The 56,113-nt window shown below is 59.1% G+C and carries 53 protein-coding genes (1 of these 53 running past the window's edge); 36 read left to right on the plus strand and 17 right to left on the minus strand.

Features of this window, described 5'->3' with window-relative positions; all coding sequences use genetic code 11:
• Positions 1 to 603 precede the first annotated feature (603 nt).
• Positions 604 to 1,695 carry a quinolinate synthase NadA gene (gene nadA / locus EDC23_RS08730; protein ID WP_134083916.1) on the minus strand — a complete coding sequence of 364 codons (1,092 nt, stop codon included), beginning with the start codon at positions 1,693 to 1,695 and terminating at the stop codon, positions 604 to 606.
• Positions 1,696 to 1,973: 278 nt separating this feature from the next.
• Between nadA and EDC23_RS08735 the strand changes: the two genes are divergently transcribed.
• Positions 1,974 to 2,666 carry a DUF2786 domain-containing protein gene (locus tag EDC23_RS08735; RefSeq protein ID WP_134083626.1) on the plus strand — a complete coding sequence of 231 codons (693 nt, stop codon included), beginning with the start codon at positions 1,974 to 1,976 and terminating at the stop codon, positions 2,664 to 2,666.
• Between the two features lie 87 nt (positions 2,667 to 2,753).
• On the plus strand, positions 2,754 to 3,680 hold the full coding sequence (locus EDC23_RS08740; protein ID WP_134083628.1) for an adenylate/guanylate cyclase domain-containing protein: 927 nt from the start codon (positions 2,754 to 2,756) through the stop codon (positions 3,678 to 3,680).
• A gap of 148 nt (positions 3,681 to 3,828) precedes the next feature.
• Here the strand turns inward: EDC23_RS08740 and EDC23_RS08745 are convergent, their stop codons facing one another.
• Entirely contained in the window at positions 3,829 to 4,230 is a 402-nt protein-coding gene (locus EDC23_RS08745) for a hypothetical protein (RefSeq protein ID WP_134083630.1), read from the minus strand.
• Positions 4,231 to 4,377: 147 nt separating this feature from the next.
• Here EDC23_RS08745 and EDC23_RS08750 point away from each other — a divergent pair, with 147 nt between their 5' ends.
• Positions 4,378 to 5,091 carry a nuclease-related domain-containing protein gene (locus tag EDC23_RS08750; protein ID WP_134083632.1) on the plus strand — a complete coding sequence of 238 codons (714 nt, stop codon included), beginning with the start codon at positions 4,378 to 4,380 and terminating at the stop codon, positions 5,089 to 5,091.
• 135 nt (positions 5,092 to 5,226) lie between these two features.
• Here EDC23_RS08750 and EDC23_RS08755 read toward each other — a convergent pair whose 3' ends face one another.
• Together EDC23_RS08755 and EDC23_RS08760 are read right to left on the minus strand one after the other, a co-directional pair.
• Positions 5,227 to 8,196, minus strand: coding sequence for a cyclic nucleotide-binding domain-containing protein (locus EDC23_RS08755; RefSeq protein WP_166668817.1), 2,970 nt, complete (start codon positions 8,194 to 8,196; stop codon positions 5,227 to 5,229).
• 152 nt (positions 8,197 to 8,348) lie between these two features.
• Entirely contained in the window at positions 8,349 to 9,041 is a 693-nt protein-coding gene (locus EDC23_RS08760) for a hypothetical protein (RefSeq protein ID WP_134083636.1), read from the minus strand.
• Positions 9,042 to 9,191: 150 nt separating this feature from the next.
• On the opposite strand from EDC23_RS08760, the gene EDC23_RS08765 reads away from it, so the two are divergent.
• Positions 9,192 to 10,580 (plus strand): SAM-dependent methyltransferase, encoded by a 1,389-nt coding sequence (locus EDC23_RS08765; protein ID WP_134083638.1) that lies wholly within the window; start codon positions 9,192 to 9,194, stop codon positions 10,578 to 10,580.
• Positions 10,580 to 11,731, plus strand: a complete 1,152-nt coding sequence (locus tag EDC23_RS08770) for an NAD(P)/FAD-dependent oxidoreductase (RefSeq protein ID WP_134083640.1) — start codon at positions 10,580 to 10,582, stop codon at positions 11,729 to 11,731. Before EDC23_RS08765 ends, EDC23_RS08770 begins: the two co-directional genes overlap by 1 nt.
• Before the next feature lie 181 nt (positions 11,732 to 11,912).
• On the opposite strand, the gene EDC23_RS08775 is transcribed toward EDC23_RS08770, so the two are convergent.
• Complete coding sequence (locus EDC23_RS08775) at positions 11,913 to 13,076, minus strand: hypothetical protein (protein ID WP_134083642.1); 1,164 nt, start codon at positions 13,074 to 13,076, stop codon at positions 11,913 to 11,915.
• Positions 13,077 to 13,194: 118 nt separating this feature from the next.
• Between EDC23_RS08775 and EDC23_RS08780 the strand changes: the two genes are divergently transcribed.
• Entirely contained in the window at positions 13,195 to 13,632 is a 438-nt protein-coding gene (locus EDC23_RS08780; RefSeq protein ID WP_134083644.1) for a hypothetical protein, read from the plus strand.
• A 57-nt stretch (positions 13,633 to 13,689) separates the two neighbouring features.
• On the opposite strand, the gene EDC23_RS08785 is transcribed toward EDC23_RS08780, so the two are convergent.
• Positions 13,690 to 14,259: an NUDIX hydrolase gene (locus EDC23_RS08785; RefSeq protein WP_134083646.1), complete on the minus strand. Its 570-nt coding sequence runs from the start codon at positions 14,257 to 14,259 to the stop codon at positions 13,690 to 13,692.
• Positions 14,260 to 14,267: 8 nt separating this feature from the next.
• Entirely contained in the window at positions 14,268 to 14,552 is a 285-nt protein-coding gene (locus EDC23_RS08790) for an oxidative damage protection protein (RefSeq protein WP_134083648.1), read from the minus strand.
• 136 nt (positions 14,553 to 14,688) lie between these two features.
• Between EDC23_RS08790 and EDC23_RS08795 the strand changes: the two genes are divergently transcribed.
• From EDC23_RS08795 to amrS, 3 genes are read left to right on the plus strand one after another with little or no spacing between them, the layout of a single operon-like run.
• On the plus strand, positions 14,689 to 15,063 hold the full coding sequence (locus EDC23_RS08795) for a HesB/IscA family protein (RefSeq protein ID WP_134083650.1): 375 nt from the start codon (positions 14,689 to 14,691) through the stop codon (positions 15,061 to 15,063).
• A gap of 14 nt (positions 15,064 to 15,077) precedes the next feature.
• Positions 15,078 to 16,337, plus strand: a complete 1,260-nt coding sequence (locus EDC23_RS08800) for an ATP-grasp domain-containing protein (RefSeq protein ID WP_166668818.1) — start codon at positions 15,078 to 15,080, stop codon at positions 16,335 to 16,337.
• A gap of 11 nt (positions 16,338 to 16,348) precedes the next feature.
• Positions 16,349 to 17,425, plus strand: coding sequence for an AmmeMemoRadiSam system radical SAM enzyme (gene amrS, locus EDC23_RS08805; protein WP_166668819.1), 1,077 nt, complete (start codon positions 16,349 to 16,351; stop codon positions 17,423 to 17,425).
• Here amrS and EDC23_RS08810 read toward each other — a convergent pair.
• Positions 17,417 to 18,913, minus strand: coding sequence for a protein adenylyltransferase SelO (locus EDC23_RS08810; RefSeq protein ID WP_134083656.1), 1,497 nt, complete (start codon positions 18,911 to 18,913; stop codon positions 17,417 to 17,419). The genes amrS and EDC23_RS08810 overlap by 9 nt on opposite strands.
• Before the next feature lie 85 nt (positions 18,914 to 18,998).
• Between EDC23_RS08810 and EDC23_RS08815 the strand changes: the two genes are divergently transcribed.
• The 5 genes from EDC23_RS08815 (at position 18,999) to EDC23_RS08835 (ending at position 22,869) form a co-directional block, all read left to right on the plus strand.
• Positions 18,999 to 19,490 (plus strand): PaaI family thioesterase, encoded by a 492-nt coding sequence (locus EDC23_RS08815; protein WP_134083658.1) that lies wholly within the window; start codon positions 18,999 to 19,001, stop codon positions 19,488 to 19,490.
• A 27-nt stretch (positions 19,491 to 19,517) separates the two neighbouring features.
• Positions 19,518 to 20,300 carry an acyl-ACP--UDP-N-acetylglucosamine O-acyltransferase gene (gene lpxA, locus EDC23_RS08820; protein ID WP_134083660.1) on the plus strand — a complete coding sequence of 261 codons (783 nt, stop codon included), beginning with the start codon at positions 19,518 to 19,520 and terminating at the stop codon, positions 20,298 to 20,300.
• 139 nt (positions 20,301 to 20,439) lie between these two features.
• Positions 20,440 to 20,979 carry a 3-hydroxyacyl-[acyl-carrier-protein] dehydratase FabA gene (gene fabA / locus EDC23_RS08825; RefSeq protein ID WP_134083662.1) on the plus strand — a complete coding sequence of 180 codons (540 nt, stop codon included), beginning with the start codon at positions 20,440 to 20,442 and terminating at the stop codon, positions 20,977 to 20,979.
• Between the two features lie 15 nt (positions 20,980 to 20,994).
• On the plus strand, positions 20,995 to 22,221 hold the full coding sequence (gene fabB / locus EDC23_RS08830) for a beta-ketoacyl-ACP synthase I (RefSeq protein ID WP_134083664.1): 1,227 nt from the start codon (positions 20,995 to 20,997) through the stop codon (positions 22,219 to 22,221).
• Positions 22,222 to 22,368: 147 nt separating this feature from the next.
• Positions 22,369 to 22,869 (plus strand): protein disulfide oxidoreductase, encoded by a 501-nt coding sequence (locus tag EDC23_RS08835; protein WP_134083666.1) that lies wholly within the window; start codon positions 22,369 to 22,371, stop codon positions 22,867 to 22,869.
• A 24-nt stretch (positions 22,870 to 22,893) separates the two neighbouring features.
• Here EDC23_RS08835 and EDC23_RS08840 read toward each other — a convergent pair whose 3' ends face one another.
• Positions 22,894 to 24,030, minus strand: coding sequence for a GGDEF domain-containing response regulator (locus EDC23_RS08840; protein WP_134083668.1), 1,137 nt, complete (start codon positions 24,028 to 24,030; stop codon positions 22,894 to 22,896).
• Between the two features lie 213 nt (positions 24,031 to 24,243).
• On the opposite strand from EDC23_RS08840, the gene EDC23_RS08845 reads away from it, so the two are divergent.
• Positions 24,244 to 24,774, plus strand: a complete 531-nt coding sequence (locus EDC23_RS08845; RefSeq protein WP_134083670.1) for a variant leucine-rich repeat-containing protein — start codon at positions 24,244 to 24,246, stop codon at positions 24,772 to 24,774.
• A 204-nt stretch (positions 24,775 to 24,978) separates the two neighbouring features.
• Complete coding sequence (locus EDC23_RS08850; RefSeq protein WP_134083672.1) at positions 24,979 to 26,175, plus strand: ammonium transporter; 1,197 nt, start codon at positions 24,979 to 24,981, stop codon at positions 26,173 to 26,175.
• A gap of 8 nt (positions 26,176 to 26,183) precedes the next feature.
• Here EDC23_RS08850 and EDC23_RS08855 read toward each other — a convergent pair whose 3' ends face one another.
• The gene (locus tag EDC23_RS08855; protein ID WP_134083674.1) at positions 26,184 to 27,857 is read right to left on the minus strand and encodes a cation:proton antiporter; all 1,674 of its coding nucleotides are present in this window, start codon (positions 27,855 to 27,857) and stop codon (positions 26,184 to 26,186) included.
• A 130-nt stretch (positions 27,858 to 27,987) separates the two neighbouring features.
• On the opposite strand from EDC23_RS08855, the gene miaB reads away from it, so the two are divergent.
• From miaB to EDC23_RS08885, 6 genes are all read left to right on the plus strand, one after another.
• Complete coding sequence (gene miaB, locus EDC23_RS08860; protein ID WP_134083676.1) at positions 27,988 to 29,328, plus strand: tRNA (N6-isopentenyl adenosine(37)-C2)-methylthiotransferase MiaB; 1,341 nt, start codon at positions 27,988 to 27,990, stop codon at positions 29,326 to 29,328.
• Between the two features lie 38 nt (positions 29,329 to 29,366).
• Complete coding sequence (locus EDC23_RS08865) at positions 29,367 to 30,341, plus strand: PhoH family protein (RefSeq protein ID WP_134083678.1); 975 nt, start codon at positions 29,367 to 29,369, stop codon at positions 30,339 to 30,341.
• Entirely contained in the window at positions 30,338 to 30,799 is a 462-nt protein-coding gene (ybeY, locus tag EDC23_RS08870; protein WP_134083680.1) for an rRNA maturation RNase YbeY, read from the plus strand. The genes EDC23_RS08865 and ybeY overlap by 4 nt, the downstream gene beginning before the upstream one ends.
• Positions 30,796 to 31,701 carry an HlyC/CorC family transporter gene (locus EDC23_RS08875; protein WP_134083682.1) on the plus strand — a complete coding sequence of 302 codons (906 nt, stop codon included), beginning with the start codon at positions 30,796 to 30,798 and terminating at the stop codon, positions 31,699 to 31,701. The genes ybeY and EDC23_RS08875 overlap by 4 nt, the downstream gene beginning before the upstream one ends.
• Positions 31,691 to 33,217, plus strand: a complete 1,527-nt coding sequence (lnt, locus tag EDC23_RS08880; protein WP_243830752.1) for an apolipoprotein N-acyltransferase — start codon at positions 31,691 to 31,693, stop codon at positions 33,215 to 33,217. Before EDC23_RS08875 ends, lnt begins: the two co-directional genes overlap by 11 nt.
• Before the next feature lie 82 nt (positions 33,218 to 33,299).
• On the plus strand, positions 33,300 to 33,704 hold the full coding sequence (locus tag EDC23_RS08885) for a hypothetical protein (RefSeq protein WP_134083686.1): 405 nt from the start codon (positions 33,300 to 33,302) through the stop codon (positions 33,702 to 33,704).
• Positions 33,705 to 33,906: 202 nt separating this feature from the next.
• Here EDC23_RS08885 and EDC23_RS08890 read toward each other — a convergent pair whose 3' ends face one another.
• Positions 33,907 to 34,359, minus strand: a complete 453-nt coding sequence (locus EDC23_RS08890; protein ID WP_134083688.1) for a glutaredoxin family protein — start codon at positions 34,357 to 34,359, stop codon at positions 33,907 to 33,909.
• Positions 34,360 to 34,393: 34 nt separating this feature from the next.
• Complete coding sequence (locus tag EDC23_RS08895) at positions 34,394 to 34,915, minus strand: zinc ribbon-containing protein (protein WP_134083690.1); 522 nt, start codon at positions 34,913 to 34,915, stop codon at positions 34,394 to 34,396.
• A 161-nt stretch (positions 34,916 to 35,076) separates the two neighbouring features.
• Here EDC23_RS08895 and leuS point away from each other — a divergent pair, with 161 nt between their 5' ends.
• The 13 genes from leuS (at position 35,077) to tldD (ending at position 50,997) form a co-directional block, all read left to right on the plus strand.
• Entirely contained in the window at positions 35,077 to 37,533 is a 2,457-nt protein-coding gene (gene leuS, locus EDC23_RS08900; RefSeq protein WP_134083692.1) for a leucine--tRNA ligase, read from the plus strand.
• Between the two features lie 12 nt (positions 37,534 to 37,545).
• The gene (locus EDC23_RS08905) at positions 37,546 to 38,112 is read left to right on the plus strand and encodes an LPS-assembly lipoprotein LptE (RefSeq protein ID WP_166668820.1); all 567 of its coding nucleotides are present in this window, start codon (positions 37,546 to 37,548) and stop codon (positions 38,110 to 38,112) included.
• A complete protein-coding gene (holA, locus tag EDC23_RS08910) occupies positions 38,096 to 39,133 on the plus strand; it encodes a DNA polymerase III subunit delta (RefSeq protein ID WP_134083696.1) in 1,038 nt (345 codons plus the stop codon). The genes EDC23_RS08905 and holA overlap by 17 nt, the downstream gene beginning before the upstream one ends.
• Positions 39,134 to 39,162: 29 nt before the next feature.
• Complete coding sequence (locus EDC23_RS08915; RefSeq protein WP_134083698.1) at positions 39,163 to 40,431, plus strand: glutamate-5-semialdehyde dehydrogenase; 1,269 nt, start codon at positions 39,163 to 39,165, stop codon at positions 40,429 to 40,431.
• 96 nt (positions 40,432 to 40,527) lie between these two features.
• Positions 40,528 to 41,163, plus strand: a complete 636-nt coding sequence (gene nadD, locus EDC23_RS08920; RefSeq protein ID WP_134083700.1) for a nicotinate-nucleotide adenylyltransferase — start codon at positions 40,528 to 40,530, stop codon at positions 41,161 to 41,163.
• Between the two features lie 9 nt (positions 41,164 to 41,172).
• Positions 41,173 to 41,517: a ribosome silencing factor gene (rsfS, locus tag EDC23_RS08925; RefSeq protein ID WP_134083702.1), complete on the plus strand. Its 345-nt coding sequence runs from the start codon at positions 41,173 to 41,175 to the stop codon at positions 41,515 to 41,517.
• Between the two features lie 188 nt (positions 41,518 to 41,705).
• Entirely contained in the window at positions 41,706 to 42,173 is a 468-nt protein-coding gene (rlmH, locus tag EDC23_RS08930; RefSeq protein WP_134083704.1) for a 23S rRNA (pseudouridine(1915)-N(3))-methyltransferase RlmH, read from the plus strand.
• Between the two features lie 197 nt (positions 42,174 to 42,370).
• On the plus strand, positions 42,371 to 42,982 hold the full coding sequence (locus EDC23_RS08935; RefSeq protein ID WP_134083706.1) for a Maf family protein: 612 nt from the start codon (positions 42,371 to 42,373) through the stop codon (positions 42,980 to 42,982).
• Entirely contained in the window at positions 42,975 to 44,441 is a 1,467-nt protein-coding gene (gene rng, locus EDC23_RS08940; RefSeq protein WP_134083708.1) for a ribonuclease G, read from the plus strand. Before EDC23_RS08935 ends, rng begins: the two co-directional genes overlap by 8 nt.
• Before the next feature lie 40 nt (positions 44,442 to 44,481).
• On the plus strand, positions 44,482 to 48,207 hold the full coding sequence (locus EDC23_RS08945; RefSeq protein WP_134083710.1) for a YhdP family protein: 3,726 nt from the start codon (positions 44,482 to 44,484) through the stop codon (positions 48,205 to 48,207).
• Between the two features lie 93 nt (positions 48,208 to 48,300).
• Positions 48,301 to 48,693, plus strand: coding sequence for a hypothetical protein (locus EDC23_RS08950; protein ID WP_134083712.1), 393 nt, complete (start codon positions 48,301 to 48,303; stop codon positions 48,691 to 48,693).
• A 37-nt stretch (positions 48,694 to 48,730) separates the two neighbouring features.
• On the plus strand, positions 48,731 to 49,558 hold the full coding sequence (locus EDC23_RS08955; protein ID WP_134083714.1) for a carbon-nitrogen hydrolase family protein: 828 nt from the start codon (positions 48,731 to 48,733) through the stop codon (positions 49,556 to 49,558).
• The gene (gene tldD / locus EDC23_RS08960; protein ID WP_134083716.1) at positions 49,555 to 50,997 is read left to right on the plus strand and encodes a metalloprotease TldD; all 1,443 of its coding nucleotides are present in this window, start codon (positions 49,555 to 49,557) and stop codon (positions 50,995 to 50,997) included. Before EDC23_RS08955 ends, tldD begins: the two co-directional genes overlap by 4 nt.
• 223 nt (positions 50,998 to 51,220) lie before the next feature.
• Here the strand turns inward: tldD and yjgA are convergent, their stop codons facing one another.
• Positions 51,221 to 51,724: a ribosome biogenesis factor YjgA gene (gene yjgA, locus EDC23_RS08965; RefSeq protein ID WP_134083718.1), complete on the minus strand. Its 504-nt coding sequence runs from the start codon at positions 51,722 to 51,724 to the stop codon at positions 51,221 to 51,223.
• A 126-nt stretch (positions 51,725 to 51,850) separates the two neighbouring features.
• Between yjgA and pmbA the strand changes: the two genes are divergently transcribed.
• The gene (gene pmbA / locus EDC23_RS08970; protein ID WP_134083720.1) at positions 51,851 to 53,212 is read left to right on the plus strand and encodes a metalloprotease PmbA; all 1,362 of its coding nucleotides are present in this window, start codon (positions 51,851 to 51,853) and stop codon (positions 53,210 to 53,212) included.
• Between the two features lie 196 nt (positions 53,213 to 53,408).
• Here the strand turns inward: pmbA and mgtE are convergent, their stop codons facing one another.
• From mgtE to rapZ, 4 genes are all read right to left on the minus strand, one after another.
• Complete coding sequence (gene mgtE / locus EDC23_RS08975; RefSeq protein ID WP_134083723.1) at positions 53,409 to 54,773, minus strand: magnesium transporter; 1,365 nt, start codon at positions 54,771 to 54,773, stop codon at positions 53,409 to 53,411.
• A gap of 117 nt (positions 54,774 to 54,890) precedes the next feature.
• Positions 54,891 to 55,160: an HPr family phosphocarrier protein gene (locus EDC23_RS08980; RefSeq protein ID WP_134083725.1), complete on the minus strand. Its 270-nt coding sequence runs from the start codon at positions 55,158 to 55,160 to the stop codon at positions 54,891 to 54,893.
• 3 nt (positions 55,161 to 55,163) lie between these two features.
• Positions 55,164 to 55,559, minus strand: coding sequence for a PTS sugar transporter subunit IIA (locus EDC23_RS08985; RefSeq protein ID WP_134083727.1), 396 nt, complete (start codon positions 55,557 to 55,559; stop codon positions 55,164 to 55,166).
• A protein-coding gene (gene rapZ, locus EDC23_RS08990; RefSeq protein ID WP_134083729.1) for an RNase adapter RapZ crosses the window boundary here: on the minus strand, positions 55,556 to 56,113 show its 3' portion. 300 nt of this gene lie beyond the right edge of the window; 558 of the gene's 858 nt are visible here — the last part of the coding sequence; its start codon lies off the right edge, out of view; it ends in the stop codon at positions 55,556 to 55,558. The genes EDC23_RS08985 and rapZ overlap by 4 nt, the downstream gene beginning before the upstream one ends.

A 56,113-nucleotide genomic window follows, 5' to 3' on the forward strand; every position in this document is an offset into this window, starting at 1 on the left:
CTGGCGTGACATCCGTTAGATTCGGGCAGTCAGGTAGCGCATCCGCGCAACCTGACCTGCACCTTGCCGGGTCGAAAGAGCCATTCTCCAACGAAGTATACGGGGACGGCAACGCCTGTTTGTGTTTCATCGCCTGAGACGGTGGTTTACCAATGTTTCATTAATACACTTCGAGATTTCGTGTCTTCGTGGTAAAAAAGTCACGCTGCCGAGGGCCGGCGTGACATCCGTTAGATTCGGGCAGTCAGGTAGCGTATCCGCGCAACCTGACCTGCACCTTGCCGGGTCGAACGAGAGCCATTCTCCACAACGAAGCATACGGGGACGGCAATGCCTGTTTGTGTCTCATCGCCTGAGACGGTGATTTGCCAATGTTTCATTAATACACTTCGAGACTTCGTGTCTTCGTGGTAAAATTAGCGTCAGCGGCGTAGGTCACGCTGGCGACAGCCTGCGTGACATCCGTCAGATTCGGGAAGTCAGGTAGCGCATCCGCGCAACCTGTTCTGCACCACTGACCACCGAACGCACTGAAGACGTGATGGCGGACCTTTCAGTGTCGTTGGTGTTTCGGTGGTGATTCTTGCCGGGAGCCGTGTGGCATCAGGCGGGGGAGGCGATGTTGCTTTCGCCGATGGCGCCGGTTTTCAGTTCGGCGGCAAAGTCGATCATGCGCTGGACCGAGACTCTGGCCTGTCGACCGATTTCGGGATCCACATGAATTTCGTTGGTGCCCTGTTCGAGGGAGTCGGCCAGGTTCTGCAGGCCGTTCATCGCCATCCACGGGCAGTGGGCGCAACTGCCGCAGGAGGCACCGATGCCGCCGGTGGGCGCCTCGATCAGTTTTTTATCCGGCGCCGCTTCGTGCATCTTGTAGAAAATGCCCCTGTCGGTGGCGACGATGAAGGTCTCGTTGGGCAGATTGTGCACCGCGTTGATCAACTGGGTGGTGGAGCCGACCACATCAGCCTGCTCGATCACATCGGCCGGGGATTCGGGGTGCACCAGCACCGCCGCCCCGGGGTGTTTCTCGTGTAGCTTGCGCAGCTCGGCGGCCTTGAACTCGTCGTGCACGATGCAGGCGCCCTGCCACAGGACCATATCGGCCCCGGTGACCTTCTGCACATAGTCGCCCAGATAGCGATCCGGTGCCCAGATGATCTTCTCGCCTTTTTCGTGCAGGTGCTGCACGACTTTGGTGGCAATGCTGGAGGTGACCACCCAGTCGGCGCGGGCCTTCACCTCGGCGGAAGTGTTGGCATAGACCACCACGGTGCGGTCGGGGTACTGATCGCAGAAGGCACTGAACCGGTCCGCCGGGCAGCTGAGATCCAGCGAGCACTCGGCCTGCAGGGTCGGCATCAGCACCCGTTTTTCGGGGTTGAGGATCTTGGCGGTCTCGCCCATGAAACGCACCCCGGCCACGACGATGGTGCCGGCCGGGTGGTCATGGCCGAAGCGGGCCATCTCCAGCGAGTCGGAGACGCAGCCGCCGGTTTCGTCGGCCAGCTGCTGCAGGTCGTCGTCGGTATAGTAGTGGGCCACCAGCACCGCGTCCTTCTCCTTGAGCAGCCGTTTGAGGCGCGCGAACAGTGCCTGGCGCTCGGCCTCGCTCAGCGGTTTGGCCGGCGGCGTCAGCAGCGCCTGCTGGCGAATCGGTTCGATATCGATGGTTGGAGCCTGGGCGGAATTCATCATCTTCACCAAGTGGTTGACGCGTTTTGTGACCGGTTTCCTGCTATAGCTTACCTACAGCGGTCATTCTGGGGGTATATAGCCGATGGGGGGGAGTCCGGTCATCGGCTGTCATCCATTTATATAGGGTTTGCGAGCCAAGCGCACAAGGCGTTGGTCGACAGGCTGGTTAAAAAATAATCGATCGGAGGAGATATTTAAAGTATTTTACTAAAAATATCTTGTAACAGACTGATATTTTTGTAATATAACAGGAAAGAAGCAGCAAGGAATGGTGCATGAATAACCTGAAAATCATTGACAAGATTTGCAAGTGCCTGCGTTTGTCCGAATCCGCCAATCCCAATGAGGCCGCCGCGGCGCTGCGTCAGGCCCATCGGCTGATGCGCAAACACCGGATCAGCGAGGATCAGATCCGGGCCGCCGGGGTGGCCGAGTCGGTAATCGATTCGGGCATGCGCTATAACCCGCCGTTCTGGGCGGTGGCGCTGTCAAACCTGGTCTGTGAGGCGTTCGACTGCCGGGTGCTGGTCTCGCGTCGTTACGGCCGCTCGCCGGAATTTCGTTTCATCGGTCTTGAACAGGCGCCACAGGTGGCCGGCTACTGTTTCAGTGTGCTCTATCGCCAGCTGGAGCGGGCCCGTGAGCAGTTCGTGGCCGGGCTGGCGATCGAGTCCCGGGCCGAGCGCGATCGCCGTGGCGAGGTCTTTGTGCAGGCCTGGCTGATCCGGGTGGCCCGCACCGTTGCCGAGTTCAGCAGTGAACCGGCCACCCGCGAGGCGGTGGACGCCTATATCCGCGAACAATATGGCGATACCGGCGAGCAGTGGTATCAGGACGCGTTGCAGACCGCGGAGCAGGATTATGAGGCGATTCTCAGCGGCATGCGCGCGGGTGACGCGGTAACCCTGTTTCGCTCCATCGCTACCCGGATGCGCCCCGGTCTGCCGGCGCTGAAGCAGTCGGCCTGAACGCCGGGCCTGTCGTTTGACGGTCGGGACGTAATCTCTCATTTTTGGTATGCTGTTTTCCCGGTCTGTGGGAGGCAGGCATGACCAATGTCGACCTATATTACCTATAAACTCGATGGTGTCGTTCGCAAGATCCCGTGTAAATCGGTGCTGACGCTCGGGCGTGATATGAACAGCGATGTGGTGTTGCCGGATCTGCACGCCTCGCGCAATCACGCCATGATTCGTTGCATCGGCAGTGGCGACTATTATCTGATCGACGGTGGCAGCTCCAACGGCAGTTTTGTCAACCGTCAGCGCGTGGCCATGCCCAAACTGCTGAAGAACGGCGATCGGATTACCATTGGCCGATTCGATATACTGTTTGAACAAAGCAAAAAAGAAACCGGCGAAGGTAACAAGCTCTCCCTGCAAGACACCGTCATCTCCGACAGTCTGGAGATTAAACAGATCACCGTGCTGGTGGCGGATATCCGGGGGTTTACCTCGCTCTCCGAACAGGTCGATATCCGTACTCTCACCAAGCTGATGAACCGCTGGTTCCACAATGTGAGTAACGCGATTTTCGACAACGTCGGCACAGTGGACAAGTTTATCGGCGATTGCGTGTTTGCCCGCTGGGAATCGACCGAGGATCAAAGCAAGACATTAAAACAGGCACTCAGTGCCGCATTGCTGATCAACGAGATTACCCGGGAACTGAACAGCGCTTTCAGTGACCTGCCGGAGCCGGTTAAAATCGGCGTGGGCATCAACACCGGCGCCGCCTCGATGGGCATCGGCCATGACAATACCGCCCTGGGTGATGCAGTGAATATCGCCTTTCGCCTGGAAAGCGCGACCAAGATTTTCGGCAGTGACATGGTATTGAGTGAAACCGCATACCGGCATCTGCCTGAACCATCGCTGGCCGGCAAGACACATCACTTGCGTATCAAGGGTAAGCGTGATCCGATCCGGGTGTGCAGCCTGGCGTTTGACGAGGTCAGGCAGATTCTTGCGGCGTTGAACTAGCAGACAGTGCTGAGTCCTGAGCAGGTAGGCCGGACATAGCAACGCGGTGTCCGGCACAACCGGAGAAATGCCCGATACCGCGGAGTTTATGCCCGCAGGGTGCTATATCGGGCCTACTACTTGGCACTCAGCACTCAGCACCGGGTTTTCAGGCGCGCATGAATTTGCGCACATCGAGGATCATTTCTTCCATTTCCAGCTTGATGCGGTTAATGATCCGGGCCGCTTCGTCCGCTTCTTCCAGATGCGCATCGTCGAAGTTACTGGAGGATAAAATGCTTTGTCCGGCGGCGATGATTTGTGCTTCGTCGTCGGGAATGAACTGCGCCAGATAGACATAACTCTGTGCCAGACTGTTGCAGATATCCTGTTCATCGCCCTCCAGCTCCCACAACAACAGCTGAATCGCGCTTTTTATCTCTTCCCGATCGCAGGGCAGCAGTGATTGTGGATGGCCGTAATTGATGCCGTCCAGTTGCGCCAGGACCTTGCCGTACGCATTGACGATTTGTTCGGCGTCTTTCAGTTGTTGTTCGTAATCGTGATGCATGGGTAATCAGGGCGCTCCCCTGGAGCCGGGTTTGATTCGGGTTTGTGATTCAGTATAGGTCGGTTTTGTGAGCAGATCGAACCTGTGGCATGGCATGAGTCATCCATTTTCCGTATTATAGAAGATATAAACAAAACCTGCGCCAATATGCAAATCGATACGCTGACAAGCCTGTTAACTCAAGATAATGGACCCTGGATAGTCTGGGGCATCGCGCTGGTGCTGTTTTTGGCGGGAGTATTCCTCAGTTGGCCGACATTGCGCCGCGGGTACCGTGACCGGCGCTTGCAAAAAAAAATTCGCGCCGTGGGGGCGGATGTATTGCATCAGGTGGTGATCTCAGACGGCATGGATGGTGTGGTGTATCTGGAAAACCTGTTGCTGACCCCGGACGGTTTGCTGGTGTTGCCGGTGCATCGTTATCAGGGAGTGGTGTTCGCCGCCGACGGTATCGACAACTGGACCCAGGTTCTGGGCAAGCGCACCTACAAGTTTTCGAATCCGTTACCTCAACTGCAAAGTGAAATACAGGCAGTGAAAGGTTATGCCGCAAAAATACCGGTAGAGGGGTGTGTGGTCTTTACGCCGGGCGTCGAGTTTCCCAAGGGTCGGCCGGATAAACTGCTCTCGATTGAGGAACTGGATGCACTGGGTGAGCAATACCGAACACGCGAGGTGCCTTCCGCCTACTGGCAGGCCTGGGAGTCATTAAAGCGTCAGGTACTGACACCGGAGATGTCGCAGCTGCGGCAGGAGTATGCCATCGAGAAAGATTCGGCGTTCAACGTGCGCATGGTGACGGGGCTTTTTGTACTGCTGATAGCGAGCGTCTGGCTGGGTGCATATTATCTGCTGCGTTAAATTACGTGTTCCGGAGATCGAACGGTACATGTATGAAATGCCGTTGAGCCTGCTCGGCCCCTTGTTTGAAAATCATAGCCGGCAAGACCGGGGTGAATAGAGGTGCCGGGAGTTGTGGTAACGGGTGATCTGATCTCAGGGCGAGACGACCTCTTTCCACTCTTGTACCAGATCATCAAAACGCTCCCGAATACTGGCTTGCAGATTGTTTTCCTGTTTCTGCCCGGTTTGATCGTTTTCTTCGTCGTTCTGCCTGTCTTTTTCATTGTTCATCGGGCCGACTGACGCCTTGGTGGTGGTGCTTTTGCCGGATTCGGAGCGGGCGACCAGGTGTTCATTGAGCAGTTCCGGATGCAGGAAAACATAGGCGCCACCGCTGCCCAGGGCCAGCAACAGGGTTGCGACCAGAGCCAAGGCGTGACGCTTTTTACGCTGCCGTTGACGGTTGGCCTGTTGTTCAGCGAGTCGTGCGTGCACGTTCCGGGTATTGGCCGGTTTGAAGGCCGGTTTATTCGTTCCTTCAATGTCGAAGGAGGGGAGGTCGTTTTTGGCGGGGCTGGGCTGTTGCCGGCGTTTCCCGGCCAGTTCAGCTTCAACCTGTTCCGGCGTCACTGACGGCTCCTTGAAGATGAAAATATCCTCTTCACCTTCGAGGATAATGCGTCCATCCTTCCGTTTGATGGTGGCCCGGGCGATGGAAAATCCCTTGCCCCGTTGTTGTTGTTCATCATTCTGACGCTGTTGTTCCGCCTCTTCGAGCTTGGCCTTGATCTCTTCGGCCATGCGCCGGGCATGTTCCTCGCGCTGTGCTTTGGCGTTACGAATCGCTTGTTGACGTCGCGCTTCGCGCTCGTGTTCCTGTTTTTGGGCGGCGTCTTCCCTGGCGCGGGCTTCGGCTTCGCGGCGGGCCTGTTGTTCGGCGTCCTCTTTGGCGCGGGCTTCGGCTTCGCGGCGGGCCTGTTGTTCGGCGTCCTCTGTGGCCCGGGCTTCGGCCTCGCGGCGGGCCTGTTGTTCGGCGTCTTCTTTGGCGCGGGCTTCGGCCTCGAGGCGGGCCTGTTGTTCGGCGTCCTCTTTGGCGCGGGCCTCGGCCTCGAGGCGGGCCTGTTGTTCGGTGTCCTCTTTGGCGCGGGCTTCGGCCTCGCGGCGAGCCTGTCGTTCGGCTTCTTGCTGGGCACGGCTGGCGTGGTCCATCACTTGCTGGCGGGTCTGCTCCATCTCCTGGCGCAGTTGTTCCGCCTCATCCAGGGCCTTGCGCCGGATCTCTTCGGCTTCCTGCTCCGCGATACGGGTGGTTTTCTCGGCCAGTTCCATGGCCCGGGCGCGGGCCTGTTCCAGCAGGCTGACCTGTTTCTGCCGCTCTTCTTGTTCGACTTTGGCCGCACGCTGATTGACGGCCTGGCGGGCGTTTTCCAGTTCGGTGCGCAGCCGTTCGGCCTCGCTCTGGGCCTGTTGCCGGATACTTTCGGCCTCCTTGCGCGCCTGTTCGATGGCGGCCTGGCGCTGGGCTTCTTTTTCCTGCTCCGCCTGACTGGATTGCTGTTCAAAGCGGCGGCGGGTCGCTTCCATCTCCTGTTTGAGCTGGCTGGCTTCTTCGCGCGCCTTGTGCCGGATCGCTTCGGCCTCCTTTTCGGCCTGCTGGCGGGAACGTTCCGCGGCCTGACTCGCTTCGGCGGCAATCTGCCTGGCCCGTTTCAGGGATTCGTCCAGGGCCTGCTGTTTCTCTTCATTGGCCTGTTTGGCGGCCTGGATCTCGCGTAATTCAGCTTCGGCCTGCTGGCGTGCCTGCTCGGCCTTTTCGCGGGCGGCCTGTTCGGCCTGTTTGCCCTGCTGGTCGGCGAGGCGCTGGATCTCCTGTTCGGCCTGGTTTTTGGCCTGCTCGGCACTGGCGGTTTTCTGGGCCAGTTGTTCGGCTTCGTGACGAGCAGTGTTGGCCTGCTGGCTGATTTTGCGTGCCCGGTCTTCGGCGGCCTGACGGGTTTTTTCCGCGGCCGCGGTGCGCTTGCTGGCGGGGGCGGCGGTGACCCCGGCGGCGGCCGGTTCGTTACTGCCGGTCAGCTGAAAACTGGCTGCTTCCAGGCCTCCGTCGAGAATGCCGCACTGGAAGCCGTGCTGGGTGAGCAGGAAGGCGGCCGCGGCGCTCTGGGTGCCGTCGACACTGGCCAGGATATATTCACGCTCGGGATTCAGTTCCCCGGTTTTCAGACGCAGCATCGACAGGGGAATGTTGACCGAGCCGTCCACATGCTGCTGATTGAATTCCTCGTGATTGCGCACATCGATCAGCAGGGCGCCGCTGTCCAGTTTGGCGGCGGTCTCGCTTTCGGAAAAGCGGGTGATCAACGGTTCGGCGAGATAGGTCAGAAAATCCGCTTTTTGCAGCCGCATCAGGACGCCGTCTTCCTGCATGGTGACGTTGGCGTTGCGCCGGCCGTTGGTGATCAGGGCCTCTTCGCCAAAACCGTCACCTTCGTGCAGCGTGGCCAGCTGAATTTCGCCGGCCTTGGGGGCGGGGCGCCGGGATACGCTGCAGCTGCCGCTTTGCACAATGTAGTAATAGTCGTCCTTGTCGCCCTGGTGCAGAATCACCTCGCCTTTTTTTGCCGCCAGCTCTTCCATGCGCATCAGGATGGCCTGAATGTTCTCGGTCGGCAGTTTGAGGAAAGCCCGGGACTGCAGAAATCGCAGCATCCAGTCGGTGGTGTCATCGCCTGAGATTTCGGTGACCTCGAACTCGTAGGCGTCCAGGGGGGTATCGTTGAGAATGATTTCGAGCAGCGCCGAGTCGATGCTGACGACGGTCACCGGCCCTTTGGCCCGGGCGGTAGCGGTATGCGGCTGGTGGTTGTCCAGCGGTTTACAGGCCTCGGCATTTCTGGCTTTTATGATGCGCGACTTTTTCTCGCCACTGCGCTGGAGCTCGACCTGGCCGCTGATGAGATAAAGGGTCCGGTTGTCTTTCTCGCCTTCGCGGAACAGCACCCGGCCGGCCGACAGATCCTCAATGGTCGCCTTGCTGACCAGTTCACCGAGCTTGTCGTGGGGAAGATTCCCCAACGGCTCCAGGCCCTTGAGCAGGTTTTTATCGAGTTTGGTTTTACTGGGCATGGTTGCGTCATTTCTTCCCGGGTGGCGAATCTGCCCCCGTGCTAACGGCCGTTTGGGGCGCAACATAAGGGGTACGTGAAATTTAGACCAATATAAGGACGTATGTTGTGATAGCCCTCACAAAGGGGTCAATTCTGTGCCCGCCAGGCCGCTCAAAAACCGCGATGAAAACCGAGTCGAAAGCCGTCACGGTTGCCGCCCAGCCAGCTTGCGCTCAGATAGCCTGTGCTGTCCACCCAGTAGGAGAGGCCGGCGGCGTAATAACCCTGTCTCTGCTCATCGAAGGTGAGCAGCTGGTCGGTATCGCCGCTGGCCCGTTGCTCGCCGCTGGTCCGGGAGGTGCCGCCGAGGGCCTGGAATTCGAGGTGTTCGGTGAGCGGGATAGTCAGTCCGAGCTGCGCATAGGTGTCGTGCCAGACAAGCTCGACGTTTGTATTATCCGCGTGACCCTCGGTGTCCTGGTAGCGATAGCCGCCGCTCAGCTCCAGCCGCAGTCGGTTCATGTCCAGCAGCAGCAAGTCCAGCTCGATCCCGGTTTGATAACCGGTCGTGACCTGTGCCGCACTCAGCGGGTTGTTGGGCTGGCTGAGGTCCAGATAACCGGCATACAGACTGCCGCTCAGTCGCGGTGCCAGCGTCTCCCGCACCCGGACGCCGAGGATGGAACTCTTGCTGGTCACGGTCTGGCCCGCATACTGCCAGCGGGTTTCATGGTGTGCGATCTGCAATGACAAATCGAGGCTGTTCGGTGGATAGTCAGCCGTAGCCGGGCCGCTGAAGCCGGCCAGCAGCAATCCCGACAGGGCCATGGCGGGGGACGGTACGACAGTAAAAATGTTCGACATGAATTGGCACTAATCCGCAAAGTGGAGTACTGGATAATTGCGGCAATATGCGGCATAGTCAACAGCCAGGCTTGGCGCTGCGGAACTTTCCGAAGCCTGCTATTATTTGACTCCTGATACTACTAGCGAATCTCAAGGAAAACAGGTGCAATGACGCGCGAACAGGAAAAAAAAGCAGAAGAAAGCCAGCAAGGGGAAGAGGCATCGCTGACAGTAACCGAGCGCAAGAAGCAGGCCTGGGGAGTGGATGAACAGGAAGAAGGCGTGCGGCGTATCGGGATCAAGGCTGGCCGGCGTCAGCAGGAAGGCGGACATCCCTTCGGTACCGTAACAGCCCTGGATCGCTGGTTTGTGCTGAAAATTCTGGAAGTGGCCTCCCACCCGCCGATCAATACCGCCCTGTGGGACGGTAAACTGATCCACAGCGTGGAACAGCCGGTGGCGACGCTGCGGTTTCACGATCGCCTGGCGATCTGGAAACTGGCGCTCAACCCCGAGCTGCATTTCGGTGATCTCTACAGTGCCGGACGCATCAATGTTGAAGGCGATCTGGTCCGCTTTCTCGAAGAAGTCTACTCGGGACTCAAGAAAAATCGTCAACGGGGCTGGTTCCGCCGCGTGTTGAAATGGCTCGGACATCGGCGCATCGCCAACTCGCTGTCCCGGGCGCGGGACAACATCTATCACCATTACGATCTCAGCAACGACTTTTATCAGTTGTGGCTCGACAAGGTCGCCATGCAGTACACCTGTTCCTATTTTCCCGATCCCGAAATGACCCTCGAGGAATCGCAGACTGCCAAGTTGCACCATGTTTGCCGCAAGCTGCAACTCAAACCGGGGGATACGGTGGTGGAGGCCGGTTGTGGCTGGGGCGGGCTGGCCCGGTTTATGGCCAAGCATTACGGCGTGACGGTCAAGGCGTATAACATCTCCCGCGAGCAGTTGCGCTTTGCCCGGGAACAGGCACAAAAACAAGGCCTGGCCGATCAGGTTGAGTATATCGAGGATGATTATCGCAACATCCGTGGCGACTTTGACGTGTTTGTCTCGGTGGGCATGCTGGAGCATGTTGGCACCCCGGACTATACGGCACTGGCGGATGTGATTGATGGTTGTCTCAAACCGGACGGGCGAGGCTTGATCCATACCATTGGTCGTAACGTTGCCGGGCCCATGAATCCGTGGATCGAGCGGCGCATTTTCCCCGGCGCCTACCCCCCCTCGTTACGCGAGATGATGGATATCTTTGAACCGCACCGATTCTCGATTCAGGATGTGGAAAACCTGCGCCTGCATTACGCCAAAACCCTCCAGCACTGGCTGGCCCGTTTTGATGACAACACGGATACCGTGCGGGAGATGTTTGACGAGGAATTCGTGCGCGCCTGGCGCCTCTATCTGTGCGGCTCCATCGCCGCCTTTACCAGCGGTGAGTTGCAGCTGTTCCAGGTGGTGTTCAACCGGGCGGATCACAACGATCTGCCCTGGTCGCGGGCGTATCTGTATCAACAGGACGGCGGTGTAGCGAGGCAGTAATGACGGACGTGGATATTCTGATCGTCGGCGGCGGGCCCGCCGGTTCCTCCCTGGCCTGGGCGTTGCGCGACAGTGATTTGCGTATTGCCGTCATGGACAAGCGTGAATTCCCGCGCGACAAGGTCTGCGCCGGTTGGGTCACCCCGGCGGTGGTCAACGCCCTGGCGATCGATCTGGATGATTATCGTGATGGAGGCCGGACCCTGCAACCGATTAGCGGCTTTCGGGTCAGCCAGCTGGGTCAGCAACAGGTCGAGACCCATTACCAGGACGGACCGGTCAGTTACGGCATTCGTCGGCGTGAGTTTGATGAATACCTGTTACGCCGTAGCGGCGCCGAATTGATACTGGGTCAGGCCTTCAAGAGTATGGAACGCGACGGGGACCGCTGGCTGATCAACGGAGCCACCCGGGCGTCACTGGTGATCGGTGCCGGTGGCCATTTTTGTCCCGTGGCCCGGCGCATTGGCGCCAAACCGGGCAGCAGCGAAAAGGCGGTGACGGCCCAGGAGATCGAATTTGAAATGAACGAAGAACAAAAGGCCGGCTGCCACGCCGAGCCGGAGGTGCCGGAACTGTTCTTTACCCCGGATCTGAAAGGCTATGGCTGGATATTTCGCAAGGGCGATTATCTGAATGTCGGTCTCGGCCGGGAAGACAATCACCGTCTGTCGGAACATGTACAGGCGTTTTGTGATTCGCTGCGCGAGTCGGGCCGGCTCGATTTTGATATTGCCGACAAGTTTCAGGGCCACGCCTATTTATTATATCCCCATGCCCTGCGCCAGGTGGTCGACGAAGGGGTGTTGTTGATCGGGGATGCGGCCGGTCTGGCCTATCCGCAAAGCGGAGAGGGCATCCGCCCGGCCATCGAATCGGCATTGCTGGCTTCCGGGGTGATTCGCGACGCCGCCGGCGACTACTCCCGCGAAAAACTGCAGCCCTATCAACAGATGCTGGAAGAGCGCTTCGGCGAGCGCCAGCCGGCCCCGTCACTGCTCGAACGGTTACCGCCGGGTGTCAAACGGCGGCTGGCCAGCCGCTTGATGCAGACCCACTGGTTTACCCGCAAGGTGGTTATCGATCGCTGGTTCCTGCAATCCCACCAGCCGCCCCTGCAACAGCCCATGCCGGTATCCCGGAACCCGTAAAAATCTTTTTACCCCGGGGGCACGGAGGTCACAGCGGTAAAAGGAAAATGGTATTTAATTAAATTCGGGATAACCGGGTTAAAAACAGGATCGATTTGTATTTTGCCGGCTCAATAAACAAATACACGAATCGACTTTTTATTTCCTCTGTGCTCTCTGTGTCCTCTGCGGTGCAATCTTATTATTCAAGCTTCGCCAGCCACTGCTGATCGAACTTGTCGATGATCTTCTGCATGACATCCGGATCCATGAAGTGATCGGCGGCGGTCTCCTTGAGCGGCCGGGGCGAGGCCGGTTTGTGGTGACCGATATTCTCCAGTCGCTGAGCCAGGAGCGGCGTACTGTCCCGGGTGTCGGACGGTATTTCGAACGCCTCTTTAATCCAGGCCTGTATATCTTCGCGAGTCAGGCCGCGACGCAACACCCGGGTAATGCTGGCATAGGGAAGATGTTCCGGGGTACCGCCGCGCCGGGCCAGTTGGGTAACCTTGGGCCAGAACCGGGTGCTTAAAAAGGTTTCGGTAACAATAAGCTGCGAGAACAGGCTGGCGAGCTCCTCGTCGTTGGCGATATCCAGCGCATAACGATCGGCTTCCAGTTCATTCTGGCGGGCGGCGTAAAAGGCCACGCCGGCGTAAAACGGCGCATACAGGGCAAACACACACTGCAGGGGCAGGGCCAGTGGCGACGTCTGCTGTTTGAACGCCTGTTGATACTGGCGCCAGGTCTGGCGCAGGGAGGCGAGCCAGCCGATATGCAGATTATGTATTCCGGCAAGTTGTCCGATACGCCGCGCCAGCAGGGATTTGAAATGGCCCGGCGGCAGGGTGAGCAGAGTGTCGAGCCCGATCACCAGCGTGTTGTGGTACAGCAGCGGCAGTCCGACGCGGGGTGTGCGATTCACCTCGATGCCGAAACCCTCGCGCAGGATAACCTGATCCAGTACGGGATACTTGAAGTCCCGCCGGAGTTGCTCCACCAGTTGAGTCAGCTTCGGGGCGTTCTGCCGGTTGATCGCCAGCCCCCGGGGCCGGGTGAAGCGGTTGCGAAATAACGGGATACTGAGGACGATGGCGAGCAGTGCGATAAGCAGGTTAATGCCGATCGCCAGCCACTCCTGCCACAGGCCGGCAGCACGTACCTGTTGAGGCAGCTCGCGCAATAACACCAGGGCAATCAGTGGAAACAGCAACAGCAACAGATAACCTGCCAGCGCCACCAGGGTCACCAGTGCCCGATATACCACCGGCTGGCGTGTTGCCAGGGGTTCAAGCAGGCGCTGCAGGCTGAAACGATTGACCGGTAGCGTGAAGCGGTCCAGCAGACGGGAGACAGCGTTGGTCATGATCTTGTTCGGTGTCCTGTTCTGATGTTTTGGGCTTTTATCGGAATCCGGTTGGGCCGGGGCGCACGCCAGGGCAGCCTGTACGGGGCTAAACATAACGAATTTGTCGGGAGGCGTAATGATGCGTATCACATTTTCAGCGGCCATTGTGGCTTTGGCCGGGGCGTTATCGCTGGCCGGCTGCGGCGAGCCGGATGATGCGAGTCGGATTGCGCAGTTGATCGAGACGATGGAAGCGGGGATTGAAGAGCAACGCACCGGGCCGGTACTGGCGCCGCTGGCCGAGGATTTTCGGACTGATGATGATTTGCGGCACCGGGAGATACGCGGGCTGCTGTTCTACCACTTTCGCCGTTATCCGAATATTTCGATCGTAACCTCTGATCAGCGTATTCGAATTGACGGGGAGCGGGCCGATGTAACCCTGAACGCCCTGGTGCTCGGTGGCAAGAATCGGTTACCGGAGCGGGGCCGGCGTTATGCAGTGAGTATGCGTTGGCAAAAGACGGCAGGTGACTGGCAGTTGGCACGCATCAAATGGCAACAGCCGGAGTGAAGTAAGCGTTCCGAATATCGCTTGAGGTCAAAGTGCCTGGGCATTGGGAGCGCCGGTTCAGGAGGAAACGGGTTCTTTTTCCTGCGGGGCGCGGTTGTTGGTGTTGATGGTATGGGTGTAGATCGAAAAGTGGCCCAGCAGGCGATCGGAAAAATATTTTTCCAGAGTGTAATGGATGGTGCGAAATGCCAGTTGCTGCCAGGGAATTTCCGCTTCACTGAATAGACGCACCTCGAGGCTTTCATCGCCGGCACAAAAGTCCAGATCCAGCAGGCGGGCCCGATACAGTACATAGACCTGATTCACATGCGGCAGACTGATCAGGGTGTAGATGTCGTCGATTGCCACATTGGCACAGGCTTCTTCTTCGGATTCGCGCAGGGCGGCCTGTTCCATGGTCTCGCCCAGTTCCATAAAACCGGCCGGGAGGGTCCAGGTGCCGTAGCGCGGTTCAATGGCGCGTTTGCATAACAGGACCTTGTCTTCCCATACCGGCAGGGTGCCGGCAATGATGTTGGGATTCCGGTAATGGATTGTCTGACATTGATCACAGACATAACGGGGCCGGTTATCACCTTCGGGGACTCGATTGGTAACCGGGTGCCCGCATTCACTGCAATACTTCATGATGGAACTTACTTCTTTTGGCCCTGCGGCACGAAGCCGCTGGGCAGTCCGCCATAATCGCCTTCATCGAACAGAAAGCCGATCATGTGTTTTTCGATTAACTCGAGGCTCCCGGGGTCGGCGGTGCTCAGACGGTTTTCATTAATAATTGTGGTCAGACGTTCCAGCCATTGCTTCCAGCCTTCGGCGGATACATTGTCAATAATGCGCTGTCCGAGTTCCCCGGGGTAAGGGGCTTCTTCCAGGGCGGGGGCTTCGCGTTTGAGAACCTGACAGAAAACCATGCGTGCCATGTGATTACTCCGGGAATCTTTGAGTTTCGTGTCTGGTGTGGACACCGTTGTGTGATAAAATCTTTAATACAGGACTCAATTATTATCTGCAATTCATAGCGGCCCTGCAAGGTCGCGCGCACAGGAGAGCAATAGCATGAGTCAGGCAATGTCTTTTCAACCGGTGATCCGGGAACAGGATATCAGCATCAGCGACAAGGCCGGTGCCCAATTGAATGCCATTTTGCAAAATGCCGACGGTGGCGTTGAGGGTATTCGCATCTTCGTCAGTGGCGGAGGTTGCGGTGGCATGACCTATGGCATGACCTATGCCGAGAACATCGACGAGCGTGACAAGGTCCTCGAAGGGGACGGCTACAAGGTGGTGGTGGATGCTATCGCCCTGAGTTATCTCAAGGGCAGTGACATCGATTATGTCGAAGAAGGACTGAACGCCTCGTTTGTCTTCAATAATGTCTTTCAGAGCGTGGGTGGCAGCGGGGCTTGCGGCGCCTGCGGTGGGGCCGCGTAGCAGGCCGCCCCGCTGTGGCGGCCACGCCCCGCATTCTGATTATCGCCCCGCACGGCAGCTATCGTACCGCGCCGTTTCTTGAAGCCGCCCATCAGCTGGGCGTGCCGGTACTGATCGCCTCCGACGAGGGACGGCACTCGCTGGTCAGTGAATACGCCCGCGGTCTGCACCTTGACCCGCGGGACGTGGACAGTGCCCTGCCGCTGATTTGCGAGGAGGCCGAACGGGGCGGGCCGTTCAGTGCTGTGATCGGCACCGATGACGGCACGGTTGAGCTGGCCGCGGCGGCCGCGCGGACTTTTGATTTACCCCACAATCCGCCCGAAGCGCTGCGCCTCTCCCGGCGCAAGGATCTGGCCCGCGAGCGCCTGCAACAGGCGGGTGTCCCCAAACCGGCACACCGGCTGATCGATCTGCGTGAACCGCTTGCGACCGCGGCGGCGCAGATTGCCTATCCGGCGGTGATCAAGCCGCTGGCCCTCTCCGCCAGCCGCGGGGTGATCCGGGTCGATAATGCCGCCCGGTTCGTGCAGGCCTGCGAGCGGGTTGAGCGCATGCTGGCCCGTGAACCGCATCTCGATGCCTATCTGCGTGAGCATCTGCTGGTCGAACAATTTGTCCCTGGCGAGGAAGTTGCCGTCGAGGGGATGTTGTACAACGGTCGGCTACAGTTTCTGGCGCTGTTCGACAAACCGGATCCGCTGAACGGCCCGTTCTTTGAAGAGACCTATTATATAACCCCGGGGCGCATTGCCCCGGCGCAACAGGCGCGGCTGCGCGAGGTGATCCAGGCAACCTGTGAGGCTTATGGGTTGCGCGAAGGCCCGATCCACGCCGAGTGTCGGGTGAACGGCCCGGATGTCTGGGTACTGGAGGTGGCGGCGCGCACCATCGGCGGTATGTGCGGGCGCCTGCTGCAGTTCGGCACGGGGCTGACTCTGGAGCAACTGGTGCTGCAACACGCCATGAACCGGCCGGTGGCGATTGATCCACAGTCGGCGGGCGCCGGGGTGCTGATGATCCCGATCCCGCGCGGCGGGATTTTCAAACGGGTCGAGGGGCTGTTACGGGCCCAGCGCGTGCCCTATATTGAAGAGATCAGTATCCAGATCCGCGAAGGCTATGAGGTAGCCCCCCTGCCCGAAGGTGGCAGTTATCTCGGCTTTATTTTTGCCCGGGCGCCGGATGCGGACCGGGCCGAACAGGCGTTGCGTGACGCGCATGCCTGTCTGGAAATTGTCATCGATCCATTGATCCAGGTGCATGTCGCCTGAGGAGTCCGTCATTGAGCAGTACCGCGACAACCGAAGAATACAAACTGGTGGAAACCCGTCTGCAGGAAAAACTGGCCGACGGCACGACCCGTTGCAATCTCTGTTTATGGCAGTGTCGTCTCAAACACGGTCAGCGCGGTTTTTGCCAAGCGCATGTCAATCGCCACGGCACGCTGTATAACCTCTCCTACGGCATCATCTCGGCGATGGATATCGGCCCCATCGAGGATAAGCCGGTCAAGCATTTCCGGCCGGGGACCCGGGTGATGTCAGTGGGTAGCTACGGCTGCAACTTTCGCTGCGGCGGCTGCCATAACCTGGAGATTTCCTGGGGCACCGAAGCGCTGGATGCCCTTGCCCGGGGGGAGTCCACGGCGGTGCACGCTTCCGCCGAGCAGCTGGTGGAGGCCGCGCTGCGTCATGGTGTCGAAGGGATCGCCTTTACCTACTCGGAGCCGGCGGTGTGGCTGGAGTATGTGCTGGATGTCTCGCAACGGGCCCGCGAGGCGGGGCTGTATACCGTCTATGTCAGTAACAGCTTCGTCACCGACGAGGCACTGGAGCTGATGGCGCCGTGGGTGGATGTGCTCTGTTCCGACATTAAGAGCCTGGATAATGACTTTTATAAAAAGATTTGTCCGCGGGCCAGTGTGCAACAGGTTCTGGATTCGGTGGAACGAGCGCATCAGCTGGGCATTCATGTGGAGACCCGTACCAATATCATTCCCGGTTATAACGATGATCCGGTGATGCTCAAGCAGATCGCCGAATGGATTCATGAACATCTCGGTGCCGACAGTCCCTGGCATATCACTAAATTTTTTCCGGCGTTCAAGTTAAGTGATGTGCCGCCCACTCCCTCGGAAAGTTTGTGGCAGGCCCATGATATGGCACGGGAGGCCGGTCTTACCCGGGTCTATGTCTACGATGACAAGGGCTGCGATTGCGCAGAGGAGAACCTGCCGGTCGATGCCTATCTGGACGAGGATCCGGACACGTTGCATGAGGTGAAAAAATGTGCCTCGGACTGTTGCGGCGATGAAGGCGTCTTGCTGAAAAAATACGAGCGTCAGCTGCAATCAGGATGAGCAGCTGACCTCGATCTGATCCGCCCAGTCGGGCGGTTCAGCCGCGTAATGGGCCATCTGCGGATGTTCGGCAAAGGGATCGCGCAACAGTTCAAGCAGCCTGTCGACTTCACTGAAATCGTTTTGCTGTGCCTTGTCGATGGCAATCTGGGCCATGTAATTGCGCAGGATGTATTTGGGGTTGACCCCGCGCATCGCCTCGCGACGTGAGGCATCGTCACTTTGCTCTTGTTGCAGCTGTTTTCGATAGCGCTGTGCCCAGCTGTCGAAGGCCTCGCGCTCGACAAACATATCCCGCAGTATCGTGTTAGAGGCTTGCGGGTGGCTGTCGAAATCACCCAGCGCCCGGAACAGCCGGGTGTAATCCACCTGGTTGGCCTGCATGGCTGCCAGCAGATCGCTGATCAGCTGAGCGGTGTCGTCATTGTTCTCCCGCAGTCCCAGCTTGGCATGCATGAGCGCCAGATAGTGTTCAACAAACAGCGGTTCATACTGTTCCAGCGCCGCCTGCGCCTGTTCGACACTCATCAACGGGATTAATGCCTGGGCCAGCTGATTCAGGTTCCACAGGCCGATCCCCGGTTGCTGATCAAAGGCGTAACGGCCGTGGAAGTCCGAGTGATTGCAAATGTAGCCGGGCTGATACTGTTCCATAAAGCCGAAGGGACCATAGTCCAGGGTCAGGCCGAGGATGGACATGTTGTCGGTGTTAAGGACCCCGTGGGCAAAGCCGACCGCCTGCCACCGGGCAATCAGGCGGGCGGTGTGTTGTACGACCTCCTCGAGCAGCGCGACGTAGGGCTGCGAGTGTGTTGCCAGGGCCGGGTAGTGGTGTTCGATGACATAATCGGCCAGTTGTTTTACGGCATCATGCTGCTGGCGACGGTAAAAGACTTCAAAGGATCCGAAGCGCACATGGGAAGGCGCGATGCGTGCCAGAATCGCGCCGGTTTCAATCTGTTCGCGATAGACTTCGGCATCACTGCCGACGATGGCCAGCGCCCGGGTGGTGGGAATGCCCAGGCCGTGCATGGCTTCGGAACATAAATACTCGCGAATGGTCGAGCGCAGCACCGCGCGCCCGTCACCGCTACGTGAGTAGGGTGTCAGACCACTGCCCTTGAGCTGGATATCGTACTTCTCACCCTGCCCATTGCGTACCTCGCCGAGCAGGATCGCGCGCCCGTCACCCAGTTGCGGTACATAGTGGCCGAATTGATGGCCGGCATAGAGCATGGCCAGCGGTTCACAGTCCGCGGGCAGGCTGCGGCCGCTGATCAAGTCGATCCACGCCTGTGGATCGTTCCGTTCGGGGTCCACGCCGAGCAGGGCGGCGACCGCCGGATTGAAACTGACCAGATGGTGCGGGGCCTCGAAAGGGGTGGGATTGACGCGACTGTAAAAGCGCTGTGGCAGGCGGGCAAACGTGTTGTCAAAACAGAGGGACTGTTGCAGCGTCGGGGGTGACTGGGGTGCGGTATTTGTCATAATGAATATTGTACCGGGGTTGTCAACAAATACACCCGGTAGCCTATAGGTGTATAGTAACCGGTGTGATCGCAACACAAGGGTGATGAAAATCAACTTGCTGAAACTGCTGAGTCGGCTGAGCTTTTTGTCGGAGAAGCGTCGCCTGCAATGGTATCCGCCCTTCTGGCTGATGCGGGTGAAAGTTCTGGAGTTGAGTGACGACTGGCGCCGGATTCGGTTGCTGTTACCCTTGAACATGATTTCGCGTAATATGGGCGGGTCGATGTTCGGGGGATATCAGGCCGCGTTGTCGGATCCGATTGCCGCCCTGGCCTGCGCCAAACGCTTTCCCGATACCGCCGTCTGGACCCGGGTGCACGAGATTGATTTTCAGCAGGTCGGCAACAGCGATCTTGAATTGCGTTTTGAGTTCCCACCTGATCTGGAAGCACGTATCCGCGAGGAGCTGGCGCAGCGGGGTCGCAGCACGCCCACCTTCGAGTATGCCTTTTACCGGACCGACGGGGTGCGTTGCAGTGTGGTCAAAAGTACCGTGGCCATTCGTCCTCGCGGTTATCTGCACAACAAGTCATGACGGGACAGTGATCGGATTAACAACGCTATGAGCAATACGATTCATCCAGCTGCCATCGTCTCGAGCGAGGCCAGGCTGGGTCAGGGTAACGAGATCGGCCCCTTTGTGGTGATTCACGATGATGTGGTACTGGGGGATAACAATGTCCTGCACAGCGGCGCGGTGTTGCATGACGGCACCCGACTGGGCAGTGGCAACCGGCTGCATGAGCATGCCGTGATCGGCGGCTTGCCCCAGGATCTGGGGTTTGACCCCGCCACGCCAAGCTACGTGGAAATCGGCGACCACAATGTGCTGCGCGAGGCGGTGATGATTAATCGCGCCAGCCAGGAGGGTGGGGTTACCCGAGTGGGAGATCACAATTATCTGATGAACGGAGTCCATCTCGGTCATGATTGTGTCCTGGGTGATAATGTGATCATCGCGCCCTACGCCGCCCTGGGCGGTTTTGTCAGCGTGGCCGAACGGGCCTTTATCTCCGGCGGGGTGATGGTTCACCAGTTCGTGCGGATCGGCCGGCTGGCGATGATCGGCGGCAACAGCAAGATCACTCAGGACGCGCTACCCTACATGATCACCGATGGCATGCCGGGTCGGGTGCGGGGACTGAACGTGGTTGGACTCAAACGGGCCGGGTTCAGAGCCGAGGATCTGCGCAGTCTCAAACAGGCCTATCAACTGCTGTTTCGCAGTGGAACAGAGCTGGAGGCGGCGGTGGCTAAACTGCGGGATCTGTCGCCGGCGCCGGCCGCTGAGCTGGCCGGCTTTATTGCCGACTCGCAGCGGGGCTTTCATCGAGACAAGGGTTGAGTGGAATCAAATACGCGGGGCAATGGCTTTATTTCCCGTATGATCAACAGTTAAAATAGCTCGACGAGGTTTTTGTATCCCGGGTTCGGGCCAAACGCATATTGCGTGTAACCGATTGAAAAGTGGACATAATATTCTTATGGATTCAGCCAACGCCGCAACAGCCGAAAAGAAGGGCAGTTATACTTATGATGAACTGATTCAGTGCGGTCATGGGGAACTGTTCGGCCCGGGTAATGCCCAGCTGCCGTTACCGCCGATGTTGATGTTCGATCGTATTACCCACATCAGCGACAGCGGGGGCCAGTTTGATAAGGGCGAGATCATCGCCGAACTGGATATCAACCCCGATTTGTGGTTCTTCAAATGTCATTTCGAAGGAGATCCGGTGATGCCGGGCTGTCTGGGACTGGATGCCATGTGGCAGCTGGTCGGGTTTTTCCTCGGCTGGATGGGCGGCCCGGGCCATGGTCGGGCGCTGGGCGCCGGTGACGTCAAGTTTACCGGCCAGGTGACTCCCGATTGCAAGCTGGTGACTTACCGGGTGAATCTCAAGCGACTGATTATGCGTAAGCTATACATGGGCATCGCCGATGCCTCTCTGGAAGTCGACGGCCGTGAAATCTATACTGCCGAGGACCTGCGGGTCGGACTTTTTACCTCCACTGACCAACTTTAAGCAGTTTATCTGAACATGCCATTACGACGCGTTGCTATTACCGGTCTCGGAATTGTCTCCAGTATCGGCAATAACCGGGAGGAAGTTACCGACTCCCTCCGCCAGGGCCGTTCCGGTATTCGTTTCAATTCCGAATATGCCGATCTCGGATTCCGCTCGCAAATTGACGGGCCGATTGATCTGAATCTCGATGAGATGATTGATCGCAAGCTTAAACGCTTCATGGGCGATGGCGCCGCGTTCAATTACCTGGCCATGGAACAGGCGATTGCCGATGCCGGCCTGGAAGAGAATGAGATATCCAATCCGCGCAGCGGCTTGATCGTCGGTTCCGGCGGGCCCTCCACCCAGAACATTGTGCAGGCGGCGGACATACTGCGCGAGAAAGGCGTGCGCAAGGTCGGCCCCTATATGGTGCCGCGTACCATGTCCAGCACCAACTCCGCCTGTCTGGCCACGCCGTTCAAGATCAAGGGTGTCAACTACTCTATCAGCTCCGCCTGCTCTACCTCGGCACACTGCATCGGCAATGGTTACGAGCTGATCCAGATGGGCAAGCAGGACATCGTCTTCGCCGGCGGCGGCGAGGAAGTACACTGGACCCTGTCCGTGTTGTTCGATGCGATGGGGGCGCTCTCCGCCAAATATAATGATGCGCCGGAAACCGCTTCGCGCACCTATGATGTCAACCGTGACGGCTTTGTCATCTCCGGTGGTGGCGGCTTGCTGGTGCTCGAAGAGCTGGAACATGCCAAAGCCCGCGGTGCGACCATTTACGCCGAGCTGGTCGGCTACGGCGCCACCTCCGACGGATTCGATATGGTGCAGCCCTCCGGTGAAGGGGCGGTGCGCTGCATGCAGCAGGCCCTGCAGGAGGTGGAAACCCCGGTGGACTACATCAACGCCCACGGTACCAGCACCCCGGTGGGGGATATCCGCGAACTGGAAGCCGTCAAGGAGGTCTTCGGTGACAACATGCCGGCCATCGCCTCGACCAAATCCCTCACCGGTCACGCCCTGGGCGCCGCCGGCGTCAACGAGGCGATCTATTCGCTGCTGATGATGCAGGAGAATTTCCTTGCCGCCTCGGCCAATATCCAGGAACTGGATCCCGGCGCCGAAGGCTATCCCATCGTCCGCGAACGCCAGGACGACGCCAGTATCAATTGCGTCATGTCCAACAGTTTCGGTTTCGGCGGTACCAACGCCACCCTGGTGTTCCAGCGTTATAACGACGAGTGAACTTCTCTAACTGAGCCCTTTTACCTGCTGCTGGAGAATGGTCCGCGAATAAACGCCTATGCACGCAAATGAATTGATTTTTGATTTGCGTGCATTGGCGGACTCGATGGGTTTTTAAGTATCCGGTGGCGAGCCTGTAGTCAGTTTATGCCAGCTGCAAAACTTCCCAAACCTGTCCGCTTCTTATTGTGGGTGCTGATTTTCGCGATGGTTTATTTTGGTGCCCAGCAGTACCAGAAACGGAATCTGGTCAGCGGCACGGTGCCGGAGTATATCGCCCCCATGCTTCAGGGAGCGGAGTTTGATTCGCGGGATATCGAAGGCAAGCCTTATATCCTGCACTTCTGGGCCAGCTGGTGTCCGATTTGCCGTTTTGAGCAGGATACTATTCAGGCATTAAGTCGTGATCATCAGGTGATCAGCGTGGCCATGCAATCGGGGGATCGGACTGAAGTTCAGGCATACATGCGGGAACATTCGCTGAATTTTATGACACTGCTTGACGAGGAGGGGCTGCTGGCGAGACGTTTCGGCATCAAGGGGGTACCGACGACCCTGCTGGTCAATAGCGAGGGTGAGATTGTCTTTCGCGAGATCGGTTATAGCACTGAATGGGGGCTGCGTTTACGCATGTGGCTGGTGGATTGATCCTCGCCAGTCGATGAGGCCTGATTATGCTTCCAGCTTCTCCTTGAGCGCCTCGATAGCCTGAGCCATGTCTTCGCTGGATTGCTGGCTGATGTAGTTTAACAGGGGCAGAAGCTGTTGCATCAGGCTGCCCAGATGGGGTTTGAGCAGGTCCTGCTTGCCTTCCTCGATCAGCTTGAGTGCCTGTTCGATATCCAGATGTGCCGCGCCGCTGTCCTTGCGCTGTGAGTGGGCGACGACCTGGTTGCCGCCGGCTTCCATGGCTTTGTTGAGGTATGTCTCGGTTTCGGCGACCAGGGTTTTAATATCCGATTGCTCGGTCAGGTGTGGCTCGAGCAGGCCGATGCTGACGGTTATATGCAGTTGTTGTTCGCCGCTATTAAAGCTCAGTGCATTGATCTCACTGCGCATGCGTTCCGCCAGCAGGGACGCATCCTCTGTGCTGGTGTCGCGCAGTAGCATGGCAAACTTGGCCAGTCCGACCCGGGCCAGCATGTCTTCCTTGCGTACCAGTGGTGTCAATGTCGCGCTGATTTTCTGCAGTATCTGATCCATCAACGCCTTGCCGTTGCTGATAAAGAGTGAATTGAAATTATCAATGTCCATGCGTAACAGGGTGAACTGGCCGCCATGACGCTTGAAATAGGCCAGACACTCGTCCGCCGCGCGACAGAAATAGGTTTGACCACCCAGCCCGGTGACCTGATCGACGGCGGTTTGTTGCTCCAGTTTGTCAGTTGTTTCAGTAAGCTTGTGTGTGGTCTGTTTGAAATTGACATGCGCCTTGGCGCGGGCCTGTAACTGCACCGAATCGAAAGGCTTGGTGATAAAGTCCGAAGCACCCTTGTCCAGAGCCAGCTGTTTGGTCTGGTCATCATCCTCCTTGCCGGTAATGATAATGGCCGGCAGTTCCCTCAGGTGGGGATCGTCGGCGGAGCGCATGCGTTCCAGCAGCCCAAAACCGTCCAGGTAAGGCATGGACAGGTCGGTAAAGACCACCTGAATTTCGGGATCGTTGGTCAGATAGGTCCAGGCATCCTCACCATGGTCGGCTTCAATCACGTGATAAGCGGTGCCCAGGACCTTGGTCATGGCCTTGCGCATTACACGGGAGTCATCAACGACCAGGATGCGGGGGGAGTTGTTATTATCGTCTGCCATTCAGGGGTATCGTTTTGAAATAGAATGCCGAATTTATTGTGTCAATCAAGCATATCCGGATACTCTGTCATGGGTAAAGGGTAATTCGCAGGCCTGACGGCGCAGCGACAAAGTCGCTTGCTCTCCTTGTCGGCAGGTCCGGAGAATCCTTGATATTGTCTGTCTCGGAAAACGCGATAAGCTCGTTTGTTTTGCCAAACAGAGGAGTACGCCATGGTGTTTATGTACTGTCATCCCGGTCTCTGCGGGCTGATGCTGCTCATCGGCACGCAGACCCTGCTGGCCGACGAGCTGGAACAGCGTCGGCGTGAGGCGGCGCATCCTGCCACCGACGTGACGCGGTTGCAGGAACTGGCCCGCGATGCCGATTGGGCGGTGCGCCAGCGCGTCAGCCGCAATCGCCGCACACCCCCCGAACTGCTGCACCAGCTGGCAGGGGATGATCATCCGCAGGTCCGTATCGGGGTGGCGACCAATCTTGATACCGGGGAGCGGACGTTTTTGAAACTGGCCCGCGATCCGGACCCGTCGGTCCGCAGTGTGGTGGCACGATTTGAGTATGTGCCGGCGTCGGCGCTGGCGATCCTGGCGGGGGATGCCGAAGGCGAGATCCGCTATGAAGTGGCCCGTAATCTGAATACCTCCACGGCGACCCTCAAAAAACTGCGTGACGACCCGTTGCCCGAGGTGAGCCAGATGGCGCGACTGAGCCTGGCCAGGCGCCATGAAGAGGCGGGCGAATAGGGGATTCTGAGGTTCTGGTCGGGTGTGGAGCACCCGGCTGACCCATCGTGGTGCGTGGCAGTAAGCCACTGCACGCAAACAGGGCATTTTGTGCCGGCTGTCGGTCCCGCGGTTCACTCAAGTCCCTGTTAAACCGGGCAGCGTCGAAGTGGTGCGTATCTTGCTACATCCTGAACCAACTTTGAGCAGATTCAGGATAACAAGATGGAAAACTTTCAGACCGCCACTGACGTGTTGTTCATACTGCTGGGCGCGATCATGGTGCTGGCCATGCATTCGGGCTTTGCCTTTCTTGAGGTCGGTACGGTGCGCAAGAAAAACCAGGTCAACGCCCTGGTCAAGATCATCACCGATTTTGCTGCCTCGACCATCGCCTATTTTTTCATCGGCTACGCGCTTGCCTACGGCAGCGGCTTTTTTCAGGCGGCTCCCGCACTGACCGCCGCCAGCGGCTACGAGCTGGTCAAGTTCTTCTTTTTGCTGACCTTCGCGGCAGCGATTCCGGCCATCATCTCCGGCGGGATCGCCGAGCGGGCCCGTTTTTACCCGCAACTGGCTGCGACGTTTATTATTGTGGCGCTGATCTACCCGTTGTTCGAGGGGATGGCGTGGAACGGCAACTTCGGCCTGCAGGCCTGGCTGGCTGCGACGTTTGGCGCCGGCTTCCATGATTTTGCCGGTTCGGTGGTGGTGCACGCGGTCGGCGGCTGGCTGGCGCTGGGCGCGGTGCTGATGCTCGGCAGTCGCCACGGGCGTTACGGCAAGGACGGGCGGGCGACAGTCGCCCATCCGCCCTCCAGCATTCCGTTTCTGGCGCTGGGCGCCTGGATCCTGACCGTCGGCTGGTTCGGTTTCAACGTGATGTCGGCGCAGAAGGTGGGCGACATCAGCGGGCTGGTGGCGGCCAACTCACTAATGGCCATGGTCGGCGGGATCCTCGCCGCGCTGGTCATGGGCAAAAACGACCCCGGTTTCGTGCACAACGGGCCGCTGGCCGGACTGGTCGCGGTGTGCGCCGGTTCGGATATCATGCACCCGCTTGGTGCACTGGCCACCGGGGCAGTGGCCGGGGCGCTGTTCGTCTGGGCCTTCACGCAGGCCCAGAACAAATGGCGTATCGACGACGTGCTCGGGGTCTGGCCCCTGCACGGACTTTGCGGGGCCTGGGGCGCCCTGGCGGCCGGGATCTTCGGGCTGGAAGCGCTCGGCGGGATGGGCGGGGTGAGTTTTCTCTCCCAGCTGGTCGGAACCCTGATCGGGATCAGTATCGCGCTGCTGGGCGGCTTGCTGGTCTATGGCCTGCTCAGGGCGACTGTCGGAATCCGCCTCACTCAGGAAGAGGAGTACCGCGGCGCGGATCTGAGCATCCACAAGATCGCCTCCGAATCGGTCATCGACTGAGTGGGGTGTCAGGTTGAGCGCTCGCCGGGCGTTGCGTCGGCGCTCAGGATCCGCTCGGCGGCTTCTTTGGCCGCATCGGCATAGGGCACCAGCACCAGGTCGATGCCGTCGCGTTCGAACAGTTGGGCGTCGTGTCGGTGGGCAGTGGAGAGCGCAATCCGCCCGTGATAGCCCTGCTGGCGCAGGCCGCTGAGCAGCATCCGGTTGATGCCCCGATCCCGGATGGTGCTGATCACCCAGCGCACCCGATCCAGGGGCAAGGTGGCGAGAAACTCCGGATCCTCGGCATCGCCGTAACGGGCGGCGTAGCCTTCGCGGGTATGCAGGCGCACCACCTCGGGGTCGAAGTCCACCGCGAGGATCCGGTAGCCGTGGCTGCGCAGGTTGGCCGCCACGGCCGCGCCGAAGCGTCCCAGGCCGAACAACAGAATGCTGGCCTCCCCGGCATCCCCCGCCGCCTGGCCCGACTCCCGGTAAGTGACCTTGCGTTCGAAGATCCCCAGATACGGGGCGAGGCGATCGTACAGCGGATGCGAGTAGAGAATCATATAGGTCGAGAGGCTGATGGTAATGAGCCCCACCAGGGTGATCAGGCCGACGGTCTCCTGACTCAGGTGGCCGAGGCTCAGTCCCAGGGCCGCCAGGATGAGTGAGAACTCACTGATCTGGGCGACTGCCAGGCCGGCCAGAAAACCGGTGCGCTTGCGATAGCCCATGTAGCCCATGATGGCCATGACGATCAGCGGGTTACCGATCAGCACGAAGACCGAGAAGAGCCCCGCCGCGCCCAGCTGGGCCCCGAGGGTGCCCAGTTCCAGGCCGGCGCCCAGTTCGATGAAAAAGAACAGCAACAGAAAATCGCGCAGGCTGACCAGCCGCGCCGCCACCAGTTCCCGGTAGGGGGTCGAGGCGATGGAGATGCCGGCCAGAAAGGCGCCCACTTCCTTGCTGAAGCCCAGCGCATCCCCGGCGGCGGCACCCAGCACCGCCCAGGCAATGGCAAACAGCATCAGCAACTCCGCCGAATGAGCCAGACGATGCAACAGGGGCGGCAGGATATAGCGCATCAACACGGCCACGGTGACCAGCATCAGGGCGCCCTTGAGCAGAATGAACAGCGCTTCCTGGGCCATATTGAGATCGGCGCTGGACTGGCCGAAGGCGGTCAGCGCAATCATGACCAGTACTACCACGATGTCCTGGACGATCAAAAAGCCCACCGCGATGCGCCCGTGCAGGGAGTCGAGCTCGCGCTTGTCCGACAGCAGCTTGACGATGATGATGGTGCTGGAGAAGGTCAGCGCCACGGCCACATACAGGGCAGTGATGTGCGCCATGCCCAGTGCCAGACCGATGAGATAGCCGATCACCGAGGTGAAAATCACCTGGCCCAGGCCGGAGATCAGCGCCACCGGGCCGACGCTGCGAATGATGTGCAGATCCAGTTTCAGGCCGACCACGAACAGCAGCAGGGCGATGCCCAGGCGGGCGAACAGCTCGATTTCGCTGCTGTGGGTGACCCAGCCCAGTGCCGAGGGCCCCAGCAGGATCCCGACCGCGATAAACGCGACGATCAGCGGCTGGCGCAGAAACTGGGCCAGGGCGCCGACGGCGGCGGCCAGACCGATAATCAGGCCAAACTGCAAGAAAATATTCTCCAGCACGGTATCCGGTCGCCTCATGCGATGTCAGCCTGTTGGCATTGTGCCAGTGTCCGGCGGGACTGTCGCGCGGGGAATCAAATGGCGGGATAGCTGGAAACGCCGAAGTGAAAATGCTACCTTTGCGCTCCCGAAATCGACTGGTTAAAAAATGGGCAAGCTACACATACGCACTTTCGGTTGTCAGATGAACGAGTACGACACGGCCAAGATGGCTGACGTGCTGCGGGCGTCGCACGGCCTGGAGTTGACCGATCAGGTCGACGAGGCCGAGGTGCTGCTGCTCAACACCTGCTCGGTGCGCGAGAAGGCACAGGAGAAGGTCTTCTCCCACCTGGGCATGTGGCGCGAGCTGAAACAGGCCCGCCCGGAGCTGGTGATCGGCGTCGGCGGCTGCGTCGCCAGCCAGGAAGGGGATGCCATTTTGACGCGCGCGCCCTATGTGGATCTGGTCTTCGGGCCGCAGACCCTGCACCGTCTGCCGCAGATGCTGGATGATGCCCGGGCCCGCAAGCGCTCGGTAGTGGACATCTCCTTCCCCGAGATCGAAAAGTTCGATCACATGCCCGAGCCGCATAGCGACGGGCCGAGTGCGTTTGTCTCCATCATGGAAGGCTGCAGCAAGTACTGCAGCTTCTGCGTGGTGCCCTATACCCGTGGCGAGGAGTTCAGCCGGCCGTTCGACGATGTGATTGTCGAGGTGGCGGAGCTGGCGGCCGACGGCGTGCGCGAGGTGACCTTGCTGGGGCAGAACGTCAATGCCTATCGCGGGGTAATGGACGACGGCGAGATCGCCGATCTGGGCCTGCTGATCCAGTATGTGGCCGCCATCGAGGGGATCGATCGGATTCGCTATACCACCTCCCATCCGCTGGAGATGAACGAGAGCCTGTTCCAGGCCTATGCCGAGGTGCCGGAGCTGGTCAGCCACCTGCATCTGCCGGTGCAAAGCGGCTCGGACCGGATCCTGGCGCTGATGAAACGCAAGCACACCGCGATGGAGTACAAGGCCACCATCCGTCGCCTGCGCGAGGTGCGCCCCGACATCAGTCTCTCCTCGGATTTTATCGTCGGTTTTCCCGGCGAGAGCGATGCGGATTTCGAGGCGACCATGGATCTGATCGCCGAAATCGGCTTCGATCACTCGTTCAGTTTTGTCTACAGCCCCCGGCCCGGCACCCCGGCCTCATCCCTGCCCGATGATGTGCCGCTGGAGGTGAAAAAACAGCGTCTGGCCATTTTGCAGGATCGCATCAACCAGCAGGCGGCCGAGATCAGCCGCAACATGATCGGCACCACCCAGCGGGTTCTGGTCAGCGGCCCTTCCCGGAAAGATCCGGGCCAACTCGCTGGCCGCACGGCCAACAATCGTGTGGTAAACTTCAAGGGTGATCCCGAACTGGTCGGTGAGTTTGTCGACGTGAGTATTACCCAAGCCATGCCCAACTCCCTGCGCGGCGAACTGCTTAGCCAGTCCGTCCGCTGTGCCTGATTGCCCATACCTTTTATTAAGATAACCAAGATCCCGTCTTGACCAGCCACGCTTTTTCCACCGATATCGTTCTCGAACCCGCTGATAACCAGCGGCTGGCGAACCTGTGCGGTCAGTTCGACGAACATCTGCGCCAGATCGAACGGCGCCTGGGCGTGGAGGTGAACAACCGCGGCAACAACTTTCGGGTAATCGGCGACAGCCGTTCGGTGCAGGCGGCCGGCGAGGTCCTGCGCGATCTGTACGCCGAAACCGAACACCAGACCCTGAATCCGTCCCAGGTTAACCTCCATTTACAGGAGTCGGGCGTGGATGCGCTGGTGGCGGATATCACTCCCATCGACGAAGTGATACTGACCACGCCGCGCGGATCGGTGCGCGGGCGCGGCCCCAACCAGAAGCAGTACCTGAGCAACCTCAAGGATAATGATCTCAATTTCGGCATCGGTCCGGCCGGGACCGGCAAGACCTATCTGGCGGTGGCTGCCGCGGTGCAGGCGCTGGAACGCGAGGAAGTGCGCCGGCTGGTCCTGACCCGTCCCGCCGTGGAGTCGGGCGAGCGCCTCGGCTTCTTGCCCGGTGATCTGGCACAGAAGATCGATCCCTATCTGCGCCCGCTCTATGACGCACTGTATGAAATGCTGGGCTTCGAGAGCGTGGCCCGGCTCATGGATCGTAATGTCATCGAAGTGGCGCCGCTGGCCTACATGCGCGGGCGCACCCTGAATGAATCGTTCATTATTCTGGATGAGGCGCAGAACACCACCGTGGAGCAGATGAAAATGTTCCTGACCCGCATCGGTTTCGGTTCCACGGTGGTGGTGACCGGCGACGTGACCCAGGTGGATTTGCCGCGCAACCAGCAATCGGGGCTGCGTCAGGTGATCGAAGTGCTGAAGGACGTGGAGGGCATCAGCTTTACCTTTTTCAATGCCAAGGACGTGGTGCGCCATCCGCTGGTGCAGCGCATTGTCCAGGCGTACGAGGCGCGCGGCGAAGACCCGCTGCCATGAGTATTGAGGTGGAGGTGCAGCGGATCGCTGCGACCGGCCCGAATGAGGCGGATATCCAGCGCTGGGTCAGCGCGGCCCTGCACGCCGACAAGCGCCAGGATGCGGAATTGACGGTGCGGATTGTCGATGCAGCCGAAAGCGCCGAACTGAACGAACAGTACCGGCACAAAAGCGGGCCGACCAATGTGTTGTCGTTTCCGTTTGAGTGTCCGCCCGGGGTGGAACTGGATTTGCTGGGCGATCTGGTAATTTGTGCCCCGGTGGTAGAGCAAGAGGCACAGCAACAACACAAGGATGAACAGGCCCACTGGGCCCACATGGTAGTACACGGCACCCTGCATTTACTGGGGTATGATCATCTGCAACAGGATGAAGCGGAAGAGATGGAGAGCCGGGAAATCAGCATCATGAACGAGCTGGGGTATACGAACCCTTACCGACTGGATGAAGAACAATGAGCGAAGATCGATCGGGAAGTCCCGACAAAGAAAGCAAACCGCACAAGTCGTGGCTGGAGCGCCTGGGTCAGGCCCTGCAGGGCGACCTCAAGGACATGGACCAGCTGCTGGAAGTGCTGCATGAGGCGCATCGCAACCAGGTGATCGATATCGATGCCCTGGCCATGATCGAGGGTGTCCTGCAGGTTTCCGATATGCAGGTGCGCGACATCATGATCCCCCGCTCGCAGATGACCGTTATCGAACGCGACGCTGAACCACAGGCGATTCTCAATACGGTAATTGAATCGGCGCACTCGCGCTTTCCGGCGGTGGGTGAGAGCAAGGACGATGTGATCGGGGTTTTACTGGCCAAGGATCTGCTGCCCTACTTTCTGGAAGGGGAACAACCGCGGCTGAATATCCGCGACATCCTGCGCCCGGCCGTGGTAATTCCCGAAAGCAAGCGTCTCAATGTGTTGCTCAAGGAGTTTCGTGCCAACCGTAACCATATGGCGATCGTGGTGGATGAATACGGCGGCGTGGCCGGCCTGGTCACCATCGAGGACGTCCTGGAACAGATCGTCGGCGAGATCGAGGATGAGCACGACTTCGAGGAAGACACACAGATCCTGCAGCATGAAAACCATACCGCCACCGTCAAGGGCATTACGCCGATCGAGGACTTCAACCGCCATTTCGGTACCGATTACAGTGACGAGGAATTCGATACCATCGGCGGGCTGGTGATCAATCAACTGGGCCACTTGCCCAAACGCGGCGAAGAGATCGAGCTGGCTCATCTGCAGTTTCGCGTGTTGCGGGCCACCAATCGTCAGGTGCATCTGCTGGAAGTTCGCCAGCTCGATGTGCCGGCCAGCGAACCAAACGTGGGTCAAACCGGTTCCGCGGGTGGCAATTAAAGATACCTTAAACCGGCGCTATTTACTGGCGCTGCTGGCTGGTGCCAGCTTGCCCCTGGCCTTTGAACCGCTGGCTTTTATCCCGCTGGCCTTTCTGGCGCCGGCCTTGCTGTTCTATTTATGGCTGGAGGCGACACCCCGTCAGGCCATGATCAGCGGCTACCTGTTCGGAGTGGGGCTGTTCGGGATCGGCGTGTCATGGGTGTATGTGGCTATTCACGAATTCGGCCATGCACCGGTGCCGCTGGCGGTTTTACTGACGACGTTGTTTGTCGCCTTTCTCGCTCTCTATTACGGCCTGCTGGGTTATCTGGCGGCGTATCTGCATCAGCGACTTGCCGGATACCGTTATCAGCGCGTGCTGACGCTATTGCTGCTATTCCCGGCCCTGTGGGTGTTGCTGGAATGGGTGCGCAGCTGGTTTTTAACCGGCTTCCCCTGGCTTAATATCGGCTACAGCCAGATCGATAGCGGCCTGAGCGGGTTTGCCCCCTTGCTGGGCGTGTATGGTCTGAGCTGGCTGACCCTGGTTGGCGCGGCACTGTTATTACTGTTGTTACTGAACCCTGTTCGGCGCAGGCAGCTGGGTTTGTTGGCGATCTTTGTCGGGCTGCATTTAACGGGTTTCGGCTTAAAGCAGCTGGCCTGGACCGATCCACAGGGTGAACCATTACAGGCGGCGCTGATCCAGGGCAACCTGCCCCAGGAAACGCGCTGGAACCCGGAAGCCTTGCAGACGCGACTGACGCGGTATGCGGAGCTTACCGAGCAGCATTGGGACAGTGATATCATTGTCTGGCCGGAGAATGCCGTGAGCACGTTCTATCATTATGTCGAGGACACCTATCTGGCGGAACTGGGGCAACGCGCACGCAAAAACGGGACGGATGTGGTACTGGGCTTGCCGGTAATGGATCGGGACAATAACACCTATTACAGCAGTATGATCAGTGTGGGGCGTCACCCCGGCATGTACCACAAGGTTCATCTGGTACCGTTTGGCGAATATGTGCCGTTGGAGTCGATACTGCGCGGGACGATTGCGTTCTTTGATCTGCCTATGTCCAGTTTCAGCCCCGGCGATCGTGAGCAGCCATTATTACAGGCCGGCGGCCAGCCCGTTGCGACTACCGTGTGTTATGAGGATGCATTCGGTGAGGAGGTGATCCGCCAACTGCCCGAAGCGACGCTGATGATCAATGGTAGCAACAATGCCTGGTATGGCAATTCGTTTGCCCCCCATCAACATCTGCAAATCGCCCGCCTGCGCGCGCTGGAGACCGGCCGGCCGCTGTTGCGTGCGACGACTAACGGCGTGAGCGCGCTGGTGGATCATAAAGGTACGCTGATGGCGCGCTCGAAACAGTTTGAAACCGATGTCGTGCGCGGCGAAATCCAGCCCCGGAGGGGGAGCACACCCTATGTCCGGTTTGGCAATCTGCCGGTCCTGATGTTGCTGTTGGTCGCCGGCGGGTTGATACTTTTCCTGATACTGAGATCGCGTCAGAAAAACTGAACGCGTTTTTGACGCTTGCTACGACACGTGTTGCGGCGGACTGCCGGAACATCCCCTCACTCAACCGGGTATGAGGTCAAACATGGAAGGTATCAGTGATATTGCAATAGTCGGCATCGACGAAAATCGCCCGCCACGGCTGCTCAAGGGACCGTATATCAATCTGTATTTCAGACTCAGCCACGCCGCGCCGAAGGCATGGTGCGATGACTTTAACCAGTTGATGGCCAAAAAGACCTATGCGGCCAAAATCAAACCGGATGTGGGCCTGTTCATCGAGACCTGGGTGCGTAAGCCCGAAGAGGTGGAACCCTCACTCGAGGAGCTCAAGAAGACCGTCAAACTCTGTAGCGAGCGTTATATCAAGCGCATTGAGGCCGAGCTCAATGCTGCCGGGCATGACCACGGAAGCCTGGACGATGAAGGGGAGCAGGGGCGCCTGAACCGGATCGTTGCCGGTCTGAATTTTGACACCCCGGAGAAGTAAGCCGGCGTTTATCTCTCGGGCTGGAAACAGTCCGGCCTGTCGGTGACACACTAATCCGGTGTGTTGAATGCCCGATCACTTTGATGTTACGCAGTACTATCGCGCCTTCCGAGATACGCCGTGAATACCGCCTTGTCGACTCGACGGCCACGCAAGGCGCGGCAGCATCTCATACCGTTATGGGTATTCGGAGAATGTTTATTTAATAAATACGCTCAAAGGCCGCGGCACTGAAACCGTTCAGGCGTTTGTCGCCGACCATAATGATCGGTACGGAGCTGCCGCCCAGGGCGCGGTAGTCCCGTTTTCCTTTCTCGGTGGTTTCCACATCATATTCCGTGAAAGCGATGTTGTTCTTTTGAAAGTAGTTACGTGCCTTTTTACAGTAGCCGCACCAGCGGGTGCTGTAGAGGACAACCTGCTTGTCGCTGGCGGTATTCTCGCTTCGCCCGGAGTATGGCGAGGCGGTAATTTGCGGGCTGGTGTAGGAGTTGATGCGGACCTTGACCTCGCTGGCCTTGCCTTCGGACGGCGGCTTGTCGGAAAAATGGACGTTGCCGTTGTCGTCCACCCATTTGTAAATGCCGCCGCCGGCACTCGCCGGAGCGCTCGACAGTCCCAGGGCAATGATGATGCTGAACAGTAGTTGTTTCATGCTGGTACCGTCCCTGGTCTGCATCGTTGGGTGATCAGGCCTGCTGCTGCGGGCCGAAGTATTTCTTGAAGACGGTGCCCTGGCACTTGGGGCAGGGCGGAATGTGCCCCGGCTTTTCAAAGTGCAGCATTTCGCCGCACTGCTTGCACTGCAGAATGCCGATCCCGGTGATCTCCCCGGTATGCCATTCGCCGACCCGGCGGGCCCGTTCGGCGAGCATATCCAGCTCCAGCCGGGTGCGATCGGCCACGGCAGCGAACATCTCGGCGAACTTGGACTCGGCGAATTGCAGATCGAACTGCAGCCACTCCCTGAGCTGACGGCCGTTCTCGCTCATGAAATCGGCGGCCTCTTCCACGTCGCGGCGTACATATTCGCGGACTCTTTCGGCTTCTTCCCGGCTGAGTTCCCCCAGATCCGAGGCCTGCTGCATCGCCTGGTCGAGGCGCTCCTTGAGCGGTGGCAGGGCCTTTTCCTCCACATCGGTCCACGCTTCGCGCAGGTGTTGCATCATATCGTGGTAGGCCCTGGTCAGCCGATCCTGTGTGTCATTCATGGTGTGGCGTCCTTCATTTATCGACTCGGTAGTCTTTATCTTGGGTCGGTCGGACGAGAGTTGCAAGCCCCGCGGGTGAATATGGCGGTTTTGCCCGGCGGGCGGGCGGAGTAGAATAGGCCGCTTATCCCTATCCGAAGATCAACCGAAGCAGCGAGCGAATGGACGAACAATACCGCCCCGAACAGATCGAACAGGCCGCCCAGCAGTACTGGGAAGCGCAGCAATCCTTCAAGGTCAGCGAGGACCCGGACAGGGAAAAATTCTATTGTCTGTCCATGTTTCCCTACCCGAGCGGCCGCCTGCATATGGGCCATGTTCGCAATTACACCATCGGGGATGTGATCAGCCGTTATCAGCGCATGCAGGGCAAGAATGTGCTGCAGCCGATGGGCTGGGACGCCTTCGGCCTGCCGGCGGAAAACGCGGCCATGCAGAACCGGGTGGCCCCGGCCGCCTGGACCCGGCAGAACATTGATTACATGCGCACCCAGCTCAAGCGGCTGGGGCTCGGTTACGACTGGGATCGGGAGCTGGCTACCTGCGACCCCGACTATTACCGCTGGGAGCAGTGGCTGTTTACCAAACTGTATAAAAAGGGTCTGGTTTACAAGAAGACCTCGCCGGTCAACTGGTGTCCCAACGATCTGACCGTGCTGGCCAACGAGCAGGTGATCGAGGGCAAGTGCTGGCGCTGCGACACGGCGGTGGAACGCAAGGACATCCCGCAGTGGTTCATGAAGATCACCGCCTATGCCGACGAGTTGCTCGAGGAGCTGGATAACCTGGAGGGCTGGCCGGAGCAGGTGCGCACCATGCAGCGCAACTGGATCGGCAAGTCCAACGGGGTGGAGATTGCCTTCGATCTGGCCGAACGCAAGGAACGGCTGAAAGTCTTTACCACCCGCCCGGATACCCTGATGGGCGTCACCTACATGGCGGTGGCGGCGCAGCATCCGCTGGCGCAGGAAGCAGGTGAGGGCTATGCCAATGTGGCGGCTTTTATAAAAGAGTGCGAACAGACCGGGACCGCCGAGGCGACGCTGGAGACCCTGGAGAAAAAAGGTATCGATACCGGTTTCAAGGCGGTGCATCCGATCAGCGGCGATCGGATCCCGATCTATGTCGCTAACTTCGTGTTGATGAGTTACGGCGAGGGCGCGGTCATGTCGGTGCCGGCGCACGACCAGCGCGACTGGGAATTTGCCCGCGCCTACGGTCTGCCGATCCGGCCGGTGATCGCGCCGCTGGACGGTGAGCTGCCCGATCTGAACCAGGGCGCCTTCACCGACAAGGGCCGGCTGATCAACTCCGGCGAGTTCGACGGGCTGACTTCCGACGCGGCGTTCGAGCGGATTGCGGATTATCTCAAGCAACAGAAGCGGGGCGAAAAGCGGGTGACCTACCGGCTGCGCGACTGGGGGGTCTCCCGCCAGCGCTACTGGGGCGCGCCGATTCCGATCATCCATTGCAAACAATGCGGCGAAGTGCCGGTACCGGAAAAGGATCTGCCGGTGGTGTTGCCCGAAGAGGTCAACTTCGAGGGCGTGGTCGGCTCGCCGCTCAAGCAGATGCCCGGGTTTTATAACACCCGCTGTCCCAAATGCGACGGCAAGGCCGAGCGCGAAACCGATACCTTCGATACCTTCATGGAGTCGAGCTGGTATTACGCCCGTTACGCCAGTTCGAACAACGACCAGGCGATGCTGGATGAGCGGGCCGATTACTGGCTGCCGGTGGATCAGTACATCGGAGGGATCGAGCATGCCATTTTGCATCTGCTCTATGCCCGCTTTTTCAACAAGCTGATGCGCGACGTGGGGCTGATTCACAACGCGGAACCGTTTACCCAGCTGCTGACCCAGGGCATGGTCCTCAAAGACGGCGCCAAGATGTCCAAGTCCAAGGGCAACACGGTGGATCCCCAGGCGCTGATCGAAAAATACGGCGCCGATACCGCCCGGCTGTTCATGATGTTCGCCGCGCCGCCGGAACAGTCCCTCGAATGGTCCTATGCCGGGGTGGACGGCGCCTACCGGTTTCTCAAACGGCTCTGGGCGCGGGTGGTGCAACATGTCGAAGGCGGCCCGGCCGAGGCGGTGGATCCCGACGCGCTGAGCGATAAACAGAAAAGCCTGCGCCGCCAGGTGCACGAGACCATCGCCAAGTGCACCGACGACATGGGCCGGCGCTTTACCTTCAACACTGCGATTGCCGCGGTGATGGAACTGATGAACGCGCTGGGCAAGTTCGAGGATGACTCGGCACAGGGTCGGGCCGTGGCCCAGGAAGCGCTGGAGACGGTGGTGCTGTTGCTCTCGCCCATCGTGCCGCATATTACCCACGTGCTGTGGCAGGCACTGGGATATGATGGGGCCGTGGTCGAACAACCCTGGCCCCGGGCGGATGAGTCGGCCCTGGTGCGCGAAGAGGTCGAGCTGGTGGTGCAGGTCAACGGCAAACTGCGCGGGCGTATCAGTGTGCCGGTGGATGCCGGGCGCAACCAGATCGAACAGGCCGCCCAGGAAGAGGAAAATGTGCAACGCTTTATCGAGGGCAAGGGGATCATGAAGGTGATCGTGGTACCGGGTAAACTGGTCAATATTGTGGTGAAGTAGATGCGCATTCCAATGACATGGCCGCGTAATGCGCTGCTGTTGCTGCTGGTGCTGAGCCTCGCCTTGCCGGCCTGCGGCTTTCGCCTGCGCGGCGCGGTCGATCTGCCGCCCGCGATGGAGCACGCGGCGGCCGAGGGCGTGGCACAGTATTCTGCGCTGGGCGAGGCGCTGGCCCGCTCCTGGCAACAGTCCGGGGGCAGGCTGGATTTTGATGCGGATGCCGAGTCCGCCCGTACCCGGCTGACCATCACCCGCGACGACCTGTCGCGCCGCACGCTGTCGGTGGACAGCGCCGGGCGGCCGAATGAATATCAGCTGACCTACAAAGTGGCTTTTGAACTGTTCGATGCCGACGGCGAGCCGTTAATGGAGAGCCAGTCGGTCAGTGTGAATCGGGCCTATCAGTTCAATCCCGACAATAGCCTGGCCATGGCGGACGAGGAGGAGCGACTCGAGCAGATCCTGGCCGAGGAGGCGGCCGTGCAGATGTTGCGCCGTATCACTTTCCAATTGCGCCAGTCCGCAAAGACCCCATCGCCGTCGACTCCGGCGGAGCGTGACGATGAGACTGCGCGCTGAGCAGATCCCCGCCCACCTGCAAAAGGGCCTGGCCCCGGTCTATCTGATCAGCGGCGATGAGCCGTTTCAGCTGGATCAGACCGTGGGGGCCATTCGCCAGCAGGCGCAGCAGCAGGGGCACACCGATCGCCAGGTACTGCACGCGGACGCCCGCTTTGACTGGCACAGTCTGGGGGCCTCGGCCGCCAATCTGTCGCTGTTCGCCGAAAAGCAGCTGATCGAACTGCGCCTGCCCACCGGCAAACCGGGGGCCGAGGGCAGTAAGGCCCTGCTGGCCTATCTGGAGAACCCGCCGGCGGATACCGTGTTGCTGATCATCAGTGCCAAGCTGGATAAACAGCAGCAGAACAGCAAATGGTACAAGGCGATCGATCGGGCCGGGGTGACGGTGGCGGTGTGGCCCATCGAGGCGGCGCAGCTGCCCGCCTGGTTGAAGCAGCGCATGGCCCTGCGCGAGATGCAGCCCAGCGAGGCGGCGTTGCAAATGCTGGCGGATCGGGTCGAGGGCAATCTGCTGGCCGCCGATCAGGAGCTGGAAAAGCTGCGCCTGCTCAGCGGCGGCGGGGCCATCGATGCCGAGCAGGTGGCGGCGGCGGTGGCCGACAGCGCCCGTTATGATCTCTTCTCGCTGGTGGATGTGATCCTGAGCGGGGATCTCGCCCGGGCCCAGCGGATGTTATTTGGCCTGCGCGCCGAGGGGGTCGAGCCGATCCTGGTGCTCTGGGCCCTGAGCCGGGAAATCCGCGCCCTGGCGGCGATGGCGGCGGAGCTGGAGACAGGCCGGCCGATCGCCGCGGTCATGCAGCAACACCGGGTCTGGGACAAACGCAAGGCGCCGGTGGGGGCCGCCCTGCGGCGCTATTCCCGGGCCGCCGACTGGCAGGCGCTGCTGCGCCATTGCCGACATATCGATTTTTGCATCAAGGGGCAGGCGGCAGGCGCCGAGTGGGAGGAGTTGTTACAATTAACCGCAGCGCTGGCCGGTACCCCGCTATTCGAGTCGGGGCAAGCCAGCGGCTGATTATTCACCGACAGGTAAGACGAAAAACGATGGACGCGAAAGTCGATATCAAGCAGTACATGATTCAGCTGGGCCGCCAGGCTCGCCAGGCCTCGCGGGCCATGGCGCGCGCCGGCACCAACCAGAAAAATACCGCCCTGGAGGCGATTGCCGGGGCCCTGGAGGCCGGGCGCGAGACCCTGCTGGCCGCCAACCGGAGCGATCTGCAGGCCGGGCGGGACAAGGGGCTGGACGCGGCCCTGCTGGATCGCCTGGAACTCAATGACGAGCGCATCGCCGCCATGGCCGAGGGGCTGCGCCAGATCGCCGCGCTGCCCGATCCGGTGGGCGAAATCAGCGAGATGGCCTACCGGCCCTCGGGCATCGAGGTGGGCAAGATGCGGGTGCCGCTGGGCGTCATCGGCATCATTTACGAATCGCGTCCCAATGTCACCGCCGACGCCGCCGCCCTGTGTCTCAAATCCGGCAATGCCGCGATCCTGCGCGGCGGCTCCGAGGCCGAGCACTCCAACCAGGCCATTGCCGCCTGTATTCATCAGGGCTTGCAGCAGGCGGGGCTGCCCGACGAGGCGGTGCAGGTGATCGAGACTACCGATCGCGCCGCGGTCGGGGAACTGATTACCATGCCCGAGTTCGTGGATGTGATTGTGCCGCGCGGCGGCAAGGGGCTGATCGAGCGCATTACCGCCGATTCCCGGGTGCCGGTGATCAAGCATCTGCACGGCGTCTGCCACGTCTATATCGACGAGCGGGCCGATGTGGACAAGGCGGTCGCGGTCGCCTTCAACGCCAAGACCCAGCGCTACGGCACCTGCAACACGATGGAAACTCTGCTGGTACACAAAGCGATTGCCGATCAGGTCTTGCCGCAACTCGGCCGCCTGTACCAGCAAGAAGGCGTCGAGCTGCGCGGCTGCGAGGCGACCCGCGCCCTGTTAAAAGAGGCGATCGCCGCCACTGAAGAAGACTGGGATACCGAATACCTGGCGCCGATTCTGTCGATCCGGATCGTGGACGATCTGGATGCCGCGATCGAACATATTCATGTTCACGGTTCCGGCCATACCGAATCGATTATGAGCGAGGATATCGGCCGGGCACGGCGCTTTCTCGCCGAGGTGGATGCCAGCTCGGTGATGGTTAATGCCTCGACCCGTTTTGCCGACGGTTTCGAATACGGCCTGGGCGCCGAGATCGGGATCAGCACCGACAAGATCCACGCCCGCGGGCCGGTCGGCCTGCACGGTCTGACCTCGCAGAAATACATCGTCATCGGTGATGGTCATATAAGACAATGACCATCGCAGTGACGAGTTACGAGGGACGAGTGACGAGGAAAACATTGTGATATTAATGCCCTCGTCCCTCGTCCCTCGTCCCTTGGCCCTGTACTTATGATTGGGATTCTTGGCGGGACGTTCGATCCCATCCATTACGGTCATCTGCGGCCGGCGCTGGAGATACAGGAGGCGCTGGGGCTGGAGGCGGTGCGGTTTATTCCCAGCGCCGAGCCGCCGCATCGGGACAAACCGCAGGCGTCGGCGCAACAGCGGCTGATGCTGGTGCGCGAGGCGATCCGCGATCAGCCCGGGTTCGTGCTTGATGATCGGGAGCTGCGTCGCAGTGGCCCTTCCTACATGGTCGATACCCTGCAGAGTCTGCGCGAGGAGCTGGGCTCGCAAACGCCGCTGGGTCTGATCCTGGGCCTGGATGCCTTCCTCGGTCTGGAAAGCTGGTCGCGCTGGCAAAGCCTGTTCGAGCAGGCCCATCTGCTCATCACGCACCGCCCGGGCTGGTCGTTGCGGGATCTGCATGCCGGTTCAAGCCTGGCCGGTGAAATCGAGACGCGCTTTGCCGAACCGGAACGACTGGCGCGCCAGCCGGCGGGCAAGCTCAGTTTCCAGGCGGTCACCCAGCTGGATATTTCCGCCAGCGGCATCCGGCAACAGCTGGCCGAAGATCGGGACATCCGCTATCTCTTGCCGGACGGAGTCTATGAATTGATTAAAACACAGCACATCTACGGGTAAACAGAGACGATGAATGAGGAACAACTGACACAACTGGTGGTGGACGCGATCGAGGACGTCAAAGGGGCCGATATCAAGGTGCTCGATGTCCGGGGCAAGTCCAGCGTGACCGATATCATGGTCATGGCCACCGGCAACACCGCGCGACAGGTCAAGGCCATTGCCGACAGTATTGTGGTCAAGGCCAAGGCCGGCGGTGTCAAACCGCTGGGCATGGAAGGCGAACAGCATGCCGAATGGGTTCTGGTCGATCTCGGTGATGTGGTGGCGCATATTATGCAGCCGTCGATTCGTGACTTTTACAATCTGGAAAAGCTCTGGGGCGAGGACAGCCCGAAGGCGGTCGAAAAATAATCCGGCTGTTTTGTTCAGGCAGTATACCGTTGTCTCAGGCCGGGACAGGTCTACTACCGCTGACACTGCATACGCCGAAGATGGCCGCTTTATATAGTGCAGTGTTTGTCGGCGGTCATCCACCCGTGGCGAACGAATCCGCTCGAACCGGAATATCCTGATCCTTTAACGATAACCAGCAGGCAGGCATGCAGATTCATCTTCTGGCGGTAGGCAGCAAAATGCCCGGCTGGGTAGAGCAGGGGTATGAGGAGTATGCCCGGCGCATGCCGCCCGAATGTCGTCTGAACCTGGTCGAGATTCCGCTGGCCAAACGCGGCAAGACCAGCGCCGTCGAACAGCTCAAACAACAGGAAGGTGAAAAGCTGCTGGCGGCGGTGCCGAAAAATACCGCTCTGTGGGCACTGGACAGCCAGGGCCGGAGCTGGTCCACCGAACAACTGGCCGGGCGGCTGACCGAGTGGCTTCAGGGCGGGCAGGATGTCGCCCTGCTGATTGGCGGACCGGACGGGTTGTCCCGTGATTGTTTGCAACAGGCCGGTGGCCGCTGGTCCCTCTCCCCCCTGACCTTGCCTCATCCGCTGGTGCGCATTATTGTGGCAGAACAGTTATACCGGGCCATGAGCATCATCAAGCACCACCCGTACCATAAATAGCGCCCGTTCGTTGCTATGTTGCGCTGTGTTCAGGCCTCCGGTAATAGTGAAAAGAACGGCTAAAACCGTCGTCATGACCGGTGCTCTGTTTTCGGTGGGGTCCCCATCTGTTTTGTTCGCCTCAGCCGAACCTGAATTTCGCCACGGAGCCGGCTGACAGATCGATAATATTTTGCGATAACAGGGTAAACTTGGGGATGGGTGAATTCGAACTCTATCTGGCTTCGGCATCGCCACGGCGACGTGAGCTGCTGGCGCAGATCGGGATGCGTTATCAGCTGTTAAATGTCTCGATCAGTGAAATTCGACTGGATGACGAAACTGCTGAAAACTATGTCCGTCGGGTAGCGCGGGACAAGGCCCGCGCCGGTCGGCAGCTGCTGGCGCGGGACGATTCCCGCCCGGTACTGGGTGCCGATACGGTCGTGATGGTTGATGATTCGGTACTGGGCAAGCCCCGGGATCGGGCCGAGGCGCTGAGCATGTTGCAACAGCTGTCGGGACGGGAACATCAGGTCCTCAGCAGCGTGGCGCTGATCGACAGCGAAGAGCGTCTGGCGCTGAATCGCACGCAGGTCAGTTTCCGAAAGCTGGGCCGGGTGGAGTGCGAACGTTACTGGGATACCGGCGAATGTCGGGACAAGGCCGGTGCCTATGCCATCCAGGGTTATGCGGCCGCATTTGTTCGCGAATTGCGCGGCAGTTACTCGGGCGTGATGGGTTTGCCGTTGTATGAAACCGCCCAATTACTTCAGCAGGCCGGGATAGGCCTGTTTGGAAACCGGAATGAGTGGAGCCAGGATGAGTGAGGAACTGTTGATCAATGTCACGCCGCAGGAGACCCGGGTCGCCTACGTGGAAAACGGCATGTTACAGGAAGTGCATATTGAGCGGGCGCGCAAACGGGGACTGGTCGGCAATATCTATCGCGGCAAGGTCAGCCGGGTTCTGCCCGGTATGCAGGCGGCATTCATTGATATGGGCCTGGAACGTACCGCCTTTTTACATGTTTCCGATATCGCCGTACAGGGTGAGGATAACGGCGAGAAGAACTCGCAAACCATCATGGAACTGCTGCGTGACGGACAGGAAGTTATCGTGCAGGTCATCAAGGACCCGATGGGTTCCAAGGGCGCCCGCCTGACGACTCAGTTGTCGATCCCCTCGCGTTATCTGGTCTACATGCCGGGCGCCGAGCACATCGGTGTGTCACAGAAAATCGACGAGGAAACCGAGCGTCAGCGCCTCAAGGAGATCGTCGCCCGCCATGCACCGGAGTTCGATCCCGGCGGTTATATTGTACGGACCGTCGCGGAAGGGGTCCCCGACGAGGCGATTCTTAATGATATGCACTTTTTACAGAAGTTGTGGACAACCATTCAGGAACGAGGCCAGATCAGCAACGGCGAAGACGATAATCTGTTCTACGAAGATCTGCCCCTGGTGATGCGTACCATGCGCGATCTGAGCGGTAGCGATATCGAAAAGGTTCGCATCGACTCCAATGAAACCTATGAGCGGGTCAAAAAGTTCGCCTCCAAATTTATCCCCGATCTGGTTGATCAGATTGAATATTATCCGGGGGAACGGCCGATTTTCGATCTTTACGGTGTAGAGGATGAAATCCGCCGGGCACTGGAACGCAAGGTACAGCTTAAATCAGGCGGCTATCTGATTATCGATCAGACCGAAGCGATGACCACCATTGATGTCAATACCGGCGCGTTTGTCGGACATCGCAATCTCGAAGAGACGATTTTCAAGACCAATCTCGAAGCCACCCAGACGATAGTACGGCAATTACGACTGCGCAATCTGGGTGGAATTATTATTATCGATTTTATCGATATGGTGGATATCGAGCATCGGCGACAGGTGCTGCGGGCGCTGGAAAAAAATCTTGAACGGGATCACGCCAAAAACCATATCAGCGAAGTCTCGAGTCTGGGTTTGGTGGAAATGACCCGCAAGCGAACCCGGGAAAGTCTGGAACATATCCTATGCGAACCCTGTCCTACCTGTAACGGACGCGGCAACCTGCTGACGGCGGAGACCGTCTGCTTTGAAATTTTTCGCGAGATTCTGCGTGAAGCACGTCAGTTCGATGCGCAGCAGTTCCTGGTTCTGGCGGCACAACCTGTGGTGGATATGCTGCTGGATGAAGAGTCCACCAGTGTGGCTGAGCTGGAAGAGTTTATCGATAAACCGATCAAGTTCCAGGTCGAGTCCGAATACACCCAGGAACAGTTTGATGTGGTGCTCATGTAACGAATGACCGCTTCACACTGACAGAGCGACGATAGTCTAGGTGTCTACTGTAAAAACATACCTGCGAATTGTACGGCGTACCCTCTGGTACAGCCTGGCGGCCCTGGTGGTTATCCTGGCTGTACTGGTTTCCCTGTTTCGAATATTCCTGCCTGATCTGACCGCATATCGCGCGGATATGGAGCAGTTTGCCAGTACATTTCTGGATCATACCGTCAAAATCGAGTCTATGGATGCCCGCCTGGCCGGTTTCACTCCGATGCTGATTTTCGATGACGTGTATATGCTGGATAAAACCGGCGAGCATGAACTGGTACGTTTTGAACAGGCCCGGCTCGGCGTGGCTCTGTTCGAATCGATCCGTCAGGGACAGGTAGTCCCCCGGGACTTTACTATCGACGGTATACAACTGGCGATCACCCGACAGAAGGATGGACGTTTTTCTCTACAAGGTGTGGATGTCCAGGATCTTGAGAAAACCTTTCAGCCCGACCAGGCGCGAGGTTCGGGGGAGCTGTCGGATTGGTTGTTCAAACGCAGTCGCCTGGCGTTGCGTAACAGCACCATCTTATGGAAAGACCTGAAACAGGATGGTGAAACACTGCAGTTTGATGATGTGAATCTGGTATTGAGAAATGATAATCAGCGCCATCAGCTTAATGGTCAGGTCAACCTGCCGCAGAGAATGGGTGAACGTTTTGATATTGTCATGGATGTTCGGGGCAATATTCTTAATCCCCGCGATATGAAGGGTAAGATTTATATGCGCGGGGACAGCGTACAACTGGATCAATGGGGCGTGAAACCCGAATATATGGGTGTCAGTCTGCATTCGGGTATGGCGGATTTTCAACTCTGGGGAGACTGGGAGGATAATGCCATTCAAAAACTCAGTGGCGATCTGACGGCATATAACCTCAATCTTTCCCTGCCGGTGATAGACGACCCGCATAATGTTCAACTTATGAGCGGTCTGTTTGATGTTGACAACCGGGAAGATGGCTGGACGCTCAATGTGGACCGTTTTCAGTATATGAGTGTGGATGATGTCTGGCCCCAGACACGCTTTAGTATCAGTCGTCGGCATAACGAAAAAGGCCTGTCAGAGTGGCTCGTGGATACCGATTATTTTCGCCTTGATGATATTACCAGTCTGTTGTTGCAGACCAACTTGCTGGATGAACAACAATCCGAATTTCTGCAAACAGCAAAACCGGCCGGCGATGTACAGAATCTGCATTTTCGTCACAGCAAGAAGCCACAGGAGCGGGTGGCTTATCAGGTTCAGGCGGGGTTTGAACAGCTTTCAACCCGTCCGTGGCGTGATTTGCCGGGTGTTGACGGTCTGTCAGGTCGAATTCTTGCAGATGAACGGCAGGGGCGTCTGCAACTGCGATCCGGCTCCGGGGCACTGGATCTGCCGCGGCTGTTTCGCGAGCCGTTGGCGGTGAGTCGTTTCCAGGGTGATGTGCAATGGCAGAATGAAGACGATAACTGGCGTATTCAGAGTAACGATCTGGAAGTCGAAACAGCTGATATTGAAGCGGCGGGTGAATTGCTGCTGACTATTCCCAGGGAGTCATCAATTTCGCCTTATCTGGATATGCAGGTCAATTTTGCAAACGGCAAGGCGGCATCCGCCAGGCGCTATTATCCGACCGGAATTATGGGAAATGGGCTGGTCAACTGGCTGGATCGCGGTATTGTCGACGGTCATATCAGTCAGGGCGGGGTGGTGTTTAACGGCCGCTTGAGGGATTTCCCGTTTCGTGACAATCAGGGGCAATTCAAGGTTGAGTTTGATGCCCGGAATGCAACACTGGACTATCGGGAACAATGGCCCGAGCTTAGCGGGATTGACCTGTCAGCTGTTTTTACCGGGCGGGGGATGGAATTGTTGGTCCAGCGGGGCAAACTGTTTGATATGCGGCTCTCCCCGTCCCGGGTGCGGATTGATGATTTCAAATCACCGCAATTGCAATTACAGATGGATGCCAACGGTAAGTTGCCCGATGTCACGCGGCTTTTAACAGAGAGTCCCATTGCGCCGGGCGGGCGTGCCTTTGTGCAGCGTTCGAAGGTCAAAGGCAGTGTGCATACCCGATTTGAGGCAATGATTCCTCTGAATCCGCGCATCAAGAAGCAGTCACCGTTGCGCTATCAGGGCGAGTTAAATATAGACAATGGCCAGTTGCATGTATTGGATGGTCAACTGGCACTTTTGGATATCAATGGTCAAATCAACTTTGATCAGGACGCTTTGTCTTCCCGTGATCTGCGTTCTCAATTGTTTGATGAGACGGTTGAACTGACGCTCGATAGTCGGCAACTGAAGCAGGGAAACAAGCAAATCAGCATCCTGGCTGACGGTCAGGTGGACGCCCGTCGACTGGCGGAACATTTTGCCATGCCGTGGTCCGACGCGGTGGAGGGCAGAACGTCATGGCATGGCGAGGTAGTTGTGGAAAGTGGACCGGAGAGTGGTCAGCCACCACGGGTCCGGCTCGATTCCAATCTGAAGGGGGTCCGTTCGGATTTGCCTTCGCCGTTGAATAAACGTGCCGAAGAGTTTACCCCACTGAGCGCTGCAATGCGGTTTTCCAGTGACGGACCGGGTCAAATTTCGGTGAACCTGGCGGACAGACTCGGAGCCCGGGTGGAGCTGGAGCGGGGCGAAGCCCGAACAGAAGTGACTCGCGGTGCGCTGCACTTCGGCACGGGTTCGGCGCAACTGCCGTCGAATCGTGTTCTGCTGATCGACGGTGCACTGGACGGCTTCGACCCTGCCGCCTGGGACGGATTAATAAAGAGCGCGCAACAGGCCGATATCCTGGAGGGAGGATGGAATCTGCCGATCCGGCTTGATATGGCGCGCCTGGCGGTAGTGAAGGCAGCCGGGACAGCGCCAGAAAAAACCGCCGGATCGTCGACCGACGATTCACCACCGCCAAAGAGCCTTCCGGACATCCGCGGTCATATTGAGCAGTTGTTGTACGGCGAGCATGACCTCGGTCGGCTTGATGTCGAGCTCCAATCGCTGCAAAAAGGGCTGGGCTTGCGGCGCCTGATATTGCAAAGCGATAACATGCGTCTGCATGCCAGTGGTAACTGGTTATATGACGCCGGGGAACATGCCAGCAAGATCAATTTCGAGATGACCACGCCCGATCTGGGCCGGTTTCTGGATGAACTGGATTACACGGCGATCATTGAAGGGGGCGATACGGTGATCCGCGGCGACCTGCATTGGGCTGCCCCACCGATTGCCATGAGTTCGAAATTACTCAGCGGCACTCTTCAACTGCAGGTGGATAACGGCAATATCGTTAATGTCGAACCCGGTGCCGGTCGTTTGCTGGGGTTGTTCAGCCTCTCGGCCCTGCCGCGTCGTTTAATGCTGGATTTTCGGGATACTTTTCAGGAAGGTTTCAGTTTTGATGAAATGCGCGGCCGTATTCGGCTGGATGACGGCAATGCCTACAGTGATAACCTGCGGATTAGCTCGCCCGTGGCGGAAATCGGGATTGAGGGGCGAACCGGTCTGGTGGCCCGGGATTTCGATCAACGGGTCACTGTCATCCCCCGGATCGGCGACAGTTTGCCGATCGCCAGCGGCCTGTTGTTCGGCGCCCCGGTGGGCGCGGCGATTCTGTTCCTGGAAAAACTGCTCGGTGGCGGGATCGACAAAGCATCGGCAAAGCGATATCGGGTAACCGGCAGTTGGGAGGATCCTGTTATTACCCCGCTGGACGAGATGTCACAGTGATCGCGACCGATCCGGACGCTGGTTTGTGATGCGGTCGGCCTCTCCGCTTTGAGCAGCACTGACCTGCTGCCGGTTTAATGATATTCTTGGGGTATGATTAAAGCCTTTCTGACAGTCCTTCTATTCGGTTTTTGTCACGTTGTGGTCGCCGATACTGCGCACCGTCTGACGTTGGAACAGTGGTCGGTGCCGCGCAATGCCGAATCGGTGGTGGCCATGCCGGCGTTGTCCCGGGCCATGCAGGACTTTCACGCGACCTCCGGTGCCCGTCTGCGTATTCACCATCCCGGGGGCGATCGGGGCAGTCTGTGGGCGACGGAACTGCGCACCTGGTTGATTGCCCTGGGTGTTTCCTCCAGCGATCTTGAAATGCGTTCCGGTAGCGCCAATATTGATGTTATCGAGCTGGAGATTGTTTCCGAGGGTCAGAAAAGCGCGCCGATCATGACGATACTGCCCGATGAATCCACGGTGAATAACCCCTGAGCAGTACGCCCTTTCCCCAGTATAACGAGGTACAACCATGAAACGTGTGGCAGCTATCCAGATGGCTTCCGGCCCCAACGTGAGCGCCAATCTGACCGAAGCCGGTCGGCTGATCAGCCGGGCGGTGGAGGCCGGTGCGGCCTTGATCGTGTTGCCGGAGAATTTTGCCATCATGGGCATGCACGAAATCGACAAGGTCAAGGTGGGCGAACAGCCGGGCAGCGGGCCGATTCAGGATTTTCTGGCCGAGCAGGCGCGCAAGCACGGGATCTGGATTGTCGGGGGCACGCTGCCGCTGCAAGCCGATGACCAACAGCGTATCCGGGCCGCCTGTCTGTTATTCGATGATCAGGGACAGCAGGTGGCGCGTTACGACAAGGTGCATCTGTTTGATGTGCACCTGGCGGAAAATGCCGAAACCTATAACGAATCGGAAACCATCGAACCGGGGCGCGAAGCCACCGTGGTGGAGACCCCTTTTGGGCGTATGGGCATGGCGGTCTGTTACGATCTCCGTTTTCCCGAACTGTTCCGCAGCATGGCCGATCAGGGCGTGGATCTGGTCGCGTTGCCGTCGGCCTTCACCGCCATTACCGGCAAGGCCCACTGGGAAGTGCTGGTACGGGCCCGCGCGATCGAAAATTTGATCTATGTAGTCGCGGCGGCCCAGGGCGGTTACCATGTTAACGGACGCGAGACCTATGGCCACAGTATGATTGTGGATCCGTGGGGGATGGTGCTCGATGAGTTACCCAGTGGTTCCGGCTTTGTCAGTGCCAGGCTGGATCCCAAGCGCATCGCCGATACCCGGCGCAATTTCCCGGCTCTGCAACACCGTAAAATACCTTGTAAAGTGGCCTCATGACACAACCCGCACTCGATATCGCACAGGATCTGTTACTCGCTCCCGCCGGTCTGGGGGAACAGGAGCTGCAACGCACCCTCGATCAGCTGATGGGACACAGCGTGGACAACGCGGATCTCTATTTTCAATCTGCCCGCCAGGAGTCCTGGGTGCTGGAAGACGGCATCGTCCGCGAAGGCAGTCACAACATTGATCAGGGGGTCGGGGTGCGCGCCATCAGTGGCGAGAAAACCGGCTTCGCCTATTCGGACGAGATCGTGCTGCCGGCGTTGACCGAGGCGGCCACTGCTGCCCGCGCCATTGCCCACAGCGGCCGGTCCGGCCAGGTTCAGGGCTGGCAGCGGCAGGCCGGTCATGCGCTGTATCGGCCGGCCGATCCCATCGACTCGCTCGCCACGGCGGACAAGATCGCCCTGTTGCAGGCCCTGGACAAGGAGGCGCGACGCCAGGATCCGCGGGTCAAGCAGGTGGTCGTCAGCCTGGGCGGGGTGCAGGAGGTGGTGTTGGTCGCCGCCAGTGACGGCACCCTGGGCGCCGATGTGCGCCCGCTGGTGCGGCTCAATGTGCAGGTGATCGCCGAGCAGAACGGCCGTCGCGAGCAGGGCAGTGCCGGCGGCGGCGGTCGGGTCAGTTACGACTATTTTCAGCAGGATGAGCGCGGTCTGGATTACGCCCGCGAGGCGGTGCGCCAGGCGCTGGTCAACCTGGAGGCGGTCGACGCCCCGGCCGGCAGCATGCCGGTGGTGCTGGGACCGGGCTGGCCCGGCGTGCTGCTGCACGAGGCGGTCGGTCACGGTCTGGAAGGCGATTTCAACCGCAAGGGCAGCTCGGCCTTCGCCGGGCGGATCGGCGAGCAGGTGGCCTCGACCCTGTGCACCGTGGTCGATGACGGCACCCTGGCCGAGCGCCGCGGTTCGCTGAATGTCGACGACGAGGGCACCCCGACCGGGCATACCGTGCTGATCGAAAACGGAATATTGAAAGGCTACATGCAGGACAAGATGAACGCCCGGCTGACGGGCGTGGCCTCCACCGGCAACGGCCGGCGCGAATCCTACGCCCACCTGCCCATGCCGCGCATGACCAATACCTACATGCTGGCCGGGGAGAGCGACCCGGGCGAGATCATCGCTTCGGTGGAGAAGGGCATTTACGCGGTCAACTTCGGCGGCGGCCAGGTGGATATTACCTCCGGGCGGTTCGTGTTCTCCGCCAACGAGGCCTATCTGATCGAAAACGGCAAAGTGACCCGGCCGGTCAAGGGCGCCACCCTGATCGGCAACGGCCCCGAGGTGATGAACAAGATCGAGATGGTCGGCAACGACCTGCAACTGGACAGCGGCGTCGGCGTCTGCGGCAAGGAAGGCCAGAGCGTCCCCGTCGGCGTCGGCCAGCCGACCCTCAAGATCAGCAGCATCACCGTCGGCGGGACCGCCTGAAAAGCTTTTTACCGCAGAGACGCAGAGGTCGCAGAGGAATAATTTTGTTATTCAGATTTGTGTCGCGTACCGATGACAGTGGCAGGTTTTTATCATCGATCTTATCGGTTCAAATGTAAAAGCTGTTGATAATAGGCGAGAAAACGTCATTCCAGTCAAGATTGATTAAAGCTGTCTTTGCGTCCTCTGCGTCTCTGCGGTGATAAGTTAAATCAGGTATAGATCAGTTTTCGGTCATGAGCGTTTTGAGGTACTGGAACAGTTCGCGGGCGGCTTTGGGGGGCTTGTTCTGTTTGTGTTCGTTTCGGGCGCTGCGGATCAGTTGACGCACGTGCTGGCGGTCGGTCTCGGGCTGTTCTTCGACCAGTTGTTCCAGCGCGGCGTCGCCGTCGGCTAGCAGCCGTTCGCGCCACTTCTCCAGCTGGTGGAAGTGTTTGATGTCTTCCTCGAAGGGATGCATCACCCGGTCATAGGCCTGTTGCAGGGCCTCGGCGTCACGCTGGCGGATCAGCTTGCCGATAAACTGCATCTGGCGTTTGAGGGCGCCGTGTTGTTTGATGCGCCGGGCCTCGAGGATGGCCTGGCGCAGTTCGTCGTCCAGGGGGATCTTGTCCAGATCCCCCTGGGAGAGTTTGGTCAGTTCACTGCCGAGATCCTGCAGGGCGTGACATTCCCGCTTGCGCTGGGATTTACTGATCCACTCTTCGTCATGTTCATCATAAGTCATGGCGGCTATTTTACCCGCTAATGGCGGGGAGTCGACCGGAAAATACGATCTGCCGGCGCCGCGGGGCGTTTGTTCCCTCTCCCGCGGGCCCGTAGAATGACCTGATTAGCAGCAAATGAGAGATCCATGTCTGACAAGAATGTGAGTACCCGCGATGCGACGGCGCTGTTTGACACTGAACGTTATCAGCAGATGGTGGCCGATATGCTCGCGGAGGCCAGGCGGCTGGGGGCCAGCGCCGCCGAGGCGGCGGTCAGTCTCGAGTCCGGCCTGTCGGTGACGGTCCGCCTGGGCGAGGTGGAGACGGTGGAGCACAACCGGGACAAGGGCCTGGGGATCACGGTCTATTTCGGTCAACGCAAGGGCTCGGCCAGCACCTCCGACTTTGGTCCGGCCGCCATTGGCGAGACGGTCAAGGCGGCCTGTGACATCGCCCGGTATACCGAAGAGGATCCCAGCGCCGGCCTGGCCGATGCGGCCTTGATGGCGACGCGTATCCCGGATCTGCAGCTCTACCACCCCTGGGCGATCGGCGCCCCCGAGGCGATCGAACGGGCCCTGGCCTGTGAAGCGGTGGCGCGGGGGGCTGATGCGCGCATCACCAACTCCGAGGGGGCCAGCATCACCAGCCACAGCGGACTGCGGGTGTACGGCAACAGTCACGGCTTTGTCGGGGCCTATCCCAGTTCCCGGCACAGCATGAGCTGTACCGTCATTGGCCAGGATGAGTCGGGCATGCAACGGGATTACTGGTACACCCTGGCCCGGGATCCCGAGCAGCTCGACAGTGCCGAGTCGGTCGGGGAACGGGCGGCCCGGCGTACGGTGTCCCGTCTGGGCGCCCGCAAACTCACCACCCGCCAGGTGCCGGTGATGTTCGAGGCCGATGTGGCCCGCGGCCTGCTCGGGCACCTGGTGCGCGCTATCAGCGGCGGTGCCCTGTATCGCAACGCCAGTTTCCTGGTGGATTCGATCGGCCGGCAGCTGTTTCCCGAGCGGGTGCGTATCGATGAACGCCCCCATTTGCCCGGTGCCCTGGGCAGTGCGCCGTTTGATAACGAAGGCGTGGCCACCGCGCCCCGGACCCTGATTGAGGCGGGTGTATTGCAGGGCTACGTGCTTGACAGCTACAGCGCCCGTCGCCTGGGTATGCAAACCACCGGCAACGCCGGGGGCGTGCATAACTTGTATATTAATCATGACGATCTCAGTCGCGAGCAGTTGCTGCAACAGATGGGCAACGGCCTGCTGGTGACCGAGGTGATGGGGCAGGGCGTGAACAACGTGACCGGTGACTATTCGCGCGGCGCCTCCGGCTTCTGGGTGGAAAACGGCGAAATCCAGTACCCGGTTGAAGAGATCACCCTGGGCGGCCGGCTGCAGGACATGTACCTCGGCCTGCAGGCCGTCGGCAACGACGTCGACGCCCGCGGCAACATCATCACCGGCTCCTGGCTCATCGACAACCTGACCGTCGCCGGGGATTAGGGTTTTTTTACCGCAGAGGCGCAGAGGACGCAAAGAAGTTATATTAAATTACAGGAAGACCTTGTTCTGCACACAGATTCACGAATGGTTCAAAGCACATCAAAAATAAATCATCATTCAAGATTTTCTTCGTGTCTTGGTGTCTTCGTGGTAAAGATTTTCTTTGCGCCCTCTGCGTCTCTGCGGTGAAAATGTTTTAAATCAAAAACAGCGTCGCCAGGCCGAGGAAGGCGAAGAAGCCGACGACGTCAGTGACGGTGGTGAGGATCACCGAGCCGGACAGGGCCGGGTCGCCGCCCATTCGCTTGAGGATCAGGGGAATGACGGCGCCGGAGATGGCCGCCATGATCAGGTTGATCAGGATCGCGGCGGCGATGATGATGCTGAGCTTGACGCTGTTAAACCAGAAACCAGCAACGCTGGCGATCACGATGGCCCAGATCAGCCCGTTCCAGATCCCCACCCCCAGTTCCTTGCGAAAGATGGTCCGGGCATTGGTGGGGTTGATTTTCCCCAGTGCCATGCCGCGGATGACCAGGGTCAGGGTCTGACTGCCGGCGATGCCGCCCATGCTGGCCACCACCGGCATCAGCACGGCCAGTGCCACCAGTTGTTCGATGGTGGCTTCGAACAGGCCGATGACCCAGGCCGCCAGCAGCGCGGTGAGCAGATTGATCGCCAGCCAGACACTGCGGCGTCGGGTGCTGGTCAGCACCGGCGCGAACATGTCCTCTTCCTCGTTCAGACCGGCCATGCTCATCAGGGAGTGATCGGCTTCTTCGCGAATGACGTCGACCACGTCGTCGATGGTGATCCGGCCCATCAACTGACCGTCTTCGGCGATAACCGGGGCGGTAATCAGGTCGCGGCGCTCGAACAGGTTGGCCACGTCGCGGGCCGACATATCGACCGGGATCCCGATGACATCATGTTCCATGACCTCCGCGACGCTCATCTCCGGATCACTGGTCAGGATGACGGTCAGGGGGAGCAGCCCCTGAAAGCGACCTTCGCGATCCACGACGAACAGGCTGTCGGTCGATTCGGGGATACTGCCGCGGCGGCGCAGATAACGCAGGACCACGTCCAGGTTGGTATCGGCCCGGACGGTGATCATGTCCAGGTCCATCAAACCGCCGGCTGAATCCTCCGAATAGGACAGAACCGAGCGCAGCCGCTCGCGCTCCTGCTGCTCCATGGAGAGCAGGATTTCCTGCACGATATCCCGCGGCATCTCCGGCAGCAGGTCGGCCAGATCGTCGGTGTCCAGGGATTCGGTGGCGGCAACCAGCTGGTCGGTGTCCATCCGGTCCATGATGGCGCTGCGCACATCATCGGCGAGATGGACCAGGATCTCCCCTTCGGAATCGGCGGGGACGTGTTCCCAGACTACCTGGCGATCGCTGGAGGGGAGGGATTCGAGCAGATGGGCGATTTCCTGGGGATGCATCTCCTCTAGAAAATCCTCGATCTGTTCATAATCTTCGTCTTCGGCGCGGAGGATGGCGAGGAGTGACTGCAGGACGTCACGGTATTCTTCTTTTGTTTCAACTTCGGCCATTGGTCCGTTCCCGTATCCACCCTGCTGAAAGTTTAACAAGCCCGTGGATGAATTGGGAACTGTCGGGGAAGTTTTTATTCATCAACCGCAGATAGATGACCGACGGATGACAGGGCATTACTCCGGCTCGTCGAAGCGGTTATTGATGAGTTCAAGCAGGGCCTGGCTGGCCTGCTCCTCGTCGGGACCGTCGATTTCAAGGTGAATGGTGGAACCCTTGCCGGCGGCCAGCATCATGACGCCCATGATACTTTTCCCGTTGATCTGCTGGCCGTTGTAGTCGACCAGTATCTCGGCTTCAAAACCTGAAGCCAGGGTGACGAATTTGGCCGCCGCCCTGGCATGCAGTCCGAGTTTATTAATGATTTCGACAGAATGTTCCTGCAAACGTCAGTCTCCGGCGGATTGGATGACAATGATTCCGTCATGCGCGCCGGAGACGGCTTTTTCGACCATTTCAGGCAGGCTCAATCGGGGGTAGTTGAGGACCCGGATCAGCATGGGCAGATTGAGACCGGTAATCACCGCGATGTGGCTGGACTGCAGTTGCCGGGCAATATTGCTGGGCGTGGCGCCGAACAGGTCGGTGAGAATCAGTACGCCGTCCCCTTCATCAAGCTGATCGATCTGCTGATGGGCTTTATCCAGTGTTTCCTCGAGCCGGGCATTCATGCCAACACCCATGCGGGTAATCGTCAGGGGCATTTGACCGATGATCTTGCCGGCCGTATCCAGCATGGCCTGGCCGATCTTATCGTGCGTAATAAGCAGCACTGCAACGCTCATGTCAGCTCCCTGTGCCGGGTGAGAACCCCTTCACGCTGTTGATGGAAATAGGCCGCCAGGCGCTCTACCAGATAAACCGAGCGGTGGTGTCCGCCGGTGCAGCCGATAGCGACGGTCATATAGCTGCGGTTATCCGCCTCAAAGCAGCCGATCCATTTTTCGATAAATTGGCGAATATCATCATACATATCGTGTACGGTTGCATGGCGCTCCAGATAGTCTGCCACGGCCTTGTCCTGGCCGCTCAGGTGGCGCAATTCGGCAACCCAGTGGGGGTTGGGGATGCAGCGTACATCAAAGACAAAGTCGGCATCCACCGGGATGCCGTGCTTGAAGCCAAAGGACTGAAACTGAATTGACAACTGCGTCCTGACCGCACCGTGCACCCTGTTGCGGATGATGTCCCGTAACTGATGAATGTTAGTCATACTGGTGTCGATTCGCAAATCGGCGCGGGATGACACCGGCTCCAGTAACTGGTGTTCCTGCAGGATCGCTTCGTTAAGCGGAACTTCGTCGTTGCTCAGGGGGTGTTTACGCCGGGTTTCGCTGAA

It is taken from the genome of Thiohalophilus thiocyanatoxydans (assembly GCF_004366735.1).
GTDB classification, from domain to species: Bacteria; Pseudomonadota; Gammaproteobacteria; order UBA6429; family Thiohalophilaceae; genus Thiohalophilus; species Thiohalophilus thiocyanatoxydans.

What these genes read in the sequence shown, in the direction of transcription:
- nadA (WP_134083916.1), bottom strand. Translation starts at nt 1,695, where the DNA reads ATGAATTCCGCCCAGGCTCCAACCATCGATATCGAACCGATTCGCCAG.
- EDC23_RS08735 (WP_134083626.1), top strand. Translation starts at nt 1,974, where the DNA reads ATGAATAACCTGAAAATCATTGACAAGATTTGCAAGTGCCTGCGTTTG.
- EDC23_RS08740 (WP_134083628.1), top strand. Translation starts at nt 2,754, where the DNA reads ATGTCGACCTATATTACCTATAAACTCGATGGTGTCGTTCGCAAGATC.
- EDC23_RS08745 (WP_134083630.1), bottom strand. Translation starts at nt 4,230, where the DNA reads ATGCATCACGATTACGAACAACAACTGAAAGACGCCGAACAAATCGTC.
- EDC23_RS08750 (WP_134083632.1), top strand. Translation starts at nt 4,378, where the DNA reads ATGCAAATCGATACGCTGACAAGCCTGTTAACTCAAGATAATGGACCC.
- EDC23_RS08755 (WP_166668817.1), bottom strand. Translation starts at nt 8,196, where the DNA reads ATGCCCAGTAAAACCAAACTCGATAAAAACCTGCTCAAGGGCCTGGAG.
- EDC23_RS08760 (WP_134083636.1), bottom strand. Translation starts at nt 9,041, where the DNA reads ATGTCGAACATTTTTACTGTCGTACCGTCCCCCGCCATGGCCCTGTCG.
- EDC23_RS08765 (WP_134083638.1), top strand. Translation starts at nt 9,192, where the DNA reads ATGACGCGCGAACAGGAAAAAAAAGCAGAAGAAAGCCAGCAAGGGGAA.
- EDC23_RS08770 (WP_134083640.1), top strand. Translation starts at nt 10,580, where the DNA reads ATGACGGACGTGGATATTCTGATCGTCGGCGGCGGGCCCGCCGGTTCC.
- EDC23_RS08775 (WP_134083642.1), bottom strand. Translation starts at nt 13,076, where the DNA reads ATGACCAACGCTGTCTCCCGTCTGCTGGACCGCTTCACGCTACCGGTC.
- EDC23_RS08780 (WP_134083644.1), top strand. Translation starts at nt 13,195, where the DNA reads ATGATGCGTATCACATTTTCAGCGGCCATTGTGGCTTTGGCCGGGGCG.
- EDC23_RS08785 (WP_134083646.1), bottom strand. Translation starts at nt 14,259, where the DNA reads ATGAAGTATTGCAGTGAATGCGGGCACCCGGTTACCAATCGAGTCCCC.
- EDC23_RS08790 (WP_134083648.1), bottom strand. Translation starts at nt 14,552, where the DNA reads ATGGCACGCATGGTTTTCTGTCAGGTTCTCAAACGCGAAGCCCCCGCC.
- EDC23_RS08795 (WP_134083650.1), top strand. Translation starts at nt 14,689, where the DNA reads ATGAGTCAGGCAATGTCTTTTCAACCGGTGATCCGGGAACAGGATATC.
- EDC23_RS08810 (WP_134083656.1), bottom strand. Translation starts at nt 18,913, where the DNA reads ATGACAAATACCGCACCCCAGTCACCCCCGACGCTGCAACAGTCCCTC.
- EDC23_RS08815 (WP_134083658.1), top strand. Translation starts at nt 18,999, where the DNA reads ATGAAAATCAACTTGCTGAAACTGCTGAGTCGGCTGAGCTTTTTGTCG.
- lpxA (WP_134083660.1), top strand. Translation starts at nt 19,518, where the DNA reads ATGAGCAATACGATTCATCCAGCTGCCATCGTCTCGAGCGAGGCCAGG.
- fabA (WP_134083662.1), top strand. Translation starts at nt 20,440, where the DNA reads ATGGATTCAGCCAACGCCGCAACAGCCGAAAAGAAGGGCAGTTATACT.
- fabB (WP_134083664.1), top strand. Translation starts at nt 20,995, where the DNA reads ATGCCATTACGACGCGTTGCTATTACCGGTCTCGGAATTGTCTCCAGT.
- EDC23_RS08835 (WP_134083666.1), top strand. Translation starts at nt 22,369, where the DNA reads ATGCCAGCTGCAAAACTTCCCAAACCTGTCCGCTTCTTATTGTGGGTG.
- EDC23_RS08840 (WP_134083668.1), bottom strand. Translation starts at nt 24,030, where the DNA reads ATGGCAGACGATAATAACAACTCCCCCCGCATCCTGGTCGTTGATGAC.
- EDC23_RS08845 (WP_134083670.1), top strand. Translation starts at nt 24,244, where the DNA reads ATGGTGTTTATGTACTGTCATCCCGGTCTCTGCGGGCTGATGCTGCTC.
- EDC23_RS08850 (WP_134083672.1), top strand. Translation starts at nt 24,979, where the DNA reads ATGGAAAACTTTCAGACCGCCACTGACGTGTTGTTCATACTGCTGGGC.
- EDC23_RS08855 (WP_134083674.1), bottom strand. Translation starts at nt 27,857, where the DNA reads ATGAGGCGACCGGATACCGTGCTGGAGAATATTTTCTTGCAGTTTGGC.
- miaB (WP_134083676.1), top strand. Translation starts at nt 27,988, where the DNA reads ATGGGCAAGCTACACATACGCACTTTCGGTTGTCAGATGAACGAGTAC.
- ybeY (WP_134083680.1), top strand. Translation starts at nt 30,338, where the DNA reads ATGAGTATTGAGGTGGAGGTGCAGCGGATCGCTGCGACCGGCCCGAAT.
- EDC23_RS08875 (WP_134083682.1), top strand. Translation starts at nt 30,796, where the DNA reads ATGAGCGAAGATCGATCGGGAAGTCCCGACAAAGAAAGCAAACCGCAC.
- EDC23_RS08885 (WP_134083686.1), top strand. Translation starts at nt 33,300, where the DNA reads ATGGAAGGTATCAGTGATATTGCAATAGTCGGCATCGACGAAAATCGC.
- EDC23_RS08890 (WP_134083688.1), bottom strand. Translation starts at nt 34,359, where the DNA reads ATGAAACAACTACTGTTCAGCATCATCATTGCCCTGGGACTGTCGAGC.
- EDC23_RS08895 (WP_134083690.1), bottom strand. Translation starts at nt 34,915, where the DNA reads ATGAATGACACACAGGATCGGCTGACCAGGGCCTACCACGATATGATG.
- leuS (WP_134083692.1), top strand. Translation starts at nt 35,077, where the DNA reads ATGGACGAACAATACCGCCCCGAACAGATCGAACAGGCCGCCCAGCAG.
- EDC23_RS08905 (WP_166668820.1), top strand. Translation starts at nt 37,546, where the DNA reads ATGACATGGCCGCGTAATGCGCTGCTGTTGCTGCTGGTGCTGAGCCTC.
- holA (WP_134083696.1), top strand. Translation starts at nt 38,096, where the DNA reads ATGAGACTGCGCGCTGAGCAGATCCCCGCCCACCTGCAAAAGGGCCTG.
- EDC23_RS08915 (WP_134083698.1), top strand. Translation starts at nt 39,163, where the DNA reads ATGGACGCGAAAGTCGATATCAAGCAGTACATGATTCAGCTGGGCCGC.
- nadD (WP_134083700.1), top strand. Translation starts at nt 40,528, where the DNA reads ATGATTGGGATTCTTGGCGGGACGTTCGATCCCATCCATTACGGTCAT.
- rsfS (WP_134083702.1), top strand. Translation starts at nt 41,173, where the DNA reads ATGAATGAGGAACAACTGACACAACTGGTGGTGGACGCGATCGAGGAC.
- rlmH (WP_134083704.1), top strand. Translation starts at nt 41,706, where the DNA reads ATGCAGATTCATCTTCTGGCGGTAGGCAGCAAAATGCCCGGCTGGGTA.
- EDC23_RS08935 (WP_134083706.1), top strand. Translation starts at nt 42,371, where the DNA reads ATGGGTGAATTCGAACTCTATCTGGCTTCGGCATCGCCACGGCGACGT.
- rng (WP_134083708.1), top strand. Translation starts at nt 42,975, where the DNA reads ATGAGTGAGGAACTGTTGATCAATGTCACGCCGCAGGAGACCCGGGTC.
- EDC23_RS08950 (WP_134083712.1), top strand. Translation starts at nt 48,301, where the DNA reads ATGATTAAAGCCTTTCTGACAGTCCTTCTATTCGGTTTTTGTCACGTT.
- EDC23_RS08955 (WP_134083714.1), top strand. Translation starts at nt 48,731, where the DNA reads ATGAAACGTGTGGCAGCTATCCAGATGGCTTCCGGCCCCAACGTGAGC.
- tldD (WP_134083716.1), top strand. Translation starts at nt 49,555, where the DNA reads ATGACACAACCCGCACTCGATATCGCACAGGATCTGTTACTCGCTCCC.
- yjgA (WP_134083718.1), bottom strand. Translation starts at nt 51,724, where the DNA reads ATGACTTATGATGAACATGACGAAGAGTGGATCAGTAAATCCCAGCGC.
- pmbA (WP_134083720.1), top strand. Translation starts at nt 51,851, where the DNA reads ATGTCTGACAAGAATGTGAGTACCCGCGATGCGACGGCGCTGTTTGAC.
- mgtE (WP_134083723.1), bottom strand. Translation starts at nt 54,773, where the DNA reads ATGGCCGAAGTTGAAACAAAAGAAGAATACCGTGACGTCCTGCAGTCA.
- EDC23_RS08985 (WP_134083727.1), bottom strand. Translation starts at nt 55,559, where the DNA reads ATGAGCGTTGCAGTGCTGCTTATTACGCACGATAAGATCGGCCAGGCC.